A 55765-nucleotide genomic window follows, 5' to 3' on the forward strand; every position below is an offset into this window, starting at 1 on the left:
GGCGGCAATCGGTTGTTGTGCAAAAAGTAGTTCGAACATCCGCCCGTAACCCTGATATTGATCGACCAATTCTGGGCGAAGGACGTCGGTTTCCAGAATGCAGATGCGTAACGGCATAAGAAAAAGTACCTGAAGCGGTAATGGCGATAATGCACCGACAAAGCCTGCCTTGAACGAGCCCCGCAAGGCAAGGGGCGATTCACCCATCGGTGCGTTATTACCTGAACCTTTGCTGTACTGATTCGCAGTCGTGCTGCCGGCCACAGGCCTTCAGAACAACTCGCCCTTGAGCGCCTTTTCCAGCAACAGTGCAGGCGGTTCGAAGCGATCGCCGTAGTGCCCGGCCAGATACCGCGCCCGGTCAATAAACGCCTTGATCCCATATTGGTTGATGAACTGCAACGCGCCGCCGGTCCAGCCCGCAAAACCGATGCCGAAGATCGACCCGATATTAGCGTCGGCCACCGACAGCAGCACGCCCTCCTCCAGGCAGCGCACGGTTTCGATGGCCTGAATGAACAACAGGCGATCACGCACGTCTTGCCCGCAAATCTGCACATCCGCCCGCTCGAAACGACTTTTCAGTTCAGGCCACAACTGCTTGGGCGCGCCCTCGGGATAATCGTAGAACCCGGCACCTGCCGCTTTGCCGAGGCGCTTGTATTCGTTGACCAGCAGATCGACAACGGCAAAGGCCGGATGCTGCGCAACAGATTGGCCTTCAGTGGTCAGATCCTTGAGCGCTTGCTGACGGATGTGGCTCATCAGGCTCAAGGACACCTCATCAGAGATCGCCAGCGGTCCAACCGGCATTCCGGCCTTGCGCGCTTCGTTCTCGATCATCGCCGCCGAAATGCCCTCGCCCAGCATGGCGATGCCTTCATGGGTAAAGGTCGCGAACACCCGTGAAGTGAAAAAGCCGCGGCTGTCTGCCACCACAATGGGGATTTTTTTGATTTGCAGCACGAAGTCAAAAGCCCGGGACAGCGTTGCAGCACTGGTACGCTGGCCCTTGATGATTTCCACCAGTTGCATCTTGTCCACCGGGCTGAAGAAATGCAGCCCGATAAAACGCTCAGGCCGGGAAACCGCTTGGGCCAGACCGGTAATCGGCAGCGTCGAGGTGTTCGACGCAATCACTGCATTCTGCAGCGCGAACTGCTCTGCGGCGGCGCTAACTTTGGCCTTGAGTTCGCGGTCTTCGAACACCGCTTCGATGATCAGGTCGCAACCCTCCAGATCAGAATCGCGCCCGGTCGGATGAATACGCGCAAGGATCGCTTCCCGCTTCTGGTCGTCCATGCGTCCAGCTGCAACCTGCTTGTCCAGCAGTTTGGCAGAATGCTCCTTGCCCTTTTGCGCGGCGGCAAAATTCACGTCTTTAAGCACCACTGCAATACCCGCGCAGGCACAGACATAAGCAATGCCCGCGCCCATCATGCCAGCGCCCAGAACCCCGGCTTTCCGGGTGATGAACGCTGGGGGGCCTTGGGGGCGCGATCTGCCGGCATTGATTTCGTTGAGCTGAAACCAGAAGGTGCCGATCATGTTCTTGGCGATCTGGCCGGTGACCAACTCGGTGAAGTAACGCGTCTCGATGGCCAGTGCGGTGTCGAAGTTCACCTGCGCGCCCTCCACCGCCGCGCAGAGAATTTTCTCCGGTGCCGGGTAGCAACCCTGGGTTTTGTTGCGCAGGATCGAGGGTGCGATGGCCAGCATTTGCGCAATGTTCGGTTGGGCCGGTGTACCGCCGGGAAGCTGATAACCCGGCGTATCCCAAGGTTGCCTGGCGTCAGGATTGGCCATGATCCATTGCCTGGCCATGGCCAGCATTTCATCGCTGTTGGCGGCAAGCTGATCGATCAAACCGGCTTGCAAGGCTTGCTGCGCGCCCAGTTTTTTGCCTTCGAGCAGATACGGCAGCGCCTTTTCCAGCCCCAGCCTGCGCACCATGCGCACCACGCCCCCACCTCCCGGCAACAGGCCCAGTGTCACTTCCGGCAGGCCGATGGAAACGCCGCCGGAATTCAGCGCGATACGGTGATGGCAGGCGAGGCAGATTTCCCAGCCGCCACCCAGCGCTGCGCCATTGATTGCCGCAACCACCGGTTTGCCCAGCGTTTCCAGGCTGCGCAATTGCGCCTTTAGTTCGGTGACCATCGCCTGGAACCACTGCGCGCGGTCCTTGCCAACCTGGATCAATTCATTCAAGTCACCGCCGGCAAAGAACGTCGGCTTGGCCGAGGTGATAATCACCCCGGCAATTGACGCATGTTCGTCCTGCAGGCGGGCAACGCTGGCGGCCATGGCATCGCGATAGACCGCGTTCATGGTATTGGCACTTTGTCCCGGCATGTCGATGGTCAGGATAACAATCTGGTCCTGGCCTTTTTCATAGCGAATGGCATCGGTCATAACAGGTGATCTCAACGAGTCCACAGGAAGGAAAGCATCAACGGCTCAATAACACTCAATGATGGTCGCAATGCCCATGCCGCCACCGACACACAGCGTAGCCAGGCCATAGCGCAACTGGCGCGCCTCAAGCTCGTCGAGCAAAGTCCCGAGTATCATGCAGCCGGTCGCGCCAAGGGGATGTCCCATGGCGATGGAGCCGCCGTTGACGTTGACCTTGTCGGGATCAACCGCCATGTCCTTGATGAACTTGAGCACGACTGAAGCGAAGGCTTCGTTAACTTCGAACAGGTCGATGTCATCGACCTTCAACCCGGCCTTGGCCAGTGCCTTTCGCGTCGCCGGTGCCGGCCCGGTGAGCATGATGGTCGGATCGGTGCTGGTGACCGCCGTCGCTACGATCCGCCCTCGCGCCTGCAGTCCCAGGGCTTTGCCTTTGGCCGCCGAGCCGATGAGCATGGCCGCCGCGCCGTCGACGATGCCGGAGCTGTTGCCCGGCGTATGCACGTGGTTGATGCGTTCTACGTGGCTGTAGACCCGCAGAGCGGTGGCATCGAAGCCCATCCGGCCGATCATTTCAAAGCTGGGTTTGAGATTGCCTAAACCTACCAGCGTCGAGTCGGCGCGAATGAATTCATCGTGATCCAGCAACAAGGTGCCGTTCTGGTCCCGCACCGGCACCAACGACTTGGCGAACGCTCCCGCTTGCCGCGCCTGGGAGGCTTTTTGCTGCGAATGCAGTGCGTAGGCGTCCACATCCTGACGGGTAAAACCTTCCAGCGTGGCGATCAGATCGGCGCCAATGCCCTGAGGCGTGAAGTGACACTGCAGGTTGGTCTGCGGGTCCAGTACCCAGGCGCCGCCGTCACTGCCCATGGGTACCCGCGACATGGATTCCACGCCACCGACCACTACCAGCTCCTCAAAACCGGAGCGAATCTTCATCGCCCCGAGGTTCACCGCTTCAAGACCCGACGCGCAAAACCGATTGATCTGCACCCCCGCCACGCTCACATCCCAATCAGCGACCAGCGCAGCCGTCTTGGCAATATCCGCACCTTGCTCTCCCACGGGCGTGACACAGCCGAGCACGATGTCATCGACCTGAGCGGTATCCAGATGATTGCGCAGTTGCAATGCCTCCAGCAGCCCGGCGATCAGGTTCACGGGCTTGACACTGTATAGCGCTCCATCGGATTTGCCCTTGCCGCGCGGGGTGCGTACCGCATCGAAAATCAGCGCTTCAGTCATGTGTCTTCAGAGCCTTTATTATTGTTGAAATAAATACTGTGCTGACACCTTAGCTTCACTCCAGCGGTATTCAATGACCAAACCACTTAACCGTTTTGCGCAGATGTAGGAATTATCCGAGCCAGACGAACGGTAGCGCTGAAAACGAATTGTCGCAGTAAGTCCGCAAGCGTCTAGCCGGGTAGCGTCCGCTGGATTTACGAAGCGCATAGACGTTTTTAAGATGAAATTTAGAGCCTGTTATACGTAATAGTTCTAAATGTCATAGCACCTGGACTCTAAGGTTAAGTCTGTAGCAATGGGCGCCACAACAAACAAGACCAGCGCCTCGGTTGACGGCAAGCTTGCCGCACCAGTTGCTCAACGCAATCACCTTTGCCAGCTGCCCGAACATTCATTAACGAATTCGGTGAGCTTTTGTAGCTCTGGAATAACAAAAAAGGCAGACCGCCATGTTCAAGCATTCAAAATTCCGTCAGGCCGGACTAATCGTCTTCGCCACTACACTGCTATTAATTCTGCCGAATATGACCCGTCTATTCGGTTGATGGTCGCGCATTGCATCGGAATCCGCGCCTGTAAGTGCGCTTTCGAACCGAGCACATCTGTGCCAGCCTCTCTATTCGAATGAATGGAGGCTGGTGTATGCGCAAAGGATTAATGTGGGCGTTCCCGCGATAGCGGCGCCTCGGTGGACCAGATGCACCGCGTTATCATTCTTCGCGGCCAAGCCTGGCTCCAACGGTGATCAATGACCATCCGTTGGAGTAAGTGGCTCTACTGATGCTGCGCCTGCATCATGACTTTCGGCGCGTCGACCATCGGCGACACCAGGACTTTGGCGTGCATCTGCTCACTGCCGCCGCCACGGCGCATGCCGCGCACCGGACAGGCGTCCAGGTAATCCAGCCCCACCGCCAGTTTCAGGTGGCGTTCCGGGATAGCCAGTTCGTTGGTCACATCAAAACTGTACCAGGCGTCATCAATCCACGCCTCGGCCCAGGCATGGCTGGCCAGGTGTTCGCTGTCTTCGCTGTACAGGTAACCCGACGCATAGCGCGCCGGAATCCCCAGGCTGCGCGCGCAGGCCAGAAAGGCGTGCGTGTGGTCCTGACAGACACCGGTGCGACCGGCGAACGCCTGGACTGCGCTGGTATCGACTTCGGTCGAACCCGGTGTGTAAGTGATGTGCTGGTTCAACGCGTGCATCAAGTCGATCAGCGCACTGCGATCCTTACGTTTGCGGCATTGTTTGGCAGCAAAGGCGCGGATCGCTTCATCGGGCTCGGTCAGGCGTGTGAAACGCAGGAACGGCAACGGCGACTGGCTTTCGTGTTCGGCTTCGCGCTTCTCGTCGATTTCCACCTGGCCACGGGCACCGATGATGATCGCTTCATGAGGCTCGTCCATGGTCAGCACGTGCAGGATATTGCCGAACGGATCAACTTGCGCACGCACCGGACGCGGCAGAGTCAGTTGCCAGCTGAGCACTTGCTGACGCTCGCTGTCGTGTGGCGTCAGGCGTAGATACTGAATACTGGCGCGGACCTGATCCTCGTAGTGATAGGTGGTCTCGTGGCTAACTGAAAGTCTCATGCAGCCTCCAGATATGAAGTGTGTATGGCGTTACCCAATTGGGCTACCAAAGGAATGAATTCGTTCAACCACTCGTGCAGGCCCTCCTCCAGGATTTCGTCGATCCCGGTATAGCGCAGGCGTGCATCAAGTTCCGCCGCCAGACGCTGGGCGGGACGCCCGTTGGCCCCCGGCAGGCTGGCAAGGATCAGGTCGAGCTCTTCCAGACAGGCGCTCAGCGAGCGCGGGATGTCCGGGCGCAACAACAGCAATTCGGCGACTTGCCGCGCGCCGGGTGCATCGCGGTACAGCTCGGTGTAAGCCTCGAACGACGACAGCGCACGTAATAACGCGCTCCACTGGTAGTAACCATGGGCAGAGCTGTCGGATACCTGATGGGTATCGCGACCACGCAGTTCGAGCATTTCGTAGCGCGCATCCAGCAGCCGCAAGGTGTTGTCGGCGCGTTCGATGAAGGTGCCCAGACGAATGAAACGGAAGGCATCGTGACGCATGATGGTGCCGTAAGTGGCGCCGCGAAACAGGTGCGAGCGTTCCTTGACCCATTCGCAGAACCGGCTCATGCCATAGCGGCTCAAGCCTTGTTCAGCGATGCCGCGAATTTCCAGCCAGGTAGCGTTGATGTTTTCCCACATGTCGGCAGTGATTCGCCCACGAACCGCATGGGCGCTCGCCCGCGCGGCACCCAGACAGCTGTAGATGCTGGCCGGGTTACTCGCATCCAGGGCGAAAAAATGCAACAAACGCTCGGCGTGCAGCTCGCCATGGCGCTCAAGATAATGATCCAGCGTGCCGGTAATCAGCAGCGGCATGGCCAGTTCATCCAGCCCGTCACCGCGCCCGTCCTGCGGCATCAGTGACAGCGAGTAGCTGACGTCGAGCATTCGCGCGAGATTCTCCGCTCGCTCCAGATAACGCGACATCCAATATAAATCCGAGGCAGTTCTACTTAGCATTGGCAGGCATCCTTAATCCTCAACCACCCAGGTGTCTTTGGTTCCGCCACCTTGCGACGAGTTCACCACAAGCGAGCCTTCACGCAGCGCGACTCGGGTCAGCCCGCCAGGTACGACGCGGGTTTCGCGGCCGGACAGGACAAATGGACGCAAGTCGATGTGTCGCGGGGCAATACCGTTCTCGACAAAGGTCGGGCAGGTCGACAGGCACAGCGTGGGCTGGGCGATATAAGCGTGGGGCTTGGCTTTGATTCTGGCGCGGAACGATTCGATTTCCGCCGCCGTCGACGCAGGTCCTACCAGCATGCCGTAGCCACCGGATCCCTGGGTTTCCTTCACTACCAGATCGCCAAGGTTAGCCAGCACGTGGGACAGCTCTTCAGGCTTGCGGCACTGGAAAGTCGGCACGTTCTTGAGGATTGGTTCTTCGTCCAGATAGAAACGAATCATGTCGGTCACATACGGATAGACCGATTTGTCATCCGCCACGCCGGTACCGATGGCATTGGCCAGCACGACGTTGCCCGAGCGATAGGCCGACAGCAGGCCAGGCACGCCGAGCATCGAGTCCGGATTGAACGCCAGCGGATCAAGGAACGCATCGTCCAGGCGACGATAAATCACGTCGACAGACTTCGGACCATCGGTAGTGCGCATGAACACACGATCATCACGCACGAACAGGTCAGCGCCTTCGACCAGCTCCACACCCATCTCACGCGCCAGAAAGGCGTGTTCGAAAAAGGCGCTGTTGAAGCGACCGGGGGTCAACACCACGACACTCGGGTTATCGATGGGGCTGGAGCTTTTCAGGGTATCGAGCAACAGGTTCGGATAATGATCGATCGGCGCAATGCGCTGTGCGGCGAACAGCTCCGGGAACAGACGCATCATCATCTTGCGGTCTTCGAGCATGTAGCTCACCCCGCTCGGGGTCCGCAAGTTGTCTTCCAGCACGTAATACGTGCCGTCGCCGTCGCGCACCAGATCGACACCGGAGATATGCGAATAAAGATCGCGGTGCAGATTCAGGCCTTGCATCGCTATCTGGTATTGCTCGTTGGCCAATACCTGCTCGGCGGGAATAATCCCGGCCTTGATGATGCGTTGCTCGTGATAAAGGTCAGCGAGAAACATATTCAACGCTTTCACGCGCTGAATGCAGCCTCGTTCAACCACCCGCCATTCACTGGCAGGAATGCTGCGCGGAATCGTATCGAAAGGGATCAGGCGCTCTGTCCCCTGCTCGTCACCGTACAGCGTGAACGTGATCCCGGCGCGATGAAACAATAGATCGGCTTCACGTCGACGCTGAGCCAATAACTCAGGCGGCGTTTCACCCAACCAGCGGGCAAATTCCCGATAATGCGGGCGGACCAGACCACCGGCATCGTACATCTCATCATAAAAGGTGCGGATCATGCCGTACTCCTTGTCACCACGGACACCAAGGGCCTTCGCAAGGCCCGTGCCATCGGCATAAACGCTTAAATATCAATTGGTTAAATAAAATCACAAGGATCACCGCACCATTCCTGTGCAATATCCTTCCTAACCAAATCTCCTACGCCTCATTCGGAAGCGTCCTTCAACTGCAAAAGCTATGACCAGCATAGCCAGAGTTGATTTCACGAGTCGATATTGTTTCCCGATAATCCCCTGCATCCGGGCAATCACTCATTTGGATGCCCTGTTTCAAGTCGTTGTCGAAAAACACCGCAGCGTCTGCAACAACCGAATTTTCCGAACTTCCCTTTGAGCCACTCTCTTGAGTGGCTTTTTTTTGCCTGCCCTTTTTTGGTCAGCGGCGCGGCGCATATTCGTTAACAGTTTTAGAGTCCACAAACCAAAACCGGCCGATTCGAGGAATGCCTCTGAATCGACCGGTCGTTCAACGCATCAATGACATCTCATGCGCTGGGAGCCTCTGATCTCCTGCGTGACGCCCCAGCCCTCGACTTCACCGTCGAGCGCTTCGATTGCTGTCTGGAAGTCCTGCTCGAAATCACCGATGCCGTCATAGGTTGCGTACATGACCTTGCTTAACTGCAAATGCCACGCGCCGTCATCTCCGACGTTGATCTGGGTATTAAGGGATTCGCCACGAAATCGTCCCGCAGCCTGCCGTGCCCGCTCCTCATCCGGGAAAATGGCATAAAACTCGATGGGGTGAATACGCGCGAAATCAAAACCGCCCTCTTTCATGCGGCGCAGTACGTTACTGCTGATGTCCTCTTGATAGGCTGTGCTCATGAAACGTCCTCCTATGCAACGATAGATAGAGTTTCAACGCTCCCATACGACGCTCCGATCGGAGGACGTCACACGGCAGATACTCTGCCGGGCGGGAATCAAGCATGTAGCTGACAAGGCCACGCCTGCTGGGCAGGCGAGGCATCGACATGACGAGGCTGGAGAAACGCTTCACCGACCTCAATTGCAGAGTAACCCCATCGTTGGCGTTATGCCAATTCGGGGCGGGGGAATTTTTTCAGGCGCTCAGGATGCTTCGGTGATGGAGATGATCTCCACGGCATTCTGGTCTTTCAAGGATTTCACGGTAGGCTCGGCCGTGCGACCTTCGAGGTCATTCAGGTCAAGCTCATCGGCGACAGGAAACAAAATCGGCCGTAGCCGACGAGCTACTTCCTCTTCGCTGGGACGCTGCTCGGCATCAAGATCCAGGCTTTGTTGCACACCATCTTTATCCAGATACGAAATGGTCCACTGTTTCATCGATGTCTCCTCAGCAGCCGAAAACGCGGCTTACGTGATCTTGACCTTTTTTGGCGGTCATTCGTTCAAACGAGTTGACCGGATCAACCCGCAAAAACACAGAGCTGGCTGCGGATGCAGGCTGGAGCCGTAAATGCAAAAAGCCCCTGGACAAGGGGCTTTTTGCGTTGCAGTGCAGCGATCAGTTCTTGTTCTTGCTCGCCTCTACACCGGCGGTGTTATCCAGAAGGCTCTTGGTCGCGGTTTGCAGGAAACTGTCGAGTTTGTTGCGCAGTTCCTGGGTATCCGGCGCATCCGGGATCACCTCGGCATGAGGTGTGCGGCCCAATGTGTACGACAAGACTTTCGGCTCCATTTCCTTGGGTTCGATCAGGATCCGGTCGCCGGTCACCAGCGCGACGGTCTGCTCGCTGCCCGAAGGCTTGATCACGCCAAAACCCTTGTCGCCTTCCGGCAGGTTCAGCAAGTCGCGACCCCAGCACTGGTTACGATTTTCGCCGCCCAGGCGGCCCATGATGGTCGGCACGATGTCAATCTGGGTGCCGACGATGCTGCTGCGCTGGCCAAACTTCTGTTGCACGCCCGGACCGATCATCAGCATTGGCACGTTGAAGCGGCCCAGGTCCATTTCAGTGATTTGCTGGTTGTTGCCGAAGCCGTGGTCGCCAACGACGATGAACAGCGTCTCTTTGTAGTAAGGCTCTTTCCTGGCCTTCTCAAAGAACTGCCCGAGCGCCCAGTCGGAGTAACGCATGGCGGTCATGTGTTCGTTCAGCGAACCCTGATCCGTCACGCGGTCTACCGGCAGGTTGGCTGGCAGAGCGTAAGGCGTGTGGTTCGACAGGGTTTGTAGCAAGGCATAGAACGGCTTGCCGTTTTCGCCACGGGTCTTCAATTCCTGAGCGCCGCGATCGAACATGTCCTGGTCGGAAACGCCCCAGGTCGGATCGGAGAACACCGGATTGACGAAGTCATTGCGACCAATGAAGTTGGTCATGCCCTGGTTGCTGAAGAAGCCCGACTGGTTGTCCCAGGCGAAGTCGCCGTTGTAGACATACACGTCGTCATAACCGCGGGCGCTAAGCAATTGCGGCAGGCCGGACAACTTATGACTGCCTTCCGGCGTCTGCATCAGGTACTCGAAGCCCGGCAGGTTCGGGAAGCACGCCATGGTGGCGAACATGCCCTGGTGAGTGTGAGTGCCGTTGGAGAAGAACCGGTCGAACAGCAGACCTTCCTTGGACAGCTTGTCGAAGTACGGCGTGATATTCGCCTCATCGCCCAGTGCACCCACCGAGTGACCGGCGAAGCTTTCCATCAGGATCACCACGACGTTCTTGATCGGCAGGGTGTTTTCCGCCGGTGGCATGGAGTCGCGACGCACCGCCGCGATCTCTGGGTCGACCAGTTTGTCGTGGGAGGTGAGCAACATGTCACGGACGGTCTGCTGCGCCTGTGGCTGCGGCAAAGTCGCCATCCAGATGTTGTCGCGATCTTCCGACATGCGGCTTTTCGCAGCAGCGATCAGGGTAAGGGTGCCATTCAGGCCCAGAGTGTTGGCGAAGTTCGATTCGGTGGTGTAAGCATCGCCCCAACGCAGCGGCGGGCCCTGGCGCAAGGTGCCACGAGCGGCGACAACCGCGATCAGCAGGCAAACCACGAAGACACCGATACGGGCATACCACGGGGCAATCGAACGCTGGGTGGCATTGCTGTCAGCCACAGCGCGACGCGGCCGGGTTGCGCGATCCACACCTTTGAATACCAGGCTCAACAGCCAGGTGACGAAAACCCAGGCCAATAGGTAGCGAGCCACCGGGAAGCCGTACCACAACATGCTCAGAACGGTCTTCGGATCTTCCTTGACGTACTGGAACACCAGGCCGTTCAGGCGCTGGTGGAACTCGCGATAGAAGTCCATCTCCATCAGGCCGAAGAACAGCGTCAGGCTGGCGACCAGGGTCAGCCAGAAACGAAAGAACCCACGCATCGCCATGATTCGCGCACTGAACAGCGCCAGAATCAGGGGAATAAGCAGGTAGACCGTCAGACGCAGGTCAAAGCGCATGCCGTTGAGCATCGCTTCAACAAATGCCGATGCCGGCGTGTCACCGATCATTTCGCGGTTGTAGACCAGCAGTGCAATACGCAACAGCGTATACAGCACCATCAGGACCAGCCCGCTTAACAGCGTGTACGCCAGATGCGATTTGACGGTAGGTTGCATCGAGCGCGACGAGGCGGGCTGATGACTCAGGGCGTCCGTTGTGGCCATGTCGTTCTAGGATCCGTTGGATTCAAAAAGGGGTTCAAAAGTCTGTGCGTCAGGCGACGTTTTCACATCGAGCAAACCGCGGGGGGCAAATCTTACGTGATCATTCACTGATAAACACCGATGGCAGTACGATATTTCATCTTGAACGGTTCGAAATCGGCGGCGTCATTGCTCTGCATTCAGGGTTAGCAGCCAGTGAGGCGTTATTGAGCGCGGCAGATTTTCAGCGACATTACGTGAAAATTTCGTCGTTCGCGGCGCCGGGACTTAGCTGAAAGATTGGCTGTAAAGGCTCAGGTTGTACTCGATTGCCTCGAAGACGCCTGGCGCGTCACCGGCGAATTCGGCGTTGTCGCGCAACGACGCCTGCGCCGCCGCGATCAGCTTTTGCAGGCGTTGCCGGGGTTTGACGACATCACAGACCTGCGCCAGCGCAAGAATCCCCAACCGTGAGGCGAACAGGCTTTTCGATCCGTCGAGGCTTAGCGCCAGCGAATCCTCTTTTATGTAAGCAGTTGTGTTGACGATGTCGTAGGCCGGTGCCAAGGCTGCATCACTGCCCAAAGGGTCGCGATACAACAGGCCGAAGTTTTTCAGATGCGCGTCACCGTTACCCACGATAACGAAACAGGTAGTCCGCCGTATCCTGCGCAGACAATTCGCCACTATCGCCCTCGGGCGTAACGATACGCACACGATCCAGGGCCTTCATCGAAAGACCTCCTGAAGCTCTTCAAATACAGGACGGCGTGCAGGAACCACCTGCAGCTCGGCACCCAGGGCGGCGAGGACTTTGGCATAAAGGTTGATTGAAACCGTCGGGCTGCCCTTTTCGATTTCAGCGAGCTTTTGGCGGGTGACGCCGGAGCGTGCGGCCAGCTCGACCAGCGTCAGGCCGCGTGCCTTGCGCATGCTTGCGATCTGCTGAGCCAGCCGGTCGACAACAAGAACAGTGTCCATGGTTATGCCTGCGTAACATTTCACTAAAAATGGAATGTATACGTAACATGGGCACCCAACAACAGAATGTTACGCATACATAACTTTTCCGACGAAATGTTATGTACACGTAACTTTCGACACGATCAGTCGTTGCTAGGCTTGTTGACTGCCTGCAGTACGTATTGCGGCAAGGCGAACGCGCCGATGTGGACTTCCGGGTTGTAATAACGGGTCACGATGCCGCTGCCTGCGAAACGCTGGCGCAAGGTTTCCAGCGGCAGTTTGCGATAGGCCGTGTTGGTCGCGCCCCAGGCGAAGGTCATGGCGCCACCGATGTAGGTGGGGATCGCCGCCTGATAGAAATGCCAGTCAGCAAACAATCCGCGCATCCGCCCGGCCGTGGTTTGTACGCCGCTCAGTTGCATGAAAGGCGTGCCGTTCTGGGTGACCAGGATGCCGCCTTCGTTCAGACAGCGGTGGCAGGCCTGATAGAAATTCTCCGAGAACAGCACTTCGCCCGGACCAATCGGGTCCGTGGAGTCGGAAATGATCACGTCGAATTTTTCTTCAGTGGTGGCGACAAAGCGCATGCCGTCATCGATCACCAGGTTCAGGCGTGGATCTTCGAACGCACCCTTGGAGTGGTTCGGCAGAAACTCTTTGCACATCTCGACCACGGTACCGTCGATTTCGACCATGGTGATGTGCTCGACACTGCGGTGCTTGGCCACTTCACGCAACATGCCGCCATCGCCACCGCCGATGATCAGTACCCGGCGGGCAGCGCCGTGGGCCAGGATCGGCACGTGAGTCAGCATCTCGTGGTAGATGAATTCATCGGCTTCAGTGGTCTGAATCACGCCATCAAGGGCCATGACGCGACCCATGCGCGGGTTCTGGAAGATCACCAGGTGCTGATGCTCGGTGCGCACTTCGTGAAGCAGTTTTTCCATGCGAAAACGCTGGCCATAACCTTCGTACAACGTTTCTTGATAATCGCTCATGGGTAAGTCCCTGATAAATGCGGATGGCAGGACGGCAGGCCGCCCATAAGAATGGCGCGCATTCTACGTCGAGGAGCATGACAGGTCGAACCTCCATTGCCCCACGCCGATATCCTCAGGCCAATCATGCTGAAATCTGCGCGAAAAAAACGCCTGACTGCCAGGGAGCAATCAAGCGTATTGATGCAGAGCCAGATCAGCGTTATCGATCAGATCCGCACATTGCCACGCGGACCGGCGATCGCCCAGATAATCAGCCCCAGCACCGGCAGCAGAGCAATCAGCAATACCCAGAGGATCTTCATCCCGGTTTCGGCACCACTTTTCAGAACGTTGATGATGGCCCAGATATCGAGGGCAAGAATGATCAGCCCTACCAAACCATTGAAAGTGGAACCCATGGTGTCGCTCCTGATTGTCCCGAATGAATACATGCCTGCTTAGGATAGCCGCAGTCTTCAAGGGTTCCGTTGAACCATCGGCATATTTTTACGCTCCGACTTGATAAGACAGGCGTAACGGCGCAAATTTTTTACTAACTCCGCAAAGGTCAGGCACTCATGCAAACTCCCGCACAACCGCGAACGTGGTGGGCGACATGGTTCGCTCAGGCACAATCCACGCCCTTGCTCAGTCTCAGTTTTCTGGCGGTGTTGCTGGTGGTGCTCGGGCTGCTGATCGCCAGTGGCTACAACGCCATCTACGGCGCCAATCAGGACAACCTGCATTACGCTTTGCTGGGCGGCGCGGCCGGTTTCGGCGCGACCGCATTGGGCGCGGTGATGGCCGTGGCGATGCGCGACATCAAGCAGCGCAGCCAGGACATCATGCTTGGCTTCGCGGCAGGGATGATGCTCGCGGCAAGTTCGTTTTCCCTGATCCTTCCCGGCCTGGCCGCTGCAAGGGAAGTCACTGGAAACGGACCCTTTGCTGCGGCAACGGTGGTGCTGGGACTCGGACTCGGCGTGCTCTTGATGCTCGGCCTGGACAAATTCACCCCCCACGAACACGAAAGCGTGGGCCGTCAGGGCCCACACTCCGAACGGATCAATCGGGTCTGGTTATTCGTCCTGGCAATCACCCTGCACAACCTTCCGGAAGGCATGGCCATTGGCGTCGGTTTCGCCAATGGCGACATGAATGTCGGCCTGCCGCTGGCGACCGCGATCTCGATTCAGGATATTCCTGAGGGCCTGGCGATTGCCCTGGCCTTGCGCGTCACTGGGCTTTCAGCATTCAAAGCGATGCTGGTGGCGATCGGTTCGGGCCTGATGGAGCCGATCGGCTCACTGATCGGGCTGGGGATTTCCAGCGGCTTCGCCATCGCTTATCCGGTCAGCCTGGGGCTGGCAGCGGGCGCCATGTTGTTCGTGGTATCCCATGAGGTCATTCCGGAAACCCACCGCAACGGCCATCAAACGCCGGCAACCCTGGGTTTGATGGGCGGTTTCGCGGTCATGATGTTTCTCGATACCGCGCTGGGTTGATCAGCTCGATGCCTTCAGCGCCTGCAATGCAGGCGCTGCCTGGATGCCGACCGCAACGCACAACTCAAGAACCCGCGCCTGATCATTGCCGTAGACCAGAACGGCTTGCAGCGCGTCATCCAGAGGCTGGCTGAAGTTCATCAGCACATAGCCGCCCATTTCCTTGTTCATCGCGCCCAGCTGAATCTGAATACGGTTGAGCGCGGTCAGCGCCTCGACCTTGGCCAGTTGCTTGGGCTTGATATTGAATGTGACGTCCGGTCCGAACGACTCGACGATTTGCGCGAACAGGTCCTCGTAGGTATCGGCCTGGAACAGCACGGTCTCTGGCAAGCTGCCCACCACGACCCACTCTCCCAATGCAATCGGGAAAGTCTCGTCGTAGTTGATGTCCGGATTAGCCGCCAGGAAAGCCTGAGGATCGGCGTACGCCTGGGCCGCTTCGTCGGCGATGCGCTCGATATCCTGCTCGCCCATGCAACCCGAACTGATTTTGCCGATTAATTCGATAAGTTGATTCTTCATGGGGCAGTCCTGATCACAAGCAAAAATAAAGGCGCGAAGGATAACGGCAAATCCTGCGCGCCTCTATATCAGTTGGGCATATCAGTTCAGGCGATACGCATTCAGTTGGCGAGTTTGCTCAACTGCGCAGCGGTATCTGCCGCGCCCATGGTTTGCGCGGCGGCCAGCGGCGTCACGCCTTTAGCGTCCTGCACGTGGGGGTTGGCGCCTTTGCTGATCAGGTAATCGACGATTTCAGTGCGATTGAACATTGCCGCCATCATCAATGCAGTGCGGCCGTCCGCCGAAGCGCCTTCCACGTCTGCGCCGCCTTCGATGAGCAATTGAACGACCGCCATATCGCCCTTGAACGCAGCGCCAGCCACCGGGCTCTGGCCGTTGTCGTTACGGATTTCCGGATCGGCCTGGTGCTTGAGCAGCACCCGAACGGCGTCCTGATGGCCGTGATAGCTGGCCAGCATCAACAACGTGTCGCCCTTGTGGTTGCGCAGGTTCGGCGTCAGACCTTTTTCCAGAAGCTTGTCCAGCATCACCGCATCGCCACGGCGCGCCACGTCAAACACCTGCTCTGCGAATTCGAGGGCTTCATCATCGGTCATCTGCACTGGTTCGGCAGCCGTATTGGGTTGATCTGACATCAGGTATCTCCTCGCAAGCGGTTTGCACGCGGCATCAATAAGGTTCAGGAAAGCTGTCTGGTAATGACCGCAACTGTGCGCAGCCGTTCGAATCGGGTCAAGGCAAAGCCACCTATCGAGGTCATTGATAAATAGACGGAAAAGGTTTTTTTGACAGGCTCGAATAATTTCGGCAAAACCGTGGTCAGAGCGTCCAGGTGCGTTCGCATCACCGTCCGGTTTTGCCAGAACCCGGACTTTCGCTTAAGTTCCGCGCTTGCCCTCGCCAACCGCGAAAAAACCCGCAAAATGCAGGATGCACGATAGGCCTTCATGCAAATTGCACGAGCCGCGAAAAATTAATAATTGATAAATTATTGATTTTAAACGACTTAAATTATATCCAAATACTGGCACAGTCACTGCACTAGTAATTCCAAGCTTGTTATCCCATGAGCAATGGAGCCGCTAGACATGACTTTTATTCAAGAAAAATTCGCTTCCGTCTTTTCCGAATTCGACGTAACCACTCAGGCCCGTCCTGACGGTGGTGTGCTTCTTTCTTTGCGTAACAGTGAAGGCAAACAGATTCGTCGCTCCGTGTCCTATGCGCAGCTCCATACTCCGGTTCAACTGGAATGGGTAATCAGTGCCATTCGTCGCGACCTCGCAGCACAAGCCAGCGAACTGCCGGCCATCTCGATGCTGCAAAGCCAACACCGTTTTGATTTGCCGACCTACCACACTCGCTAAGTACTGGTAAGGCCGACTGCACGCTTCACGCAGTACTGATTCACCCGCTCTCTCATCCCTTGTTTTTTTTGCCGCGACTGCCGAAAGGCTTTCGCGGCTTTTTTTTGGCTTGAGCATTCGCACTGAATTTAAACCGTAGGACCGGCTTTAGCCGGGAGGGCGGAAGGTCTGACGACGCAACCGCTGCGAATGTACCGGNCCGTAGGACCGGCTTTAGCCGGGAGGGCGGAAGGTCTGACGACGCAACCGCTGCGAATGTACCGGCCTCCTCCCGGCTAAAGCCGGTCCTACGGGATGTATTCAGGAGGTCAAGACGGTATCTACTGTATCTATTTGATAATCCCCTGCGACAACGCCTCCCCCACCGCCTGCGCGCGATTAGAAACGCCCAGCTTGTTGTAGATGCTCTTCAGGTGATATTTCACGGTTGGCGCGGCTATTTGCCGGATCGATGCGATCTCGGAAGTGGTCTTGCCTTCTCTGACCCACTCCAGCACTTCAATTTCCTTCTCGCTAAGCCCCCGGGATCGTAACTTTGCACCTCTGCCCACCATGTGCAGAACCGGCACCAGACTGGACAGCAAGTATTTATCCGCACCGGTGAGGCTTCTGGTCAAACCGTTGAGCGAGCAGATTGAAGTGACACCCTGAAACCCCTGGCCCTGATGACTGTAGCCATAGGAACAACCTGGAGTCAGTTGATGACTGGCAACGGCCTCGCTATAGGTGCTGGAAGGTGGATCAAGCTGGAACGCCTTGCGCCAGTCGAGAAAACCCAGCTGTTCCCGGTAATAGTTGACCACAGGATCTTCCAGCAGCATCCGAGTGCGGCGGTACATGTGGCGCCAGTTGCTGTCGACGTTGGACGTCACAATGGTCAGCAGCATCGAACCCCGGAACTGATAAAACATTGCCCGCTCGCAATTACACTCGCGTCGCAACCAGATCAATGCGTTTTCAATCGCATACTCGCCGTCCAGCTCGGTAATGCTGCTGACCATTTGCTGGATGAGCGGATCGAGATTCGCGTTTCGTGACTTGGCAGTTTCCATTGGCGCTAGCTCCTTATCCAGCTGGCCACTGTTTTATGGTGTTCAAGCAATATCGGCGATGGCTGGATGGGCAGAAAACTACACGAATAAACGCGCTGAAAAGCCAAAGCGAAAACAAACAGTCTTCGCTGACTTACATCAAAGCCGCATCCCACAGCGCATTCAGAAAAGGCTGACTAAAGTTCTGCAGATTGGTAACGAGGCAGGCGATGTTTACTGACGGCAGTCGCGGTTCTGGCCCGCAACTGCCGGGGGAAGAGGAATCAGAAGCGAGTCAGATCAATCACGGCGAAACTGGCAACGTTGCTATGCCCGACCAATTCCCCGCCGTTGCGGACCAGGCCACAGGTCGGCATGCCGGCAGCTTGTGCGGCGTCCAGTTCCTCGACGATGTCGGACAGGAACACGATCTGCTCGGCAGGCAAGCCGATAGCGGCGGTGATAGTTCTGTAGGACTGCGGATCGCGCTTGGGTCCGGAAGTGGTATCGAAATAGCCGCTGAACAACCCGGACAAATCGCCCGCTTCAGAGCAGCCGAAAATCAGTTGCTGCGCCTGAATCGACCCGGAAGAATAAACGTACAGCGCGTAACCTTCCTGATGCCAGCGCTTGAGTGCTTCTACGGCGTCGGGATAAACGTGCCCCTTGAGCTGACCGGCCTTGTAGCCCTGCTCCCAGACCATACCTTGCAGCGCTTTCAGAGGCGTGGCCTTGCGGTCCTCGGCGATCCATTGCAGCAGAATTTCGACAACCCGTTCCACCGAAGCATCCGGCTCGTTGTTTTCAGCGCGCACAGCTTGCAATTGCGCGGCAACCGCAGGCTCGCTGGCGTGCTGGAGCACGAAGTCCGGCAGATGTTTCGCGGCGAAAGGAAACAGCACTTCCAGGACAAAGCTCACGGCGCTGGTGGTGCCTTCGATATCGGTCAGGACAGCTTTAATCGTCATCGGTATCCGGTCCTATAAATCGTCGAGCTGCGGAAAGTTGCGGGCGATGCTTTCGCCGGTGAAGTTGGCAACCCAGCCTTCAGGATTGTTGAACAGACGAATGGCCACGAAATGCGGGTTCTCGCCCATGTCGAACCAGTGCCGGGTACCCGCCGGAACGGAGATCAGGTCGTTCTTTTCGCACAGTACGGCATAGACATAATCGTCGATGTGCAGCGTAAACAGCCCACGGCCAGCGACGAAAAATCGTACTTCGTCTTCTCCATGACGATGTTCGTCGAGGAATTTGGCGCGCAGTTCGGCTTTTTGCGGATGGTCACTGTTGAGGCTGATCACGTCGACGGTGACATAGCCACGTTCGGTCATCAGCTTGTCGATCTGCACCTGATAGGCACTGATGACTTCTTCCTGGGTTGCGCCGGGCGCAATCGGTGTGGCCGCCTGCCAACGATCAAAACCGACGCCGTGTTCGGCCAGGGTCGAGGCGATGTCTTCGACGTGGGTCAGGACTTTGTTGGGCTGGTCAGGGCTGGACTCGTGGTAAACGAACAGGCTGCTCATGGGGCAATTCCTCGGTTTTGGTGAACCCTGCGGCGGATTTTAATAATGAGAAAGCCAGGCCGCTGCGGGTAAATCTGTTATCGATTCAATATGGCGAGGGTTTTCAGCTCGCATTCAAACAGAAACTCGAACGCTTCGATCTGACGCAACGCATCGCTCATTCGCGCCCCCCAGGTATACAGACCGTGGCCGCGAATCAGATAACCGGCGCAGTCTGGATGGGCATCGAGCCAGGGCTGGACCTTGGCGGCCAGTCGGGCGATATCCTGATCGTTGTCGAAAATCGGCACCACAACCCGGGATTCATGGGTGACGACACCGCTGAATGCCTTTTGCAGCTCGTAGTCCTCGAACACCAGATGATCGGCGGCGGTCAGACGAGACAATACCGTAGCGTTCACCGAATGGGTGTGCAGCACCGCGCCGACGTCCGGCCTGCAGCTGTAAAGCTGAGTATGCAGCAAGGTTTCCGCTGAAGGCTTCTTGCCCGGTTCCAGACTGTTGCCGGCCAGATCGGTCGCCAGCACGTCGTCCGGCCCCAGTTCGCCCTTGTGCTTGCCGGAAACGGTCAACAGCACTTCGGTGGTGCTCAGGCGTGCGGAATAATTGCTGCTAGTGGCTGGCGACCAGCCCCGTGCATATAAAAAGCGCCCGGCATCAATAATCGCCTGGCTTAGCTGTTCGCGGCTCATGCGCGCTCCTCTTTCATTCTTGAACCTGTGATGACGGCGGCGGCCAACGCTGCAATGCTGGCGATGCTGAACGTCCAGCCCGGACCCAGCAGATTCCAGCTGTAGCCTGAATACAACGCCCCCAACGCGCCGCCGGTGCCGGCCAACGCCGCATAAAGCGCCTGACCCTGGCCTTGTTGTTGCGGCCCGAAACTACGTTGCACGAAATGGATGGCAGCTGCGTGAAAACTGCCGAACGTCGCCGCATGCATGAGTTGGGCAATCAGCAGCACCCCTAAATGCTCGGCAAAGCTGCCCAGCAACACCCAGCGCAACGCCGCCAGCAGGAAACTCGCCAGCAGCACCTGACGCACGGTAAAACGCTTCAGCATCCGGCTCATGGCCATGAACATCAGCACTTCAGCCACCACGCCCACGGCCCAGAGCAGCCCAATAATGCCGCGACTGTAACCCAGGCTTTCAAGGTGCAGGGTCAAGAAGGTGTTATACGGGCCGTGGCTCAACTGCATCAGCCCGACGCTGACATAAAACGCCAGCACCCCGGGTCGGGTCAGTTGCCGGAAAAATCCCCCGGCGCCCAGGCGCGCGGCCGACAGCACCGGCTGGGCATTGGGCACCCACCAACTGCTGGCGACGATACCGAGCAGGATCACCAGCAGCGCCTGAGGATAAAGGTCGAGGCTGAATCCTTCAAAGAGCCGGCCCAGGGCGACAACCGCGAGGATGAAACCCACCGAACCCCAGAGTCGAATCTGACTGTAGCGTGATGTTTGCCCTTGCAGGTGCGCCAGGGTAATGACTTCAAACTGCGGCAACACCGCGTGCCAGAAGAAGGCGTGCAACGCCATGACCATCGCCAGCCAGGCATAGCTTTTGTCGAACAGAATCAGCGAGAACGTCAGCAGCGTGCAGACTGCGCCGAAGCGCACGATGGTCAGGCGTCGCCCGGTGTAATCGCCGAGCCAGCCCCAGAGATTGGGCGCGATGCAGCGCATCAGCATGGGAATTGCCACCAACTCGCCGATCCGCGCGCTGGAAAAACCCAGATGATGAAAATACAGCGCCAGATACGGCGCCGTGGAGCCGAGCAAGGCGAAGTAAAACAGGTAGAAGCTGGACAGCCGCCAATACGGCAACGGCCCGGCTGAGGCTGGCGCCACGCTAACGGGCTGCGCTGGCAGCGGCGCCATCGATCATCAGAGCTGACCCAGCACAGGCGTGCTGACCTGCACACCGGCGTTTTGCCCACGATGGCGCAGCAGGTGGTCCAGCAACACGATGGCCATCATCGCCTCGGCAATCGGCGTGGCGCGAATGCCGACGCACGGGTCATGACGACCCTTGGTGATCACGTCCACCGGGTTGCCGTTGACGTCGATGGAACGCCCCGGCGTGGTGATGCTGGAGGTCGGCTTCAGCGCCAGATGCGCAACAATGGGCTGTCCGGAAGAAATGCCACCCAGAATGCCGCCGGCATTGTTGGACAGGAAGCCTTCCGGCGTCAGCTCGTCGCGATGCTCGGTGCCGCGCTGGGCAACACAGGCAAAACCGGCGCCGATCTCGACGCCCTTGACGGCGTTGATGCTCATCAGCGCATGGGCCAGCTCGGCGTCCAGACGATCGAAGATCGGCTCGCCCAGACCCGGCATCACACCTTCGGCGACCACGGTAATCTTCGCACCGACCGAATCCTGATCGCGACGCAGCTGGTCCATATAGGCTTCCAGCTCCGGGACCTTATCCGGATCAGGGCAGAAAAAGGCGTTGTCTTCGACGCAATCCCAGGTCTTGAACGGAATCTCGATCGGGCCCAGCTGGCTCATGTAGCCGCGCACCACGATGCCCAGGCTCGCCAGGTATTTCTTGGCGATGGCACCGGCCGCAACCCGCATGGCGGTTTCCCGCGCCGAACTGCGACCGCCGCCGCGATAATCGCGAATGCCATATTTATGGTGATAGGTGTAATCGGCATGGGCCGGACGAAACAGGTCCTGAATCGCGGAATAGTCCTTGGACTTCTGATCGGTGTTGCGAATCAGCAAGCCGATGGACGCACCTGTGGTCTTGCCTTCGAAGACACCCGAGAGGATTTCCACCTCGTCGGCTTCCTGACGCTGGGTGGTGTGGCGGCTGGTGCCAGGCTTGCGCCGGTCGAGGTCGAGTTGCAGGTCTTGCAGCGACAGCTCAAGGCCCGGCGGGCAGCCGTCAACGATAGCAACCAGCGCCGGGCCATGGCTTTCGCCAGCGGTGGTGACAGTGAACAGCTTGCCGAAAGTGTTACCGGACATGCGGACGCTCCGAGAAGTCAGCGAAAAAAGCGAGATCGATAAAAACCAGATCAATAAAAACCAGGCGCGCCAGTATACGCAGGCTGGTCGTGTAGTTCATCCTCGAACCTTATTCGTCTGGCCGCGTCCAATCGGCACCCAAACAGATAGTGGCCCAACGATGTTACGAGTTATTGCCTTGATACTTCCCTTGCTCACCGGGCTTGCCTACGCTGGCGAACCAGTTGTCCTGCAACGTCCTATTAGTCTCGACACCGGTACCGGTGAGCTGTTCGGCACCTTGCTGCTGCCTAAATCCGACGCGCCAGTGCCGGTGGTGCTGATCATTGCCGGCTCCGGTCCAACCGACAGAGACGGTAACAACCCCGATGGCGGGCGCAACGACAGCATGAAGCGTCTGGCGCGCATCCTCGCCAAACACAACATTGCCAGCGTGCGTTACGACAAGCGCGGGATCGCCGCCAGCAAACCAGCCACACCGGACGAACGCAACCTGAGCATCGAAGGTTATGTGGCGGATGCCCAAGCCTGGGGGCAAAAACTCAAGGCTGATCCGCGTCTGGGCCAGCTGATTCTGCTGGGGCACAGCGAGGGCGCTCTGGTCGCCTCGCTGGCTGCCGAGAAAGCTGGCGCCGCTGCGGTGATTTCCGTGGCAGGCACTGGCCGCCCGGTTGATCAGGTGCTGCGCGAACAGCTTCAGTACCGTCTGCCGCCGCCGCTGCTGGCGCGCAGCAATCAGTTGATCGATGAAATCAAGGCCGGCAAGACCGACGACGATGTGCCCGCCGAGCTGGAAGTGGTGTTTCGTCCCAGCGTGCAGCCGTACCTGACCTCGCTGTTCCGCCAGGATCCGGCCGCTGCCTTCGGCAAGTTGCAGGTCCCGGCGCTGATCGTTCAGGGTCGCCATGACATTCAGGTCGGCGTGGGCGACGCACAGTTGTTGCAGCAAGCCAAACCCGATGCTGAGCTGGCATTGATCGACGGCATGAATCACGTGCTACGCATTGTGCCCAACGACATCAAACGCCAGCTCGCGTCGTATAAGGATCCGCAATTGCCGCTGGCCAGTGAACTGACCACCCGCATTCTGCGTTTCATCGGCGCCCTGCCCGCCGCTTGATGCACTTTTTGACGCCAGCACACGCGAAACGCCCTTCAGGACTGGCAAAAGCAGCCGATAGGATGCTACTGGCACCGTGTTGCAATACTTTGTATGCAACATAAGGATCATGAACAAGATCGGCGGGAAAAATGACTGAAACGAATGCCCTGCACACTGTTGCCGAAAAACCCGCCACTGCTGAAGTACCGGCGGTTGCGCAGCCGTGGGAAGAGGTTCAGCCGGAAACCTTCATGATGTTGCGGCTGGCACCGCTGCAGACGGACCGGGCCACCGGCGCCCGTCCCCTGCGATTCGTGCAGCTCGGTCGAGCCGAGCGCCACAGCAAGGAACTGAGCCTGCTGCGCCTGGCCATTCAGCTGCCAGGACAACGGGTTCGGCGCGAACAGAATCATCTGGACGTCTGGGTCGACCACGAGAAGCGCCTGGTGCGTATGGGGCCAGACTCCGGCTTGCAGATCGAACCGTGGAACCGCGGCATCGGTCGTTTCCTGGCCGCCCAAGGCATTCTTTGGGCGCAGAAGAAATGGTCGACGTACAAGATTGAAAGCGTGGCGCTGGCCAGTAAAGACGGCCTGAACGAAGACACCCGACTGCGCCGCGACCACTTTTTGCGCACCCAGGGTTTCGAAGTCGTCTACGCCGATGCGCAGCATATGAAAGGCAGCGTCAAGGATGTCCAGGTCGGCAACCTGCACAGCACCTGGAATATCGAAAAAATTCAGATCATCGAAATCCTCGAAGCCTCGCAAATGCTGGAGAACGCCGAGAAAAAGATGATCGAGCAGGAAGTGCTGATTCGCCAGCACGAAGACCGGGTGGCCAAATACAAGCGCGAGGACAGCAGCCTGCGCTTCACGATTGCCTGCCTGGTAACCTTCGCGGTATTCCAGGCAGGGTTGCTGATCTGGATTGCGACGCATCGGTAACCGGCATTCACCAATGCCGGAAATGAAAACCTGTGCCGACTGTGCACGAATCGGGTAGGAGGGGACTTGTCCCCGATGGGGTCTGCGCCGAAGCCATCGGGGACAAGTCCCCTCCTACCCGATCCTTAGGCGCTACGTTCACATCCGCGTTTCAAACAACGCCTGATGATCCCGGCACTGGGCGGCGGTCAGCATGAACACGCCATGCCCGCCCCGCAGGAAGTCCAGCCAGGCGAAGTCCACTTCCGGGTACAGCGCCTGCACATGAACCTGGCTGTTACCGACCTCGACGATCAACAAGCCCTTGTCGGTCAAATGATCGGCTGCCTGGCTGAGCATGCGCCGGACCAGATTCAAGCCATCACTGCCGCAGGCCAGAGCCAGTTCCGGCTCGTGCTGGTATTCGTCAGGCATATCGGCGAAATCTTCGGCGTCGACATAAGGCGGATTGGAGACGATCAGGTCGAAGCGCTGCCCCGGCAAACCATCGAAACCATCGCCCTGCACGGTGTACACGCGAGTGTCCACGCCATGGCGCTCGATGTTCTGATTGGCGACTTCCAGCGCTTCGTAGGACAGATCCGCAAGCACCACTTCGGCGTCCGGAAATACGTCGGCGCAGGCAATGCCGATGCAACCGGAGCCTGTGCACAGGTCGAGAATCCGCGCCGGTTCGTCGGGCAGCCAGGGCGCAAAGCGATTTTCGATCAGCTCGGCAATGGGTGAGCGTGGAATCAACACGCGATCATCGACAATGAAAGACATCCCGCAGAACCAGGCTTCGCCGAGCAGATAAGGCGTCGGGATGCGCTCGTCGACGCGGCGCATGATCAAGCGTTGTAGGAGCGCAATCTCATCGACTTCAAGGCGGCAATCCAGATAGCTGTCAGCAATTTCCCAAGGCAGGTGTACGGCACCCAGCACCAGTTGCCGGGCTTCATCCCACGCGTTATCGGTGCCATGCCCGAAAAACAGGTCTTCTTCGTGAAAGCGACTGACCGCCCAACGGATATGGTCGCGCAGCGTACGCAAGCGGGATGTGATCACTTCAGACAACTCCTTGAGAAAACGACGGGGGATTCTAACAGACGATGCCGTGACGCCGTGAAACCGTATCGGGCCATCGTTTGCGCTGCACTTTATGTATCTCGGCAAAACAATCAAGGCATACTGCCATTATTCAGCTGAAAACAGCCCTACAGCCCAGCAAAACCGTTAGTTGTCATCGTTGCCATTCCCAGAACCGCTCAGCCGGAGGAGAATGTCGCAAAAGCCCCACCTGAAGGAGCCCCAGATGTCAGATCCAAAGACCATGTTTCAACTCAGCGGCCGTGGTTATGCACCCGCCACTTTGAGTAATGCCACCCTGATTATCATCGACGCCCAGAAAGAATATGTCAGTGGTCCACTGGCACTTAGCGGGATCGATGAAGCCGTCGCCAATATTTGCCTGTTGGTAGCGGCTGCCCGCGCTGCAAAATGCCCGATCGTGCATATCCGCCACCTCGGCACCGTCGGCGGCCTGTTTGACCCACAAGGCGAGCGCGGCGAATTCCTGCCCTCGTTGCTGCCCCATGATGGCGAACGCGTCGTCGAAAAGCGCCTTCCCAATGCCTTCAATGGCACCGGTCTTGACGATCTGTTGCAGAGCCTTGGTCATCTGGACCTGATCGTGTGCGGCTTCATGAGCCATTCGAGCATCAGCACCACGGTCCGCGCGGCCAAGGACTATGGCTATCGCTGCACACTGGTCGACGACGCCTGCGCAACCCGCGACCTGCCAAGCCCTGAAGGCGTCGTCAGCGCTCGGGTCGTGCATCGCACCGAAATGGCCATCATGAACGACAACTTCGCCACACTGGCCTTGACCAAAGACTTGATCTGAGGCGCTTGAGCATCAGGAATCGATCCACCGTCACCCTGCGCCACTGGTGCGCCGGAGCATCTCAGGACGGTTCCTGAAGCAATGCCTGCACCCCCTGCGAACATGTGATCTACTTCTCATAACCGCCTATCCATTAATCACCCGCATTTGCCTCTGAGCCCGTTGTGGCGGGAACCACCGGTTCATATCCGGGTCAGAGCGCCGATACACCTGGAGGAAATCGGAATGAAAATATCCGATGGTTTCGACGCCCGTCGCCTGCGCCCCAAAGGGCAAGGGAACTGGGGTGTGCGTATTGGTTCTGCGATTGCTGCCTTGCTGGCGACGCTGGGCGTTTTGCTGACCATGGCGGGTGTGTCCAGTCTCATCGGGCATCCCCAGGCATTGGGCGAACTCAATGCCAGCCCGGTCGGCGCGGCATTCATCGTGGCTGGCGGCTTGCTGGTGCTGTATCTCGGCATCTGGTTGTGGAGGCGCTGCCGTTTGAGTCGGCGCCGGGCAAAGGGGTTGAATATGTCCCCGCACCTGATGAAAAAACACGACTGATGGCTGCAGCGTTTTTTCTCGACACGAGTTTAGTCAACCCGAGCACCCCGCGACTTGGTTAAACTAGCCCTCTTCGCGGAGGCACCATGCAAGACGACGACTTTTCCCTGTTCCGAAACGAGACGCGCGGCGTCAAGCCCATCAAGCATGAACATGCGGATGTGGGCAAACCCAAGACCGATCGTAAACTTCTGGCCAGGCTGCGCCAGTCGGCAACCGTGCGCACCGATTCGGTGACCGTTGACGGGCTGTCTGATCAATTCGTGATTGATGTGGGCCCCGAGGACGTGCTGAGCTGGTCAAGGGACGGTGTACAGGAAGGTCAGATGCGCAAGCTCAAGCTGGGTCAGATCAGCTTCGAGGGCAGTCTGGACCTGCATGGCATGAGCGTCGAAGTGGCGCGCGAGACCTTGTGGGAATTTCTCGCCGAAGCGACCAAGCTGGAAATCCGCTGCGTGCGCGTGACCCACGGCAAGGCGGTGCGCCTGGACGGCAAGCGGCCGATGATCAAAAGCCACGTCAACACCTGGCTGCGGCAACATACGCAAGTCCTGGGTTTCTGTTCATGCCTGGCCAAGCACGGCGGCGCGGGAGCGGTTTACGTGATCCTCAAGCGGACCATGATGGAAGGCCGCGACGAATAAACCGTCGCAGCCTGATTCAAGCCTTAGCCTGAAGTAACGCAGGTGTTACGGACGGCCGCCTGAGCCGCCAAAGCCCGGGCCACCTTGACCACCGCCGCCGCCCTGGCCGCCACCGTCATGATGACCACCGCCACCACCACCGCCGCCATGACCACCCGGGCCCCAGAACGGGAAGCATCCGGAAACCGTGGACAGTACAGCTACAACCATTGCGACTTTAACTATTCGAGCAAACATCTAATTAACTCTCTATGCGACAGGTATTTGTTACCTGTACGTCAGACAGCGCCAGCACCCATATGTACGTAGCAGCTTGGTAGAGGCCAGGTATCAGGCTTGATACAAAGGCGTGCCGCCCGGCCCGGACCGCGACTTGTCGGCAGCAGGTAAGTTACTATGTGCGCCTTGGCGGGCCGCAAACCCGCGTTTATTGAACCCACACGGAATAAAGCTCTGTGACACTGGAACAGAATTACACCGAGATCCTTGGCCAACTGGGCGAAGACGTTTCCCGCGAAGGGCTGCTCGACACACCCAAGCGCGCTGCCAAGGCGATGCAGTATCTGTGTCGCGGCTATGAGCAAACCCTGGAAGAAGTCACCAACGGCGCGCTGTTCAGCTCCGACGCCAGCGAAATGGTGATGGTCAAGGACATCGAATTGTATTCGTTGTGCGAGCATCATTTGCTGCCGTTCATTGGCAAGGCCCACGTTGCTTACATCCCCAACGGGAAAGTGCTCGGTCTGTCCAAGGTCGCGCGCATCGTTGACATGTACGCCCGTCGCTTGCAGATCCAGGAAAACCTCAGTCGCCAGATCGCCGAAGCCGTGCAGACTGTTACCGGCGCGCTGGGTGTGGCCGTGGTCATCGAAGCCAAGCACATGTGCATGATGATGCGTGGTGTCGAAAAGCAGAATTCGGCGATGATCACTTCGGTGATGCTCGGTGAATTCCGTGAAAACGCGGCTACCCGCAGCGAGTTTCTCAGCCTGATCAAATGATTGCCGCCCTGCCCGACTGCTTTGCGTTCGGGCCTTGGGCAATCTATCCGCCTAGGTTTTTCAGAAGGTTTGCATCATGTTTATCAAGGCATTAAGAGTTGGCCTGGGCCAGCTGATCATCTTCGGCGACTTCCTGACCCGCCCCGGCAAAAAGCAGCGCACGCCGCAAGCTCAGGCAACGGTCGATGCAGCAGCGCACGACCTGACTCTGTATCAGTTTCACGCCTGCCCGTTCTGCGTGAAGACGCGCCGCACCCTGCGCCGCCTGAACGTTCCCGTTGGGCTGCGCGATGCGAAGAACAACGAGCTGGACCGTCAAACGTTGCTCACGGAAGGCGGCAAGATCAAAGTCCCTTGCCTGCGCATTGATGAAGGCGGCAAAACGGTCTGGATGTACGAATCCAAGGTCATCATCGATTACCTGAATCAGCGCTTCGCTGCGGTCTGATACCTCGTTCGATCAGTTCGGGCAACCGTCCTGGCGACAGGCGACGTAAGCCTTCAATTGCTTGACCCGCAACTCAGTGTGCTCGGCCAGACACTGGGATTGCAGCAGCGGCCAGATTGACCCGGAATCCTCGCGTTTGCCCACCTGATACAGGCAATCGGCGTCGCGAAACGCGATCCACGTGACCTGCGCATCCTTGAGCGACTGCTTCTGCGCGGCGTCTTTGAGATAGCTCATCTGCGCCTTGTACTGCTTATTCAGATCCGCATCCAGCGCCGCCAACTGCTTGCCCGCGCAGGCGTTCATTTCGCCTTGGGTGCCATCGCAATCCTGGATCTGCGCCTGTGCCGAACAGCCAATGCCCAAGGCCATGAATGCCAGCACCGCCATCATCGAAAATCGCATGTGAAACTCCTCATCAGCAACTGCCTGAACTCCGGGGGCACGCGTCCCTCGCGGCTAAAGCCGCTCCTACGGTTCCATATTTGCCCCATTAAACACGCATCAATCCAGCATACCCACATATCCCGGTTGCCCCTTGACCCGTGCCAGCCAGTGTTGAATAGCTGGATACGGTGCCAGGTCGAAACCGCCCTGATGGGCCACATGGGTGTAAGCGTAGAGCGCAATGTCGGCGATGGAGAACATCTCGCCCACCAGATACGGCGTGCGCTTGAGCTGTTGTTCCATCACGGCCAGGGCGCGATAACCGGCCTTCTGCAAGGAGCGGTATTCAGCGAGCCGTTCCTCGGGCAGGCCCAGATAGAACTGAATAAAGCGCGCAACCGCAATACATGGCTCGTGGCTGTATTGCTCGAAGAACTGCCATTGCAAAACCTGAGTGCGCAAGCGCGGCTCGGCCGGCAGGAAATGGCTGCCATCGGCGAGGAAATTGAGGATCGCATTGGATTCCCACAGACAAGTGCCGTCCTCAAGCTCCAGGACCGGAATCTTGCCATTGGGATTTTTTTCCAGAAACGCCGGCGTCTGGGTCTCGCCGCTGAGGATGTCCACCGGAATCCATTGATACGCGATGCCCAGCAGGCTGAGCATCAGCTTGATCTTGTAGCAGTTGCCCGAGTTGTAATCGCCATAAACCTTGTACATCACTGCTCTCCTTTCACTGCTTGTCCTGATTGCCCTTAAGCCGCTTGTTGCTGCTGAGCCATTCGCACCACCGCCGCCAGTCGCTTCAGGCCTTCGCCGAGGCGGGTCGGGTCGATGTGGCTGAAGTTCAAACGCAGATAGCCATGATTGGCATCCGGGTCGGCAAAAAACGGCTCGCCGGGCATAAACGCAACATCCTGTGCCAACGCTTCATTGAGCAAGGTGCGAGTATCCAACGGTTGCCGCAAAGTCAGCCAGAAAAACAATCCGCCTTGCGGGTTGTTCCAGTCGGCCAGATCGCCGAAATGCTCTTGCAGGGCGGCTTCGAATGCATCACGACGCCCACGATAGAAGTCCTGCAATTGCAGCAAATGCTTGCGGTAGTGCTCGGTGCCGATCCATTGCAGCGCCTGCCATTGGCCCAACCGATTGGTGTGCAGGTCGGCTGACTGCTTCAAGCGCAGCAGATGGGGAAACAGGTCAGGACTGGCAATCAGATAACCGACGCGCAAGCCTGGCAACAAGGTTTTCGACACGGTACCAGTGTAGATCCAGCTGGCTTTTTTCAGGCGACTGGCAATCGGTCGTGCGCTGCCACCGTCGAAGGTCAGGTCACGATACGGCTCGTCTTCGATCAACGTCACGCCGAACTCATCAAGCAGCGCCGCGACCGTTTCGCGACTGGCCTCGCTGTAACGCACTGCAGACGGGTTCTGGAACGTCGGAATCAGGTAGGCAAACGCTGGCTTGTGCTGCTCCAGGCGCTGACGCAGCGCAAGCAGATCCGGGCCGTCGGCCTGCAACGGTACGGTCAGGCAGTCAGCACCGAACAGCTGGAATATCTGCAGCGCAGCCAGGTAAGTCGGCGCTTCCAGGACGATTTCCGTGCCTTTATCGATGTATAGCTTGGCGGCCAGATCCAGGGTTTGTTGCGAACCGCTGACGATCAATACCTGGCTCGCATCGCAGCGCAGACCGATGGCGCGGGCTTCATCAGCCAGGGCTTCGCGCAACTCGGGCTCACCTTCGCTCATGCCGTATTGGCCCAACGCCACAGGCATGTCGGCCCACTCCACACGGGGCAGCATGGCTTCGGCAGGCAGACCGCCAGCAAACGACATGACTTCCGGGCGCTGCGCTGCCGCGAGAATTTCACGAATCAAGGAGCTTTTCAGGCGGGAAACGCGTTCGGAGAATGCCATGGAGATCACCGGTAGCCGATATAAATGGAAATAAGTCAAACTGGTTGACCGAAATTACGATATCGCAACCGGATACGTCAATATGCTTGACCTTAAAAATCCCGCCACGCAGCAAGCCGCCATGGAAGCTTTTTTCTTCGGCTATCAGGCCTTCACTGCCAAGGCGGACGAAATGCTGGAGCGGCGCGGCTGCAGCCGGGTGCATCAACGCATCGTATTTTTTATCGCGCGCTACCCCGGTTTGAGCGTGACGGAGTTGCTCAGTGTGCTGGGGGTCAGCAAGCAAGCGCTGAATGCGCCTTTACGCCAGCTGGTTGCCATGGATCTGGTGCAAAGCGCCGCGCCGGACAGCGACAAACGCAAGCGCTTGTTGGCACTGACCCCCGAAGGCATAAAGTTTGAACAGGCGCTGCGCCGCGAGCAGGTCAAACTTTTACAACGGGTATTTCGCGAGGCGGGCCAGGAAGCAGTGGACGGTTGGTTGGCGGTGAATGAGGCGCTGGGACAAACCCGGCAAAGCCTGGCGAAACCTGTCGCGGGACATGAAGAACCCATTTAATGAGCGCTGTATGAGCGGTTTTCAGCACACCCGTACAACGCTTCACTTTTGCTATGTTTTAGCTAACTGTACTTGCGTTTGTGCAGCTGGCTGTATCGCAACGCCTTGTAACGACTACGTTTAGGCTTGGCGCCTGATTTCGCGCAAGGAATGTCCGATGACCGACACCACACAAGCCCCGTTACGCCCGCTGGCGGACTCTTCCGCGTCAGCCATTGTGGCCGGGTTTATTGCCATGATGACGGGCTGCACCAGCTCGCTGGTCTTGATGTTTCAGGCCGGTCAGGCAGCAGGCCTGACCACGGCGCAGATTTCTTCGTGGATCTGGGCGCTGTTCATGGGCATGGCGGTGTGCAGCATCGGCCTGTCGCTGCGTTACCGCACACCGATCACTGTCGCCTGGTCGACGCCCGGCGCAGCATTGCTGGTCACCAGCCTGGGCGGCGTGGCCTACCCCGAAGCGATCGGCGCCTTTATCACCTGCGCGGTGCTGGTGATGATCTGCGGTTTGACCGGCAGCTTCGAACGCCTGGTCAAACGCTTGCCGGCATCACTGGCCGCGGCATTGCTGGCCGGAATCCTGTTCAAGATCGGCAGCGAAATTTTCATCGCCGCTCAGCACCGCACAGCGCTGGTGCTGGGCATGTTCTTCACTTACCTGATCGTCAAACGCCTTTCGCCGCGCTATGCCGTACTGGGCGCGCTGTTGGTGGGCGTCGCGCTGGCCGGTTTGCTGGGTCTGTTGGATTTCAGCGGGTTCGCCCTGGAAGTCGCCCTGCCGGTCTGGACCACGCCTGAATTTTCCCTTGCCGCGACGATCAGCATTGGCATTCCGTTGTTCGTCGTTGCCATGACCTCGCAGAACATGCCGGGTATCGCCGTGCTGCGCGCCGACGGCTATCAGGTGCCCGCCTCGCCGCTGATTTCCGCCACCGGCATTGCATCCCTGATCCTCGCGCCGTTCGGCTCTCACGGGATCAATCTTGCGGCGATCAGCGCGGCAATCTGCACCGGCCCTCATGCCCATGAAGATCGGGACAAGCGTTATACCGCGGCGGTCTGGTGCGGGGTTTTCTACGGCGTTGCCGGAATTTTCGGCGCAACCCTTGCGGCCCTGTTTGCGGCATTTCCCAAGGAACTGGTGCTGTCCATCGCCGCCCTGGCGCTGTTTGGCTCGATCATCAACGGCCTGACCGTGGCGATGAACGAACCCAAGGAACGTGAAGCGGCGCTCATCACCTTCATGGTCACGGCGTCGGGGCTGACGCTGTTTTCCATCGGTTCGGCGTTCTGGGGGATCGTGGCGGGGGTTTTGACGTTGTTGATTCTGAATGGACGGCGGGGTTGAAGGACGGTTTTGTCTGCGAAGACTGTAGGACCGAATTCATTCGGGAAAGAGCCAGCGTGGACAAGGAATTCTTGTGAATACGCGCTAACGCCCTCCCGGATAAATCCGGTCCTACAAAGGTTACCGCGTACGGAAACCCTACAACCTGAAATGCCCCACCATCCCCTTCAACTCCATGCCCAGCGACGCCAGCTCGATACTTGACGCCGCATTGCCGCGCATCGCCAAGGCCGATTGATCGGCGCTGGCGCGGATACTGGTAACGCTGCGGTTGATTTCCTCGGCCACTGACGTCTGCTCTTCGGCAGCCGCAGCGATCTGCTGATTCATCTGCTGGATCATCGACACCGCCGAGGCGATGCTGCCCAACGCGCTTTCGGTTTGCAGCACATCGCTGACTGCCAGCTTGACCAGTTCTGCGCTGCTGCGAATCTGCGTCACCGACGCCTGCGCGCCGTTCTGCAAGCTGCCCACCAGACGTTCGATTTCTTCTGTTGATTGCTGAGTACGCTTGGCCAGTGCCCGAACCTCATCAGCGACAACCGCGAAGCCTCGACCTTGCTCACCCGCCCGCGCGGCTTCGATGGCTGCGTTCAAGGCCAACAGGTTGGTCTGCTCGGCAACGCTTTTGATCACGCTGAGCACGGTCCCGATGTTCTGAATTTCCGCACTGAGGCTTTCAATGCTGTCGCTCGCCGATGTCGCCGACGTGGCCAGTTGCTCGATACGTTGCAGACTCTGGCGCACGACGCTCTGGCCGCTGTCGACTTTGTTGTCGGCGGTCTGCGCGGCCAGTGCCGCCTCTTCGGCATTGCGCGCCACATCATGGACCGTGGCGGTCATCTGGTTCATGGCGGTCGCCACTTGCTCGGTTTCCTGCTGCTGGCTGCTGACTTCCCGATTGGTCTGTTCCGTCACCGCCGACAGGGAATGAGCCGAGCTGGCCAACTGTTCGATACCTGCTTGCAGGCCACTGACGATACCGCTCAGGCCTGCGCCCATCTGTTGCATGGCGAGCATCAGCTGGCCAATTTCATCGCGACGCTTGACCGCTGCACTGGCGCTCAAGTCGCCGGCGGCAATACGCTGCGCGAAGGCGATGACACTGCGCAACGGCCCGACAATCAGCCGGGTAATCAGCCAGGACGCAATCAGCCCCACGAACAAGGCGATGATCGACGAGCCGATGATCTGCATGGAATTGGTCTTGATTTGCGCCTGCATGGAGTCGTCTTCAGCGGCGTAGGCTTGATTGACCTGATCCACGACCTGCCGGGCATTGGCGGCCAGTTGTTTGGAAACCTGCGCTTCGCTGGCCAGCAATCCCGTGTATTCGTTGAGCTTGTCGGTGAAATTGACGATGTGCGTGCCGACTTCCCCCAGCACAGTGAGATAACCCGGATCCTTGATCACGCCCTTGAGTTCCTCGGCCAGAGCCTGGGCCTGATCGGCCTGCTCGATCTTGCCGGTCTTGGCTTCCTCGCCCGAGCCCGTCTTGCGGCTTTTGTCCAGGCGCACCCGCGCTTCGTCCATGGCCTGCATCATCAGTTTGGAAACCTGACTGACCTGATTGGCCTGCTCGATGAACTCACCACCTTGCTGGCCTTGTGAATCTTTCAGACCATACGCACCGTCATCGGCCAGCCCGGCCTGCAGCACATCGAGATTGTTGGCTACGCTGGAGACCGACCAGCTGGCCATTTCCAGCGCCAGATCCTTGCTTTGACTGAGGCTGACGAATTCATCGAAAGATTTGCGGTACGCGGCCAGGCCTTGCTGGACCTGAGTCATCATTTGCTGGTTGGCGGGCGACTGGCCCTTGAGGTTTTCAGCGAGGAGATTGAGGTTTTCAACGCCGGCATGCAGCTCTTCAACGATTTTCGGGTCGCTGCGCAGCGCATAATCCTGCTCCAGCAGCCTGACTTTGAGCACGCCGCTGTTCAACGCAGACATCTGCTTCAATCCGTCGAAATGCACGCTGATGTTTTTCAACGACCAGACGCCGATGGCTGCCACCAGAACAGTCAGCAGCAGAACCAGCGCGAAGCCCACGCCCAGTTTTTTCGCCATCCCAAGATTAGCGAATCGTGCTTGCACGGCCGAAATCATAGCGTCGCATCCCCTGTGAATACCTTGGGCACTCTGGCCTTTAAGCAGGCCATTCAATAATCGTGCAGATTCGCAATGGCTCACGGCAGATACAAGTCTTTGCCGACGGAATAATGGCAAAAAGCTACGCTGAAGTCGCTTTCAGGACGGTCTGAGTCGGCGCACAGAAATTCGGTGCGACCGACTATCAAAAAACCTCGAAATGGCGCCCGGATTCGAACCCGTAAGGGGCAACGCTGTACTGATCTGGTGCGACTGAAAACTACCGGGCGGCGGCAGCCACCAGCAGCGTGCCCGCATCGGCATCAAGCGTGGCGTCGGTGCCCAACGGCACTGCGAAATTGCTGGTGCCATGCCCGATGGATAGACCACCCAGGACCGGAATACCCAGCTTGCCCAGACGCTCAGTCAATACCTCGGACGCTGATACTGCACTAAGCCCGTTGCCCGGAAGACTGAATTGGCCAACGGCGATACCGGCCAGACGTTGCAGGATTCCGCAGTTGAGCAAATGGGTGAGCATGCGATCAATCCGGTAGCTCGCCTCGCCCACGTCTTCGAGCAGCAGAATGGCGCCGGTCAGGTCGGGCATGAACGGGGTACCGACACAGGTACTGAGCATGCTCAGATTCCCGCCGAGCAATACTCCCGAGGCACGGCCCTTGATACGGACATTGAAAGTGGGTTCGTCTGCGTTGGCCTCGACCAGAACCGGCTCGGTGTTCATCAGTGTGTGACGCATGCCACTGGTGAACACACCGCCGCGCTCAAGCTGGGTCGCCACCGGTCCGTGAACAGTTGCCAGCCGGGCCTCGGTCCAGAGTGCCGCATGCAGGGCGGTAATATCGGAAAAACCTACCACCAGCTTCGGATCGCGGCGCACCGCCTCAAAATCCAGACGCTGGATGATCCGCTGCACGCCGTAGCCGCCACGGTTGCAGATAACGCCACGGATTTCAGGGTCGGCCAGCGCATCATTCAGGTCGCTCGCACGATCTTCATCGCGGCCGGCGTAGAACGAGTATTGATCCAGCGCATGGGGATAGACGCGAGGACGCAAGCCCCAACCTTGCAACACCTGCACGGCTGATTCGATTTTTTCAGCGGCCACGGGACCGGCTGGCGACACCAGCGCCACCGCATCGCCAGGGCGCAGTGCTTTGGGATGGAGCGTCGGCAAGCAGATGGAAGGCATTCAACTGACTCAGGCTTGAAGTGAAAGGGACTATTCGGAAGCCAAGGTAATGTAGAGCACTCGTGGCGGTTGATCTACATAACTAATTACCGACACGTTAACTGAGTTTGTCCGTCTTGCGCGTCTCTCGCGGTGCCTGGAAGCGCGTGACACCCTTGCGCAGCCATTTCAGAAAGCCATTGGGATCGGGCGCCGCCGGCTTGTTGGTGAGCATAGCCGCGCGGGCCTTGGCCCGGAAACGTGCCAGCCCCGCCAACGCGCCGCGCAACTCGGGATGATCCTTGAGCCAGGGCTCCAGGTCCGCCAGCGCGATGCGGTACACCATGCAATCGGTCAGGGCACTAAAACGTCCCACAGCCGGCGATTGATCGACAAACCCGGTTTCGCCCATCAGCTCGCCGGGGCCCATGCGCCCTGCTTCGACCCAGCCCTCGGGACGCTCGATGGACACCGAAACGATCCCGGATTCGATGATATACAGCGCATCAGGGACGACGCCCGCCGCCAGAATCACTTCATGGTTCTGGAAGGCATTGAGGCGCATGTTGCGCTCAAGCTCGGCCAGGTCAGCGTTGCTCAACATGCGCAAGGCACCGACCGTGTTGAGCACTGCCGAAACACGGGTCGCGGGGCGCACTTGGTCCTGGCGCGTTTCGCTGGCAGCCAGTTGGCGATAGATCAAGTCATGCAACTGGTTACGTACCGCAGAACGACGGTCCCGAGACTGAACGTAGCCGGTGACTTCATATTCGACGCTGCGCAGCCCGGACTTGACGACCACCGCGCTGGAAGCCGGTTGTACCAGCAACTCCCGACAACCTTGCAACGCCTTGCCGATGGCATCCAGGACGAGACTGGGCCGCAGGCGCACTGAGAGCTCGATGCTCAGGGTCACCGCGTGGAAATGATCCGGACGACTGAAATTGACGATCCGCGTCTTGGCGGCCATGGCATTGGGAATGACCGCCATGCTGCCTTCGGAGGTCAGCAAATGGGTCGAGCGCCAGTCAATCTCAATGACCTTGCCTTCAATGTCGTCGACACGAATCCAGTCATCGACGCGAAACGGTTTGGTGGCATTGAGCACGATGCCGGAGAACACGTCGCTTAACGTGCTCTGAACCGCCAGGCCGAGAATGATTGCCACGGCGCCGGAGGTTGCCAGCAGGCCTTTGACTGGCAGATCGAGGACGTAAGCTGCTGCCGCCACCGCTGCGACAAGAAAGATGATCGCACCCAGCACGTCTTGCAGCAGATGGCCCTTGCCGCCAATGCGCGGCGCCAGCAGCACGCTGATGAGGATCGTCAGGGTCCGCGCACCAAACAGCCACCAGGCGATGGACAACGTGGTCGCCAGTACGTGGCGCGATACCGGCAACTCGGTCGGCACCGTGTTCAAGGGACTCAACCCGGCCTGGACCAAACACATGCTGAACAGCAGGAACAATCCCAGCCGCACCGCCATCTTCCAGCGTAACCAACGCTGATCCACCCACTGCCAGAATGTCAGGTCGATGACCAGGATCAGCGAAGCGCTGACCAGCGGAAAAGCCAACCACGGGAAATCCATCGACACGCTCCAGAAAAACCGGAAATCAGGCGCAGCTAAAGCCGATCCGCCTGAAACAAGCCGAGCTTAGCTGATTGAAATCCAAAGCGGTGGGATCGGTTGCAAGAGCGCGTCGTCGTGCAACAAATAAGGGCTTGGCGGGAGGGGACTTGTCCCTGAAGGCAGTGGCTCAGACGGCATTAATATCAAACTATCCCGCTGCCTGGCCTATTGCTTTCGGGGACAAGTCCCCTCCTACAGAGAGATATATTCAGCGCTTCACATCGCCGTCACCCCGCCATCAACCGCCAGCGCCTGGCCGGTGGTGAAGGCGGCGCCGTCGCAGCACAGGTAAAGCACCGCAGTGGCGACTTCGTCGACCTTTCCGATCCGGCCGACCGGATGCATGGTGGCGGCAAATTCGCCTTTCTTCGGATCGGATTCCCAGGCGCGGCGGAACATGTCGGTGTCGATGACCGCCGGACAAACCGCGTTGACGCGGATTTTCTTCTTCGCATATTCGATAGCGGCAGACTTGGTCAGGCCGATCACCGCGTGTTTCGATGCGCTGTAAATACTCATCTTCGGCGCCGCGCCAAGGCCCGCAACCGAAGCCGTGTTGACGATGGCCCCGCCGCCCTGGGCGAGCATCAGCGGCAACTGATATTTCATGCACAACCAAACGCCTTTGACGTTGACGCCCATGATCGCGTCGAACTCGGCCTCGCTGCCCTCGGACAAGCGACCTTTCTCAATCTCGATCCCGGCATTGTTGAAGGCGTAATCAACCCGGCCATAAGCCGCCACAGCGCGCTCCATCAATTGCCGCACTTCGCTTTCCTGAGTGACGTTACAACGCACGAACAACGCGTCGCCGCCGGCTTCGTGAATCAGCTGTGCGGTCCGTTCGCCGCCATTGCTGTCCAGATCCGCCACCACCACTTTCAGTCCTTCGGCGGCGAACGCCAGCGCAGTGGCGCGGCCAATGCCTGCTGCGGCGCCTGTCACCAGCGCCACCTGACCGGAAAACGTCATGCTCATCGGAATTGTCCTTATTGTTGTGATGAATCGGGAAGAACATTGAGTCTAGCCACTGGGCAGCCCGCTCCGTCAGCACTATCAAGCGCTCGGTTGGGGAAGCATGAATTGCAGTGATACAGATGACCTCGCTTCATCATCTTGCTGGATCGACTTGCATTCGCTGAACGCCCTTTGCTTGCCTCAACCTCGGGCAGCGACTTCAATGATCTTTTACCGTTGCGCCCTTTTGCCCCTTTGCGAGGACCTGCCATGACCAACCAGACCAATCGTCAATTCCTGCTCGCCAAACGTCCCGTCGGCACAGTCAGCCGGGAAGATTTCACCTATCAGGAAGTGCCGCTCGGCGAGGTTTCGACCGGGCAGATTCTGGTCAAGAACCAGTATTTGTCGTTGGACCCGGCCATGCGTGGCTGGATGAACGAAGGCAAGTCATACATTGCGCCAGTGGGTTTGGGCGATGTGATGCGCGCGCTGGGCGTGGGCGAGGTCGTCGCGTCAGAGAACGACAAGTTTGCCGTAGGCGATTTCGTTCAGGGCGCGCTGGGTGTTCAGGATTACTTCCTCGGCGAGCCCAAAGGCTTCTATAAGGTCGATCCGAAGCTTGCGCCGCTGCCGAGATACCTGTCTGCGCTGGGCATGACCGGCATGACCGCGTACTTCGCGTTGCTGGATGTCGGCGCACCGCAAAGCGGCGATACCGTCGTGATTTCCGGTGCGGCGGGTGCAGTAGGCAGCGTCGCGGGACAGATCGCCAAGATCAAGGGCTGCCGCGTGGTGGGCATTGCCGGCAGCAAGGAGAAATGCCAATCGCTGGTGGAAGAGTTGGGTTTCGATGGCGCTATCGACTACAAGAACGAAGACGTGCTGGCGGGGCTGAAACGCGAGTGCCCGAATGGGGTGAATGTGTATTTCGATAACGTTGGCGGCGACATCCTCGACGTGGTGCTCAGCCGTTTGGCGCCCAAGGCCCGAGTGGTGATTTGCGGTGCGATCAGCCAGTACAACAACACGTCACCGGTGAAAGGCCCAAGCAATTATCTGTCGCTACTGGTCAACCGGGCGCGCATGGAAGGTTTTGTGGTGATGGACTACGCCGACCGCTTCGCCGCCGCAGGCCAGGAAATGGCTGGCTGGATGGCAGCAGGTAAACTCAAGAGCCGGGAAGATATCGTCGAAGGCCTGGAAACCTTCCCGGAAACCCTGCTGAAGCTGTTCAAGGGCGAGAATTTCGGGAAGTTGGTGTTGAAGGTTTGAATGCTGATTCCGTTGGAGCGAGGCTTGCCCGCGAAGAAGCAGGTCGCCTCACCCCGAACTTCGAACCTGAGACGCCGCCTTCGCGGGCAAGCCTCGCTCCAACAGTGCAATGGTCCGTGATCACTCAGCCCGGCAAATTCAGCTCAGCCACCACCGCCGCCAGCGCCTTGGCCGGATCGGCGGCCTGACTGATCGGGCGACCGATCACGAGGTAGTCGGAGCCGGCGTCCAGCGCCTGACGCGGAGTCAGGATGCGGCGTTGGTCGTCCTGGGCGCTGCCGCTTGGGCGAATCCCCGGTGTCACCAATTGCAGCGACGGGTGCGCGGCTTTCAGGGCCTGAGCTTCCAGCGCCGAGCAAACCAGGCCGTCCATACCGGCTTTTTCCGCCAGCGCCGCCAGACGCAAAACCTGCACCTGCGGATCGACGTCCAGACCGATGCCGGCCAGATCTTCACGTTCCATGCTGGTCAGTACAGTCACGCCGATCAGCAACGGTTTAGGACCGCTGCGCTGATCCAGGACTTCGCGGCAAGCAGCCATCATGCGCAAACCGCCCGAGCAATGCACATTGACCATCCATACGCCCATTTCCGCAGCGGCCTTGACCGCCATCGCCGTGGTGTTGGGGATGTCATGGAATTTCAGGTCCAGAAACACTTCGAAGCCCTTGCCGCGCAGGGTTTCCACGATGTCCGACGCACAGCTGGTGAACAGCTCCTTGCCGACCTTGACCCGGCACAGCTTGGGGTCGAGCTGGTCGGCCAGCTTCAGGGCGGCCTCACGGGTCGGGAAATCCAGGGCGACGATGACAGGAGTCTGACAGGCGGACATGAGCGGGTTCTCTGGTAAGTCGAAATCGGCGCGCATTGTAGCCGAACCCGTCCCCGTACGGGTAATCGATCCGGTGTGCGCAAACCATTGGCCGATGAACACGCCCTGGACCGGCGCGGTTTCGCAAACAGCAGCAACCAAAGGGGTATGGGGCTAGACTTGAACCATTGAGCAGCGACACCGCTCAAACCGGTATCACAAAAAGGAGAGCACTATGCCCTGGTATGCCTGGTTAATTCTGGTAGTTGCAATCGGCTCGATCGTCGGGGGGCTGATGATGCTGCGCGACTCGGCAAAAAAACTGCCGCTGACCGATGAACAACTCAAACGCGTCCATGAGCGCAATGCCGAGATGGATGCCAAGGAAGCCAAGGATCGCTGAATGCCCCGGGGCGATGCCTAACCCGCATCGCCCTTTTGTATTGAGCTGATTGTTGCAGCCTACGGCGCTTCGAGGCGTTGCTTGCCGGCCACCGAAGACTCGGTCAGCGGCGAAGTGACAGCAATGCGAAACGGCTGGAAAATTTTCAGCATCTGGCCGTTATCACGCAACTTCGCCAATAACTGGTCAAACCGTGCAGCCGAGATCGGCGCAGCCGGACGCAGCAAAGCGTAATGCCGATAAACCTGATCGATACGTTCTGAAACCAGCAGTTGTCGGGCTTCGTTTGGGTTGCGCGCGAGAAAGTCGCTCAAATATGAGCGGGTTACCAGAGCAATGTCGGTACGTCCGCGCAGAACCATCAGCAGGTTGCTGTCGTGGGAATACGTCAGGGTTACGTTAAAGTTTTCCGCAAGATAAGCAGGATCGGCATTGAACTGCGCAAATGCGTAGTGGTAACCGCTGAACAGGGCCAAGCGCTTGCCGTCAAAATTATTGAAATACGTCTGATCTCGCCCCTCTACCTTGCGTGCCACGAAAATCTCGGCGTCTTCCAGCTTCATGTCGACAGCCTGATGAGCGATGCGCTCCCAGCCCCAGTCGGGGTTCTCGAAAATCGCCATGTCGATGCGGCCCTGCTCCAGATCCCGAAAACGGCGCGGGATTGAGGTCGGCACCAGCACGAACTTATAGTCGTGTTGCGCAGCATTCAGAGCAGCGGCCAATTCCGGCAGCAGCCCGGTGTCTGCGCCCTTTTCCGGCCGAATGGTATAAGGCGGAAAATGCGCGGCACCAATTCGCACAACTTGCTCGGCGGCTGCCTCCAGGGACAACAACGCCACTGCGGCCATCAAAACTGCCCGCCAAACCTCTCGCACAGACACATACATCAAGACTGCGCACCCCAGAGTAATAAACAAACGAGCTAAATTAGGCGTTTTGCCAAGTTTAAACAATTGCCCAAAAGAATGAATTCACAGGGTTTTATACCGAAACGTGCCTGAGAATCAGTGGCAATGCTTCGTCGGTTCACAACGGCACCTTGCTCACTCATCAATACCCCTCCAGCGACCATTGCGCCAGCGTGGGCAATTTAAGCTGCCCTCTGCAACCAGGCAAGCATCAGGCCAGGCAGTCGCGCAAATACTTGGCCGAAGACGCCGCCGACGGTCTGCGTGTCGTGCGGGAAATCACTGCACTGCTACTGTGCAAGGTGTTGAGCGATACGTAATGAGAGTGAACTTGTTCGCGAGGGTCACGTAGGAGCGGCTTTAGCCGCGAGAGACTTTTTCCCGGCTAAAGCCGCTCCTACACCGCTATGCGGGCAACCAGGAACGCCGCCCGCTCGCTCTAACGGGACCGGCGATTAGTGACAGGACGGCACTGTTTAAACGCCAGCCGGGACGAGGAGAACAATAAGAAATGCACGTTATTCAAGAACACGAATCAGTGGGCCGTAATTTGCCCGTCTTCGACAAGATTCTCATTGCCAATCGGGGGGAAATTGCCTGCCGCATCATCGGCACCGCCCGCGATCTGGGTTATCGCACGGTGGCGGTCTTCAGTGCCGCCGACAGCGACGCCCGGCACGTGCAGATGGCTGACGAAGCGGTGTGCATCGGGGCGCCAACGGTGCAGCAGTCTTATTTGAATATCGAGGTGATTCTCGATGCCGCGCAGCGCTCTGGAGCCAACGCCATTCACCCCGGTTACGGCTTTCTCTCGGAAAGCGCCGAATTCGCCCGCGCCTGCCAAGCCGCCGGCCTGGTGTTCATAGGCCCCAGCGCGGAAGCCATCGAACTGATGGGCAGCAAGCGTTTGTCAAAATTGGCCATGATTGCTGCCGGTGTACAGTGCGTCGCCGGTTATCAAGGTGTAGAACAGGACGATCAGACCTTGAGCCGCGAAGCGCGGCGGATCGGCTATCCAGTGCTGATCAAGGCCAGTGCCGGAGGTGACGGACGAGGCATGCGCCTGGTGGAACATGAAGGTCAGCTGCTGGAGCGGCTCAACACCGCGCGTGCCGAGGCGCAGAACGCTTTCGGTTCGGCGGAGTTGATTCTGGAGCAGGCGCTGATTGATCCGCGTCATGTCGAGGTGCAGGTTTTCGGCGACAGCCACGGCAACCTGGTCTTTCTCGGCGAGCGCGATTGCTCGGTGCAGCGTCGCCACCGCAAAGTCATTGAAGAGGCGCCCAGCCCCGCCGTCGACCCGCAGCTGCGCGAAGCCATGGGCAGCGCTGCCTTGACGGCTGCCCGAACCGTGAACTATCAGGGCGCCGGCACTGTGGAGTTTTTGCTGACCCATGACGGTCAGTTCTACTTTTTGGAAATGAACACCCGCCTGCAGGTCGAACACCCGGTAACCGAGATGATCACTGGGCAGGATCTGGTGGCCTGGCAGATCAGAGTGGCGGCTGGCGAAACCCTGCCTTTACGCCAGGACCAGATTCAGCTGAGCGGTCACGCCATCGAGGCGCGGCTGTACGCTGAAGACCCGGCGCGAGGTTTCCTGCCGCAGACCGGTCGAGTGTTGCGCTGGCAGCCGCTGCTGTTCGAAGGTGTGCGAGTCGATCACGGCTTGCTCGAAGATCAGGCCATCAGCCCGTTCTACGATCCGCTGCTGGGCAAGATCATCGCTCACGGTGCAACCCGCGAAGAGGCGCGACGCAAGCTTCTGCGCGCGGTGCAAAGCAGCGTGTTACTGGGCGTGCAGACCAATCAGCGGCTGTTGGCAGGTGTACTGAAACATCAGGCTTTTGTCGACGCACGGGTCGGCACCGGTTTCATCGGCCAGCACCTGCGCGAGGACGCGAGTCTGCTGCCGCAGATTGCCAAGGCCTCGCAGCTGGCCCTCGCCACGGCCCTGTTCTATCAGGGCTCGGCCAGCGCCCACCCGTCCAAGCCCGCGGGCTGGAGCAATACGGGGCCGGAGCAACGTCGTTACCTGCTGGGCCACGACGAGCGGGTCATGGAAGTGAATCTGATCCGCAACGGCGCCCGCCTGGACCTGAGCATCGCCGACAGCGTCCATAGCGTTCAGGTACTGGAAGCCGACGGACGCTCGGCCCATGTCGAAATCGACGGGGTTCGACGTCGCTATGCCTGCCACTTGCAGGGCAAGAATCTGTGGTTGCATTGCGAGTCCGGTGCGTTGCATTTCGTTGATCGCACCCATGACACCCTCACCGGTCCGGCGCTCGCCGGTTCCGGAACCGTCAGGGCGCCCATGGACGGCTCGATTGTCGAGGTATTGGTCAGCGAAGGCGCGACGGTCAGCCAGGGTCAGCTGCTGGTGGTGCTCGAAGCGATGAAAATGGAGCAGCCGCTCAAGGCCGGGATCGCTGGCGTCATCCGTCAGGTTCAAGTAACCCGCGGCGATCAGGTCAAGGGGCGACAAGTGTTGCTGGAAGTCGCGCCGTTTCAGGCCTGATTGGACGTAACGAGGCTAATGTGACTACCCTCCACTCCAGACCAAGTCGATTTGATGGAAAGGAGCCTCACATGCCGCACTGGTTGGTGATAGATCTGGAGGCCACCACGGATGAAGGCGGATGGCCAGTGGCAGAAATGGAAATCATTGAAATCGGAGCCACCCTCGTCAATCAGGATGGACGCGAACTGGATCACTTCGAACGCTTCGTTCGACCGGTGCGCCGTCCACTGCTGACCAATTTCTGTCGGGAACTGACCCATATCAGTCAAAGCAACATCGACAGCGCCGCGCCGCTCACGGCGGTCTGGCCGCTGTTCGAACGCTGGCTGAGTCATCATCAGGCGCATATCGTCGGCTGGGCCAGCTGGGGCGATTACGACCGCCAACAGTTCGAGCAGGAATGGCGTCAACAGGGCTTGACCAGCGTCCTGAGCACCTTGCCCCACGTCAATCTCCGGCAACGCTTCGCTCAGGCGCGTCAATTACAACGCCCGCTGGGCCTCAATGGCGCGCTGCAACTGGCAGGCATGCAGTTCAGTGGGCAACAGCACCGAGCCTTGGTCGATGCGCGCAACACCGCCCGCCTTCTGCCACTGATTCTGCCCAATTGAATGCAATGCAACGCTTAAAGCGGGTGACGGCCTTTTATGCGTTGGGCATACTGGCCAGCCCTTTTTAACAGCCCTTTTCGAGGAATCGCCATGTTCAAAGTCAACGAGTACTTCGACGGCACCGTCAAATCCATCGCTTTCAGCCAGGCTGAAGGTCAGGCCACCATCGGCGTTATGGCGGCAGGCGAATACGAATTCGGCACAGCGCAACGGGAAATCATGCACGTCATCTCCGGCAAGCTGAGCGTCAAACTCCCGGACAGCACCGACTGGGAAGATTTCGCCACCGGCAGCCAGTTCAACGTGCCAGCCAACAGCAAGTTCCAGCTCAAGGTAGCGGTTGATACTGCTTACCTGTGTGAGTATCGCTAAGCGCGCGTCTGCGCATAATCGGTAGGACCGGCTTCAGCCGGGAGCACGTCCTCCCGGCTGAAGCCGGTCCTACAGATCATTTACACCACCTCTTCCATCCGCGCATTGAACTGCAACGCTGCCAACCTCGCGTACAACGGGTTGCTGGCGATCAATTGCTGATGCGTGCCCACCGCCACTAACCGGCCCTGATCAATGACCGCAATCCGGTCAGCGTTCTGCACCGTGGCCAGCCGATGCGCGATCACCAGCGTGGTGCGGCCTTTCATCAGGCTCGGCAGCGCTTCCTGAATCAAGTGCTCGCTCTGGGCGTCCAGTGCGCTGGTCGCCTCGTCCAGCAGCAGAATCGGAGCATCCACCAACAAGGCACGGGCAATCGCCAGACGTTGGCGCTGCCCGCCGGACAAGCCCAATCCACCGTCCCCCAAATGAGTCTGATAGCCGTCAGGCATCTGCATGATGAATTCATGGGCATGGGCGATACGCGCGGCGGCCTCGATCTGCTCGCTGCTGGCGCCGGGATTGCCGTAGCGGATGTTGTCTTCGACGCTGCCAAAGAACAACGCTGGCGTCTGGGAAACCAGGGCAAAGCAGCGGCGCAGGTCCAGCGGATCAAGCTGCGCGATGGGCACACCTTCCAGCAGGATCTGTCCTTGCTGGGGGTCGTAGAACCGCAACAGCAGATCGAACAGCGTCGATTTGCCCGCCCCTGAAGGGCCGACCAGTGCCAGGGTTTCCCCCGCATCAATAGTCAATGTCATGCCATCCACGGCGTTACGTTCGGGACGCGACGGGTAGGCGAAGCTGATATTTTCCAGCTCCAGCCGACCGCTCACCCGCTCCGGCAGACGCAGCAAATCGCTGGCTGGCGGGGTGATTTCGCTTTTGGCCTGAAGCAGCTCGGAAATGCGCTCGGCAGCGCCTGCCGCCCGCTGCAACTCGCCAATCACTTCGCTCAGCGTACCGAAGGCGCTGCCGACGATCAGGCTATAGAACACAAAAGCCGCCAGCTCGCCGCTGGAGATCGTGCCTTCGATCACGTCCATCCCGCCCACCCACAGCATCACCGCCACGGCACCCAGGACCAGCACAATCACCAGCGTGATCAGCCATGAGCGCTGCAAAATGCGCTTGCGAGCGGTCTCGAAAGCGTCTTCGGCGGTGCGCGCAAAGCGCTGCTTGTCCTGCTGCTGATGGTTGTAGGCCTGAACCGTCTTGATCTGTCCCAAAGCTTCGGACACATAGCTGCCGACATCGGCGACACGATCCTGGCTTTCCCGAGACAAGGCGCGCACTCGTCGGCCAAAGATCAGGATCGGCGCCACCACCAATGGCAACGCCACCACTACGATGCTGGTGAGCTTCGGATTGGTGATGAACAGCAGAACGATGCCGCCGATCACCATCAAGGCATTGCGCAGGAACATCGACAGCGACGAACCGATCACCGATTGCAGCAGCGTCGTATCCGCGGTCAACCGCGACTGAATCTCCGAGCTGCGATTGTTCTCGTAAAAGCCCGGATGCAAGTTGATCAAGTGATCGAAAACCCGCTTGCGCAGATCCGCCACCACTCGTTCACCAATCCACGACACCAGATAGAAGCGCGCAAAGGTGCCGACCGCCAGGCCCAGGATCAACAACATGAACAGGCTGATCGACTGATTGAGCAGATGCGGCGAACGGGTCATGAAGCCTTGGTCGACCATCAACTTGATGCCTTGGCCCATGGACAAGGTGATGCCGGCGGTGACAATCAACGCCAACAGGGCACCCAAGGCCTGCCAGCGATACGGCGCGACAAACTGCGAAGCCAGACGAATCGCCTGACGCTGACGGCTGGAAAGCAATGAAGCCATGAAAAATGGACCTGCATAAAGGCTGAAGGCACAGAGCCTACACCCGTCAAGGGCAGCATGGCTCGGGTTACCGTACGGCGGGGTTAATGAACTTCCAGCGATAAAGCCCGGTCAGTGAGTTATGACCGCTTCGTCGGGGCGCTAGATAGCATTGATCTAAGCCCGGGCTGGCGGTTTTCTGCCGATTCTGGTGGAGTAAGCACGCGTCGGAAGAGCTGAGGGATGTCACAGCGGAGTCATCTGGCGCGAGTAGTTTTAGGCGCAACACCTGATGAAGGAGACAGGCCATGAGCTTGCACGAAAGCAGCAATCAAGTCCCGGTGGTCCGAGCCAATCCCGACCTGCACGTTGGCGGCGCAGTGCTCGATAAGGACGGACGCGAAATCCTGATTACTGAAGAAATGGTTCAGGCCGCGTGTCAGGAATGCGACAAAAACTGGGTCAAACCTGAAAAACAAGATTGAGCAGTACCAAATTTTAGAACCCGACTTCGCGTCGGGTTTTTTCTGTCTGGCGTTTGGTAGGAGCGAGCTTGCTCGGGAGGGTTTGGGGTTGTGGGAGCTCCCAAGCGACGCGAGGCAGCGATAGCGGGTTGACTGACCCACGCCATCGCGGCCGTCGTAACCTCCTAACGCTTCTACAGCTGCTTGCTTGCGCCCAGCGCCTGCACCAACTGCTCCAGCGCTGCGGACTGGCCATTGATGCGCACCAGCAGGCTGTCGATTTCGCGACGAGGCGGATAGTTTTTGCGCAGGGCATCGAAAGCCACCGGTTGGCTGACCGGTCCCACCAGGCTACGGCGGAAATCGGCGTCGTCCCGGCGTGGGTCGTAAACGCCCCGGCACAGGGTATTCAACGCCCAGGTCGGATCGGTCCGCTCATCCAGCGTGACTTCTGCCAGCCAGGGCTTGGGCAGCAGGTCATCGAGGCTGATGGTCGCCGGTTGTTGGAGAAACCCGCACAACGCCTGGTAAATCTGCGCGGTGCCGCGTTGTCGACCATCCAGGCTGTAACCGGCAATGTGCGGCGTGGCGATGACGCACAGGTCGGCAAGCGCCGCGTTCACGCGCGGTTCGCCTTCCCAGACATCCAGCACGGCTTGCAGATCTTCGCGCTCCAGCAATACGTCGTACAAGGCGTCGTTATCGACCACCGGTCCACGTGCGGCGTTGATCAGCCAGCAACCCTGTTGTAACTGCAGCAACCGTGGATGATCGAACAAGTGCCAGGTCGGGTGCTCGCCGGTCTTGTCCAGCGGGGTGTGCAGGCTGATGACGTCGCAGCGCTGGACGATTTCATCCAGGCTGACAAAATCGCCACCTTCGCTGGCTTGCCGAAGCGGGTCGCAGACCAGCACATTCCAGCCCAGCCCCTTCAAGACATTAACCAGACGCCCGCCCACCTGACCCGCGCCCACGACGCCATAAGTGCGCTGATTGAGGTCAACGCCTTCTATTTCCGCCAGGGTCAACAGGCTGCCGAGTACGTAATCCACCACGCCGCGAGCATTGCAGCCCGGTGCGCTGGACCACTGAATGCCCGCCTCCCGGAAATAATCCAGATCCAGGTGGTCGGTGCCAATCGTGCAGGTGCCGACGAAACGCACCGGACTGCCCTCCAGCAGTTCGCGAGTGACCGGCGTCACCGAGCGCACCAACAGGATATCGGCGTCGGCTACCGCTGCGCGGTCAATGGAACGGCCCGGAAAACGCTGAATTTCACCGAAATGGGCGAAAAAAGCATCGAGCAGCGGAATATTTTCGTCAGCAACAATTCGCATGGTGTACTCCCCGGAAGACCGCGGCAGTGTAGGCGCGGATCGTTCCGATGGGCCAGTAAACAATCAGCGGGCCGGAAAACTCAGTCGGCTTTCTTGCGAATCCAGTACAAAAAGGTGCCGCCTTCGGCCTGTTGATCGACCAGTTCGTGATCAAGAAACACGCAGAACTTGGGGATATCGCGCCGGGTCGACGGATCGGTGGCAATCACCTTGAGCAAGCCGCCTGCGGGCAAGTCGCGCACTTTCTGGTGCAGCATCATTACCGGTTCAGGACAGTTGAGACCGCTGGCATCGAGGATGGCGTCAACGGGCAGGGTTTCAGATGATTCAGGCATAAAGGGCTCCAAAAGCTGGTGGGCATTGTCGCTTAAAAGCCCCCCTGCATTCCACTGTACCAAGCCTTTGCCGGCGCAACCGGGTCTGCCGAGGAAGATCTTCAGCGCTTGCACCGGCGTCTTCGGGGACAAGTCCCCTCCTACCGGGTTGTGTTGATTCGGTAGGACCGGCCGGGGTGGCGCTCCACCTTGTCCGGGAAGGCGTCAGGTCTGACGAGGAAGATCTTCAGCACTTGCACCAGCGTCTTCGGGGCCAAGTCCCCTCCTACCCGGTTGTGTTGATTCGGTAGGACCGGATTTATCCGGGAAGGCGTCAGGTCTGACGAGGAAAATCTTCAGCGCTTGCACCGGCGTCTTCGGGGACAAGTCCCCTCCTACCCGGTTGTGTTGATTCGGTAGGACCGGATTTATCCGGGAAGGCGTCAGGTCTGACGAGGAAGATCTTCAGCACTTGCACCGGCGTCTTCGGGGACAAGTCCCCTCCTACCGGGTTGTGTTGATTCGGTAGGACCGGATTTATCCGGGAAGGCGTCAGGTCTGCCGAGGAAGGTCTTCAGCGCTTGCACCGGCGTCTTCGGGGACAAGTCCCCTCCTACCCGGTTGTGTTGATTCGGTAGGACCGGCCGGGGTGGCGCTCCACCTTGTCCGGGAAGGCGTCAGGTCTGCCGAGGAAGATCTTCAGCCCTTGCGCTTGCCATCCAGCCGACGTAAATGGCACGTCACTTCTTCGCGGTCGTGGTACAGCTGTTTGCAGCCAATCTCGACGCGGATGCCGCGCGCTTCAAACCCGTCTTCAATGCGTTGCAACAAACGCCGCACTTCAGCGTAGCGCTGCTTCATCGGCAGCTTGAGGTTGACTACCGCCTCACGGCACAGCCCTTCGCCGATCCAGGTTTCCAGCAACGCGGCATTACGCGCAGGCTTTTCGACGATATCGCACACCATCCAGTCCACCGGATGACGCGGTTTGAAGGTAAAACCATCGGCCATCAAATGCTGCACCAGCCCGGTATCCATGAGGCTTTCCGCCATCGGACCGTTATCGATGGCGGTGACCAGCATGCCACGGCGCACCAGTTGATAGGTCCAGCCGCCCGGTGCGGCACCCAGATCGACACCCGTCATGTCGCCGGACAGCCGCTCGTCCCACTGATCGCGGGGGATGAAATGGTGCCAGGCTTCTTCCAGCTTCAAGGTCGAGCGGCTCGGCGCTTCCCGGGGGAACTTCAAGCGCGGAATACCCATCGGCCACATCGCCGAGTTATTCGCTTCGGCCACGCCCAGAAACACTTCGCGGCCGCTCTTGAAGGTCAGCAGCAGGCGCGGTTTGCGCGGGTCATCCACCAGTTTGCCGGCCTCGGTCAGGGCCTTGCGCAGTGGCGCTTCAAATTTGCGGCAAAAATTGGAAAGCTCCTTGCCATCATTGGTGTCGACCACTTCCAGCCACAGACTGCCGCAGGTCGCAAAACCCGCCATGTGCGCCAGAATCACGCTGATGCGGTCAGTTTCCGGCAAATCAAGAAACACCCCGCGCGCCCACTGCCGAGGGAAGATCAACTGGGCGAAACGCTGGCCGTTCATCAAGCGTTCTGCGCCTTCGACTTCGGTGCATATGAACTCGGCGCAGGCCGCGTTGGGCTTGGCCTTGGCGTAACCGGACACATTCAGGCGCGCCGCGTGTTCGGCGATTTCCGAGCAGACTTCACCCTCGAAACCGGGACGGCAGTGCATAAAAAGGGTGTTCATGGGTATCTCCTGGGCAGCGATCAGACACTTGACCGCTGCGTCGTCCCGGCAAAGAGCCTGGACCAGCTATACATGAGGGTTAACCTCAAGGACGCGAAAGCGGCGCATGATAGCTGAATCAGGAACCACTGGCGCGGCCGACAGGTCCAGTACTACACCAGTCAGATTGCAGACGGCGTCACAACCGGCTCAACCGAGCAGACGCAAGCCTGCAGCAGATGCCAATCGTCAAGTCCGTGACCGTGCGGACGCGCAAGGAGTAATTTCATGCCCTCCCTCGATAGCCTGAAAAGCCTCAAGACCCTCGAAGTTGCCAACAAGACTTACCACTACTTCAGCCTGCCCGAGGCTGCCAAAACCCTGGGCGACCTGAACAAACTGCCTATGTCCCTTAAAGTGCTGCTGGAAAACCTGCTGCGCTGGGAGGACGGCAAGACCGTTACCGGCGCGGACCTCACGGGCCTTGCGGCCTGGCTGGGCGAACGGCGTTCCGATCGGGAAATCCAGTACCGCCCGGCGCGGGTGTTGATGCAGGACTTCACCGGCGTTCCTGCAGTTGTCGATCTGGCCGCCATGCGCGCGGCGGTTGCCAAGGCGGGCGGCGATCCGCAGCGTATCAATCCGTTGTCGCCGGTGGATCTGGTGATCGACCACTCGGTGATGGTCGACAAGTTTGGCGACGCCAGCGCGTTCGGGCAGAACGTCGATATCGAAATGCAGCGCAATGGCGAACGTTACGCCTTCTTGCGCTGGGGCCAGAGTGCCTTCGACAACTTCAGCGTGGTGCCGCCCGGTACTGGCATCTGTCACCAGGTCAATCTGGAATACCTGGGCCGCACGGTCTGGACCAAAGACGAAGACGGCCGCACGTACGCGTTCCCGGACACCCTGGTCGGCACTGACTCCCACACCACCATGATCAACGGCCTCGGCGTATTGGGCTGGGGCGTGGGCGGGATCGAAGCCGAGGCGGCGATGCTCGGCCAGCCCGTGTCGATGCTGATTCCGGAAGTAATCGGCTTCAAACTCACCGGCAAGCTCAAGGAAGGCATTACCGCCACCGATCTGGTGCTGACGGTGACGCAAATGCTGCGCAAAAAAGGTGTAGTGGGCAAATTTGTCGAGTTCTACGGCGATGGCCTGGCGGATTTGCCGTTGGCCGACCGCGCCACCATCGCCAACATGGCCCCGGAATACGGCGCGACCTGTGGCTTCTTCCCGGTGGACGACATCACGCTGGACTACCTGCGCCTGTCCGGGCGTCCGGCCGAGACGGTGCAACTGGTCGAAGCCTATTGCAAGGCCCAGGGCCTGTGGCGCGTATCGGGCCAGGAACCGCTGTTTACCGACAGCCTGGAACTGGACATGAGCAGCGTCGAAGCCAGCCTCGCCGGGCCAAAACGTCCACAGGATCGGGTGGCTTTGCCGGGTGTCGCCCAGGCGTTCACCGACTTTCTCGGCCTGCAATTCAAGCCCACTCACAAGGAAGAAGGCCGTCTTGAAAGCGAAGGCGGCGGCGGTGTCGCGGTGGGCAATGCCGATCAGGTCAGCGGTGAAGCCGACTATGAATACGAAGGCCAAAAATATCGGCTGAAAAACGGCGCGGTAGTCATCGCCGCGATCACCTCCTGCACCAACACCTCGAATCCGAGCGTGATGATGGCGGCTGGCCTGGTGGCGAAAAAAGCCGTGGAAAAAGGCCTGAAAACCAAACCTTGGGTGAAAACCTCTCTGGCGCCAGGCTCCAAAGTGGTGACTGATTACTACAAGGCGGCCGGGCTGACCCAGTATCTGAACACGCTGGGCTTCGACCTGGTGGGCTATGGCTGCACCACCTGTATCGGCAACTCCGGCCCGCTGCCGGAACCCATCGAAAAGGCCATCCAGCAATCAGACCTGACCGTGGCGTCGGTGCTGTCTGGCAACCGTAACTTTGAAGGCCGCGTGCATCCGCTGGTCAAGACCAACTGGCTGGCCTCCCCGCCTTTGGTTGTTGCTTATGCATTGGCTGGCAGCGTGCGCATCGACATCAGCAGCGAGCCGCTGGGCGAAGGTTCCGACGGCCAACCGGTGTACTTACGGGATATCTGGCCGACTCAGAAGGAAATCGCCAAAGCGGTTGAGCAGGTCAACACCGGGATGTTTCACAAGGAATACGCCGAAGTATTCGCGGGCGATGAACAGTGGCAGTCAATCGAGGTGCCGCAGGCCGCGACTTATGTGTGGCAGGAGGATTCCACCTATATCCAGCACCCTCCATTCTTCGATGATATCGGCGGCCCTTTGCCAGTGATCGAAGACGTCAAGGGCGCGCGAGTGCTGGCCATGCTCGGTGATTCGGTCACCACCGACCACATCTCCCCCGCTGGCAACATCAAGGCCGACAGCCCGGCCGGGCGTTACCTGCGTCAGAAAGGCGTCGAGCCCCGAGACTTCAATTCCTATGGCTCGCGCCGCGGCAATCATCAGGTGATGATGCGCGGCACCTTCGCCAATATCCGTATCCGCAACGAGATGCTCGGCGGCGAAGAAGGCGGTTATACCCTGCACGTTCCCACTGACGAGAAGTTGTCGATCTACGATGCGGCCATGCGCTATCAGGCTGAAGGCACGCCGTTGGTGGTGATCGCAGGCCAGGAATACGGCACCGGATCGAGTCGCGACTGGGCGGCCAAGGGCACCAATTTGCTGGGCGTCAAAGCGGTGATTGCCGAGAGTTTCGAGCGCATCCACCGCTCCAATCTGGTGGGCATGGGCGTGTTACCGCTGCAATTCAAAAATGGTCAGAGCCGCAAGACCCTCAACCTCAACGGCAAGGAAACCCTGAACATCAGTGGCCTGACCCATGCCAACCTGCGCCCCGGCATGGACCTGACGCTGCAGATCACCCGTGAAGACGGCAGCCAGGAACGCCTGGATGTGTTGTGTCGGATCGATACGCTGAACGAAGTCGAGTACTTCAAGGCCGGGGGGATTCTGCATTACGTGCTGCGGCAGTTGATTGCTGCGTAGCCTGATTCGCGAGCAAGCTCGCTCCCACAGAATCAGTCAACGAGACAAGGGCGATAACCGAACGGATTATCGCCCTGCTTTGATGTAGGCTCTTTCGCAAAATTAACCATCTGGTACATTTTGTGAAAACGGCGTTCACTCAGGTCGAACGCACTCATAACAAGAATCGAGAGCCTATCGCCATGACCTCATCCAAAATCCCTTCGATCCTTGCCGGGCTGATCGGCGCGGGCATTCAGTCTTCGCGCACCCCAGCCTTGCATGAGCACGAAGGCGACGCCCAAGGCATGCGCTATCTCTATCGGTTGATTGACCTCGATGCGCTCAAGCTCGACAGCAGCGCCCTGCCAGATTTGCTGCAGGCGGCCCAGCGCATGAGTTTTACCGGGTTGAACATCACGTTCCCATGCAAACAGGCAGTGATTCCCCTGCTGGACGAACTGTCCAGCGAGGCCTTGGGCATTGGCGCGGTAAATACCGTGGTGTTCAAGGACGGCAAGCGCATCGGCCACAACACTGACTGCCTGGGTTTTGCCGAAGGCTTTCGCCGAGGCCTGCCGGATGTGCCGCGCAAGCGTGTAGTGCAACTGGGTGCCGGCGGCGCGGGAGCCGCCGTGGCTCATGCGCTGCTGGCCGAAGGCGTCGAGCAGCTGAGCATTTTCGAAGTCGACCCGGCGCGGGCGCAAAGCCTGGTGGACAATCTTAACGCGCACTTCGGCGCGACACGTGCGCAGGTCGGGCGGGATTTACCTGGCGCGATGGCCAGCGCTGACGGCCTGGTCAACACCACGCCCGTGGGCATGAGCAAATTGCCCGGCACCCCGCTGCCACCGGAACTGCTGCATGCCGCGCTGTGGGTTGCGGAAATCATCTACTTCCCGCTGGAAACCGAATTGCTGCGCCACGCTCGGGCGCTGGGCTGCCGCACGCTGGATGGCGGCACCATGGCGGTTTTCCAGGCGGTGAAAGCGTTCGAGCTGTTCAGCGGCCAACCCGCCGATGCCGAACGTATGCAAGCGCACTTTCAGCACATGAACGACTGAGGTTCAGGGTCGCAGGTAGCGCGTCACTGAATCGCAGATCATGTCCTTGTGGCGCTGCTTGACCTGTTCATCCACCAGATCGATCTGGAAGATTTCCGAGAACGTGTGGCGGTTCGAGATCCGGTAGAAGCAGAACGAACTGATCATCAGGTGCAGATCGATAGCGTCCACGCCCTGGCGAAAGATGCCGTCGCTCTCGCCCCGGCGCAGCAGCTTGTCGAGCGTCTCGACGATGTTCTGGCTCAAGGCGCGGATCGTCGGCGATTGTTTGACGTTTTCGCCGTTATGAATATTTTCGATGCAGACGATGCGCACGAAATCGAC

The 55765-nt window shown here is 58.8% G+C and carries 57 protein-coding genes and 1 pseudogene (2 of these 58 cut by a window edge); 20 read left to right on the forward strand and 38 right to left on the reverse strand.

Annotation, left to right across the window (positions count from 1 at the left end; all coding sequences use genetic code 11):
- The 13 genes from AFK24_RS27650 to AFK24_RS27710 all read right to left on the reverse strand — a co-directional run.
- On the reverse strand, positions 1-117 hold the start of the coding sequence (locus AFK24_RS27650; protein WP_065836267.1) for an amidotransferase. Its footprint begins 612 nt before the window's first position; the window shows 117 of its 729 coding nt (coding positions 1-117); it begins with the start codon at positions 115-117; its stop codon lies off the left edge, out of view.
- Positions 118-270: 153 nt separating this feature from the next.
- Positions 271-2415, reverse strand: a complete 2145-nt coding sequence (locus AFK24_RS27655) for a 3-hydroxyacyl-CoA dehydrogenase NAD-binding domain-containing protein (RefSeq protein ID WP_065836268.1) — start codon at positions 2413-2415, stop codon at positions 271-273.
- A gap of 45 nt (positions 2416-2460) precedes the next feature.
- Complete coding sequence (locus AFK24_RS27660) at positions 2461-3666, reverse strand: acetyl-CoA C-acetyltransferase (protein ID WP_065836269.1); 1206 nt, start codon at positions 3664-3666, stop codon at positions 2461-2463.
- A 777-nt stretch (positions 3667-4443) separates the two neighbouring features.
- A complete protein-coding gene (locus AFK24_RS27665; protein ID WP_065836270.1) occupies positions 4444-5262 on the reverse strand; it encodes a transglutaminase family protein in 819 nt (272 codons plus the stop codon).
- Positions 5259-6218 (reverse strand): alpha-E domain-containing protein, encoded by a 960-nt coding sequence (locus AFK24_RS27670; RefSeq protein WP_020291501.1) that lies wholly within the window; start codon positions 6216-6218, stop codon positions 5259-5261. Before AFK24_RS27670 ends, AFK24_RS27665 begins: the two co-directional genes overlap by 4 nt.
- Positions 6219-6230: 12 nt before the next feature.
- A complete protein-coding gene (locus AFK24_RS27675) occupies positions 6231-7640 on the reverse strand; it encodes a circularly permuted type 2 ATP-grasp protein (protein WP_065836271.1) in 1410 nt (469 codons plus the stop codon).
- Positions 7641-8117: 477 nt separating this feature from the next.
- Positions 8118-8471, reverse strand: a complete 354-nt coding sequence (locus AFK24_RS27680) for a ribonuclease E inhibitor RraB (protein WP_065836272.1) — start codon at positions 8469-8471, stop codon at positions 8118-8120.
- A gap of 246 nt (positions 8472-8717) precedes the next feature.
- The gene (locus tag AFK24_RS27685) at positions 8718-8954 is read right to left on the reverse strand and encodes a hypothetical protein (protein WP_065836273.1); all 237 of its coding nucleotides are present in this window, start codon (positions 8952-8954) and stop codon (positions 8718-8720) included.
- Positions 8955-9135: 181 nt separating this feature from the next.
- Positions 9136-11229: an LTA synthase family protein gene (locus tag AFK24_RS27690; protein ID WP_065836274.1), complete on the reverse strand. Its 2094-nt coding sequence runs from the start codon at positions 11227-11229 to the stop codon at positions 9136-9138.
- A 267-nt stretch (positions 11230-11496) separates the two neighbouring features.
- Positions 11497-11925: a HipA domain-containing protein gene (locus tag AFK24_RS27695; protein WP_346424285.1), complete on the reverse strand. Its 429-nt coding sequence runs from the start codon at positions 11923-11925 to the stop codon at positions 11497-11499.
- A gap of 12 nt (positions 11926-11937) precedes the next feature.
- Positions 11938-12189 carry a helix-turn-helix domain-containing protein gene (locus tag AFK24_RS27700; protein ID WP_065836276.1) on the reverse strand — a complete coding sequence of 84 codons (252 nt, stop codon included), beginning with the start codon at positions 12187-12189 and terminating at the stop codon, positions 11938-11940.
- A 125-nt stretch (positions 12190-12314) separates the two neighbouring features.
- Positions 12315-13175: a polyamine aminopropyltransferase gene (gene speE / locus AFK24_RS27705; protein ID WP_065836277.1), complete on the reverse strand. Its 861-nt coding sequence runs from the start codon at positions 13173-13175 to the stop codon at positions 12315-12317.
- A 209-nt stretch (positions 13176-13384) separates the two neighbouring features.
- Complete coding sequence (locus tag AFK24_RS27710) at positions 13385-13576, reverse strand: PLDc N-terminal domain-containing protein (protein ID WP_020291491.1); 192 nt, start codon at positions 13574-13576, stop codon at positions 13385-13387.
- Positions 13577-13735: 159 nt separating this feature from the next.
- Here AFK24_RS27710 and AFK24_RS27715 point away from each other — a divergent pair, with 159 nt between their 5' ends.
- Positions 13736-14662, forward strand: a complete 927-nt coding sequence (locus AFK24_RS27715) for a ZIP family metal transporter (RefSeq protein WP_065836278.1) — start codon at positions 13736-13738, stop codon at positions 14660-14662.
- Here the strand turns inward: AFK24_RS27715 and AFK24_RS27720 are convergent, their stop codons facing one another.
- Both AFK24_RS27720 and AFK24_RS27725 read right to left on the reverse strand, forming a co-directional pair.
- Positions 14663-15187, reverse strand: a complete 525-nt coding sequence (locus AFK24_RS27720) for a hypothetical protein (protein ID WP_065836279.1) — start codon at positions 15185-15187, stop codon at positions 14663-14665.
- Between the two features lie 101 nt (positions 15188-15288).
- Positions 15289-15825 (reverse strand): ankyrin repeat domain-containing protein, encoded by a 537-nt coding sequence (locus AFK24_RS27725; protein WP_065836280.1) that lies wholly within the window; start codon positions 15823-15825, stop codon positions 15289-15291.
- Between the two features lie 453 nt (positions 15826-16278).
- Between AFK24_RS27725 and AFK24_RS27730 the strand changes: the two genes are divergently transcribed.
- Complete coding sequence (locus tag AFK24_RS27730) at positions 16279-16557, forward strand: DUF3509 domain-containing protein (protein WP_020291487.1); 279 nt, start codon at positions 16279-16281, stop codon at positions 16555-16557.
- A gap of 329 nt (positions 16558-16886) precedes the next feature.
- Here AFK24_RS27730 and AFK24_RS27735 read toward each other — a convergent pair whose 3' ends face one another.
- From AFK24_RS27735 to aroC, 6 genes are all read right to left on the reverse strand, one after another.
- Positions 16887-17609, reverse strand: coding sequence for a response regulator transcription factor (locus AFK24_RS27735; protein WP_065836281.1), 723 nt, complete (start codon positions 17607-17609; stop codon positions 16887-16889).
- A 263-nt stretch (positions 17610-17872) separates the two neighbouring features.
- Positions 17873-18556 carry an acireductone synthase gene (gene mtnC, locus AFK24_RS27740; protein ID WP_065836282.1) on the reverse strand — a complete coding sequence of 228 codons (684 nt, stop codon included), beginning with the start codon at positions 18554-18556 and terminating at the stop codon, positions 17873-17875.
- Positions 18557-18568: 12 nt separating this feature from the next.
- The gene (locus AFK24_RS27745) at positions 18569-19117 is read right to left on the reverse strand and encodes a 1,2-dihydroxy-3-keto-5-methylthiopentene dioxygenase (RefSeq protein ID WP_065836283.1); all 549 of its coding nucleotides are present in this window, start codon (positions 19115-19117) and stop codon (positions 18569-18571) included.
- Positions 19118-19194: 77 nt separating this feature from the next.
- Positions 19195-19809: a methylthioribulose 1-phosphate dehydratase gene (locus tag AFK24_RS27750; protein ID WP_065836284.1), complete on the reverse strand. Its 615-nt coding sequence runs from the start codon at positions 19807-19809 to the stop codon at positions 19195-19197.
- Positions 19806-20999, reverse strand: coding sequence for an MFS transporter (locus AFK24_RS27755; protein WP_065836285.1), 1194 nt, complete (start codon positions 20997-20999; stop codon positions 19806-19808). Before AFK24_RS27755 ends, AFK24_RS27750 begins: the two co-directional genes overlap by 4 nt.
- Before the next feature lie 6 nt (positions 21000-21005).
- Positions 21006-22097, reverse strand: coding sequence for a chorismate synthase (gene aroC, locus AFK24_RS27760; protein ID WP_065836286.1), 1092 nt, complete (start codon positions 22095-22097; stop codon positions 21006-21008).
- A gap of 160 nt (positions 22098-22257) precedes the next feature.
- On the opposite strand from aroC, the gene AFK24_RS27765 reads away from it, so the two are divergent.
- Together AFK24_RS27765 and AFK24_RS27770 are read left to right on the forward strand one after the other, a co-directional pair.
- Complete coding sequence (locus AFK24_RS27765; protein ID WP_065836375.1) at positions 22258-23217, forward strand: alpha/beta hydrolase; 960 nt, start codon at positions 22258-22260, stop codon at positions 23215-23217.
- 131 nt (positions 23218-23348) lie between these two features.
- Complete coding sequence (locus tag AFK24_RS27770) at positions 23349-24146, forward strand: hypothetical protein (protein ID WP_065836287.1); 798 nt, start codon at positions 23349-23351, stop codon at positions 24144-24146.
- A 138-nt stretch (positions 24147-24284) separates the two neighbouring features.
- Here the strand turns inward: AFK24_RS27770 and prmB are convergent, their stop codons facing one another.
- Positions 24285-25193, reverse strand: coding sequence for a 50S ribosomal protein L3 N(5)-glutamine methyltransferase (gene prmB, locus AFK24_RS27775; RefSeq protein WP_065836288.1), 909 nt, complete (start codon positions 25191-25193; stop codon positions 24285-24287).
- Between the two features lie 247 nt (positions 25194-25440).
- Between prmB and AFK24_RS27780 the strand changes: the two genes are divergently transcribed.
- The 3 genes from AFK24_RS27780 to AFK24_RS27790 all read left to right on the forward strand — a co-directional run bounded on the left by AFK24_RS27780 (position 25441) and on the right by AFK24_RS27790 (position 27221).
- Positions 25441-26031: a cysteine hydrolase family protein gene (locus tag AFK24_RS27780; RefSeq protein WP_065836289.1), complete on the forward strand. Its 591-nt coding sequence runs from the start codon at positions 25441-25443 to the stop codon at positions 26029-26031.
- A 225-nt stretch (positions 26032-26256) separates the two neighbouring features.
- Positions 26257-26577, forward strand: a complete 321-nt coding sequence (locus AFK24_RS27785) for a hypothetical protein (protein ID WP_065836290.1) — start codon at positions 26257-26259, stop codon at positions 26575-26577.
- An 86-nt stretch (positions 26578-26663) separates the two neighbouring features.
- Positions 26664-27221, forward strand: a complete 558-nt coding sequence (locus AFK24_RS27790; protein WP_065836291.1) for a Smr/MutS family protein — start codon at positions 26664-26666, stop codon at positions 27219-27221.
- A 45-nt stretch (positions 27222-27266) separates the two neighbouring features.
- Here the strand turns inward: AFK24_RS27790 and AFK24_RS30325 are convergent, their stop codons facing one another.
- Positions 27267-27458, reverse strand: a complete 192-nt coding sequence (locus AFK24_RS30325; RefSeq protein ID WP_139110586.1) for a hypothetical protein — start codon at positions 27456-27458, stop codon at positions 27267-27269.
- A 218-nt stretch (positions 27459-27676) separates the two neighbouring features.
- Here AFK24_RS30325 and folE point away from each other — a divergent pair, with 218 nt between their 5' ends.
- Positions 27677-28222, forward strand: a complete 546-nt coding sequence (gene folE, locus AFK24_RS27795) for a GTP cyclohydrolase I FolE (RefSeq protein WP_065836292.1) — start codon at positions 27677-27679, stop codon at positions 28220-28222.
- 76 nt (positions 28223-28298) lie between these two features.
- Complete coding sequence (locus AFK24_RS27800; protein ID WP_065836293.1) at positions 28299-28670, forward strand: glutathione S-transferase N-terminal domain-containing protein; 372 nt, start codon at positions 28299-28301, stop codon at positions 28668-28670.
- Between the two features lie 12 nt (positions 28671-28682).
- Here the strand turns inward: AFK24_RS27800 and AFK24_RS27805 are convergent, their stop codons facing one another.
- The 3 genes from AFK24_RS27805 to AFK24_RS27815 all read right to left on the reverse strand — a co-directional run bounded on the left by AFK24_RS27805 (position 28683) and on the right by AFK24_RS27815 (position 30979).
- Positions 28683-29075 carry a lysozyme inhibitor LprI family protein gene (locus AFK24_RS27805; RefSeq protein WP_065836294.1) on the reverse strand — a complete coding sequence of 131 codons (393 nt, stop codon included), beginning with the start codon at positions 29073-29075 and terminating at the stop codon, positions 28683-28685.
- A 99-nt stretch (positions 29076-29174) separates the two neighbouring features.
- Positions 29175-29777 carry a glutathione S-transferase family protein gene (locus AFK24_RS27810; protein WP_065836295.1) on the reverse strand — a complete coding sequence of 201 codons (603 nt, stop codon included), beginning with the start codon at positions 29775-29777 and terminating at the stop codon, positions 29175-29177.
- Positions 29778-29812: 35 nt separating this feature from the next.
- Positions 29813-30979, reverse strand: a complete 1167-nt coding sequence (locus AFK24_RS27815) for a PLP-dependent aminotransferase family protein (RefSeq protein ID WP_065836296.1) — start codon at positions 30977-30979, stop codon at positions 29813-29815.
- Positions 30980-31061: 82 nt separating this feature from the next.
- Between AFK24_RS27815 and AFK24_RS27820 the strand changes: the two genes are divergently transcribed.
- Positions 31062-31538 (forward strand): MarR family transcriptional regulator, encoded by a 477-nt coding sequence (locus tag AFK24_RS27820; RefSeq protein WP_065836297.1) that lies wholly within the window; start codon positions 31062-31064, stop codon positions 31536-31538.
- Between the two features lie 157 nt (positions 31539-31695).
- Positions 31696-32886, forward strand: a complete 1191-nt coding sequence (locus tag AFK24_RS27825) for a benzoate/H(+) symporter BenE family transporter (RefSeq protein ID WP_065836298.1) — start codon at positions 31696-31698, stop codon at positions 32884-32886.
- Between the two features lie 138 nt (positions 32887-33024).
- Here the strand turns inward: AFK24_RS27825 and AFK24_RS32170 are convergent, their stop codons facing one another.
- From AFK24_RS32170 to AFK24_RS27845, 5 genes and pseudogenes are all read right to left on the reverse strand, one after another.
- The gene (locus AFK24_RS32170) at positions 33025-33906 is read right to left on the reverse strand and encodes a methyl-accepting chemotaxis protein (RefSeq protein WP_430962187.1); all 882 of its coding nucleotides are present in this window, start codon (positions 33904-33906) and stop codon (positions 33025-33027) included.
- Positions 33886-34995, reverse strand: a pseudogene (locus tag AFK24_RS32175) (HAMP domain-containing protein); the annotation flags it as partial. The pseudogene AFK24_RS32175 and the gene AFK24_RS32170, both read right to left, overlap by 21 nt.
- A 262-nt stretch (positions 34996-35257) precedes the next feature.
- Entirely contained in the window at positions 35258-36190 is a 933-nt protein-coding gene (locus AFK24_RS27835) for a S66 peptidase family protein (protein ID WP_065836300.1), read from the reverse strand.
- A 97-nt stretch (positions 36191-36287) separates the two neighbouring features.
- Positions 36288-37760 carry a mechanosensitive ion channel domain-containing protein gene (locus AFK24_RS27840; protein WP_065836301.1) on the reverse strand — a complete coding sequence of 491 codons (1473 nt, stop codon included), beginning with the start codon at positions 37758-37760 and terminating at the stop codon, positions 36288-36290.
- Positions 37761-38018: 258 nt separating this feature from the next.
- Positions 38019-38780: an SDR family oxidoreductase gene (locus AFK24_RS27845; protein ID WP_065836302.1), complete on the reverse strand. Its 762-nt coding sequence runs from the start codon at positions 38778-38780 to the stop codon at positions 38019-38021.
- Between the two features lie 249 nt (positions 38781-39029).
- Between AFK24_RS27845 and AFK24_RS27850 the strand changes: the two genes are divergently transcribed.
- Entirely contained in the window at positions 39030-40034 is a 1005-nt protein-coding gene (locus AFK24_RS27850) for an NADP-dependent oxidoreductase (RefSeq protein ID WP_065836303.1), read from the forward strand.
- 124 nt (positions 40035-40158) lie between these two features.
- On the opposite strand, the gene pyrF is transcribed toward AFK24_RS27850, so the two are convergent.
- Positions 40159-40866, reverse strand: a complete 708-nt coding sequence (gene pyrF, locus AFK24_RS27855; protein ID WP_065836376.1) for an orotidine-5'-phosphate decarboxylase — start codon at positions 40864-40866, stop codon at positions 40159-40161.
- Positions 40867-41080: 214 nt separating this feature from the next.
- Here pyrF and AFK24_RS27860 point away from each other — a divergent pair, with 214 nt between their 5' ends.
- Entirely contained in the window at positions 41081-41248 is a 168-nt protein-coding gene (locus tag AFK24_RS27860) for a DUF2897 family protein (RefSeq protein ID WP_020292869.1), read from the forward strand.
- 59 nt (positions 41249-41307) lie between these two features.
- Here AFK24_RS27860 and AFK24_RS27865 read toward each other — a convergent pair whose 3' ends face one another.
- On the reverse strand, positions 41308-42099 hold the full coding sequence (locus AFK24_RS27865; RefSeq protein WP_080482352.1) for a substrate-binding periplasmic protein: 792 nt from the start codon (positions 42097-42099) through the stop codon (positions 41308-41310).
- Positions 42100-42332: 233 nt separating this feature from the next.
- Here AFK24_RS27865 and AFK24_RS31065 point away from each other — a divergent pair, with 233 nt between their 5' ends.
- The 4 genes from AFK24_RS31065 (at position 42333) to AFK24_RS27880 (ending at position 45666) form a co-directional block, all read left to right on the forward strand.
- Positions 42333-42479, forward strand: a complete 147-nt coding sequence (locus AFK24_RS31065) for a hypothetical protein (protein ID WP_170826408.1) — start codon at positions 42333-42335, stop codon at positions 42477-42479.
- A gap of 230 nt (positions 42480-42709) precedes the next feature.
- Complete coding sequence (locus tag AFK24_RS27870; RefSeq protein WP_065836377.1) at positions 42710-44680, forward strand: acetyl/propionyl/methylcrotonyl-CoA carboxylase subunit alpha; 1971 nt, start codon at positions 42710-42712, stop codon at positions 44678-44680.
- Between the two features lie 71 nt (positions 44681-44751).
- A complete protein-coding gene (locus AFK24_RS27875; protein WP_065836305.1) occupies positions 44752-45294 on the forward strand; it encodes an exonuclease domain-containing protein in 543 nt (180 codons plus the stop codon).
- A 90-nt stretch (positions 45295-45384) separates the two neighbouring features.
- The gene (locus AFK24_RS27880) at positions 45385-45666 is read left to right on the forward strand and encodes a pyrimidine/purine nucleoside phosphorylase (protein ID WP_065836306.1); all 282 of its coding nucleotides are present in this window, start codon (positions 45385-45387) and stop codon (positions 45664-45666) included.
- Between the two features lie 80 nt (positions 45667-45746).
- Here AFK24_RS27880 and AFK24_RS27885 read toward each other — a convergent pair whose 3' ends face one another.
- Positions 45747-47525, reverse strand: coding sequence for an ABC transporter transmembrane domain-containing protein (locus AFK24_RS27885; protein WP_065836307.1), 1779 nt, complete (start codon positions 47523-47525; stop codon positions 45747-45749).
- Positions 47526-47812: 287 nt separating this feature from the next.
- Here AFK24_RS27885 and AFK24_RS31290 point away from each other — a divergent pair, with 287 nt between their 5' ends.
- Entirely contained in the window at positions 47813-47989 is a 177-nt protein-coding gene (locus AFK24_RS31290) for a PA1571 family protein (RefSeq protein WP_065836308.1), read from the forward strand.
- Positions 47990-48162: 173 nt separating this feature from the next.
- Here the strand turns inward: AFK24_RS31290 and pdxB are convergent, their stop codons facing one another.
- From pdxB to rlmM, 3 genes are all read right to left on the reverse strand, one after another.
- Positions 48163-49305: a 4-phosphoerythronate dehydrogenase PdxB gene (gene pdxB, locus AFK24_RS27895; protein ID WP_065836309.1), complete on the reverse strand. Its 1143-nt coding sequence runs from the start codon at positions 49303-49305 to the stop codon at positions 48163-48165.
- A gap of 80 nt (positions 49306-49385) precedes the next feature.
- A complete protein-coding gene (tusA, locus tag AFK24_RS27900) occupies positions 49386-49640 on the reverse strand; it encodes a sulfurtransferase TusA (RefSeq protein WP_065836310.1) in 255 nt (84 codons plus the stop codon).
- A 678-nt stretch (positions 49641-50318) separates the two neighbouring features.
- Positions 50319-51386 carry a 23S rRNA (cytidine(2498)-2'-O)-methyltransferase RlmM gene (rlmM, locus tag AFK24_RS27905; RefSeq protein WP_065836311.1) on the reverse strand — a complete coding sequence of 356 codons (1068 nt, stop codon included), beginning with the start codon at positions 51384-51386 and terminating at the stop codon, positions 50319-50321.
- Positions 51387-51653: 267 nt separating this feature from the next.
- Here rlmM and acnA point away from each other — a divergent pair, with 267 nt between their 5' ends.
- Both acnA and AFK24_RS27915 read left to right on the forward strand, forming a co-directional pair.
- Positions 51654-54398, forward strand: coding sequence for an aconitate hydratase AcnA (acnA, locus tag AFK24_RS27910; protein ID WP_065836312.1), 2745 nt, complete (start codon positions 51654-51656; stop codon positions 54396-54398).
- 182 nt (positions 54399-54580) lie between these two features.
- Positions 54581-55441: a shikimate dehydrogenase gene (locus AFK24_RS27915; RefSeq protein WP_065836313.1), complete on the forward strand. Its 861-nt coding sequence runs from the start codon at positions 54581-54583 to the stop codon at positions 55439-55441.
- 3 nt (positions 55442-55444) lie between these two features.
- Here AFK24_RS27915 and AFK24_RS27920 read toward each other — a convergent pair whose 3' ends face one another.
- On the reverse strand, positions 55445-55765 hold the end of the coding sequence (locus AFK24_RS27920; protein WP_065836314.1) for a TetR/AcrR family transcriptional regulator. It continues 351 nt past the right edge of the window; 321 of the gene's 672 nt are visible here — the last part of the coding sequence; its start codon lies off the right edge, out of view — the gene reads right to left on this strand; it ends in the stop codon at positions 55445-55447.

It is taken from the genome of Pseudomonas syringae (genome assembly GCF_001698815.1).
In the GTDB taxonomy this organism is placed as follows: Bacteria; Pseudomonadota; Gammaproteobacteria; order Pseudomonadales; family Pseudomonadaceae; genus Aquipseudomonas; species Aquipseudomonas syringae_A.

What these genes read in the sequence shown, in the direction of transcription:
- AFK24_RS27800 (WP_065836293.1), top strand. Translation starts at nt 28,299, where the DNA reads ATGTTTATCAAGGCATTAAGAGTTGGCCTGGGCCAGCTGATCATCTTC.
- AFK24_RS27865 (WP_080482352.1), bottom strand. Translation starts at nt 42,099, where the DNA reads ATGGCCGCAGTGGCGTTGTTGTCCCTGGAGGCAGCCGCCGAGCAAGTT.
- AFK24_RS27685 (WP_065836273.1), bottom strand. Translation starts at nt 8,954, where the DNA reads ATGAAACAGTGGACCATTTCGTATCTGGATAAAGATGGTGTGCAACAA.
- AFK24_RS27765 (WP_065836375.1), top strand. Translation starts at nt 22,258, where the DNA reads ATGTTACGAGTTATTGCCTTGATACTTCCCTTGCTCACCGGGCTTGCC.
- AFK24_RS27715 (WP_065836278.1), top strand. Translation starts at nt 13,736, where the DNA reads ATGCAAACTCCCGCACAACCGCGAACGTGGTGGGCGACATGGTTCGCT.
- pdxB (WP_065836309.1), bottom strand. Translation starts at nt 49,305, where the DNA reads ATGCGAATTGTTGCTGACGAAAATATTCCGCTGCTCGATGCTTTTTTC.
- AFK24_RS27885 (WP_065836307.1), bottom strand. Translation starts at nt 47,525, where the DNA reads ATGGCTTCATTGCTTTCCAGCCGTCAGCGTCAGGCGATTCGTCTGGCT.
- AFK24_RS27850 (WP_065836303.1), top strand. Translation starts at nt 39,030, where the DNA reads ATGACCAACCAGACCAATCGTCAATTCCTGCTCGCCAAACGTCCCGTC.
- AFK24_RS27745 (WP_065836283.1), bottom strand. Translation starts at nt 19,117, where the DNA reads ATGAGCAGCCTGTTCGTTTACCACGAGTCCAGCCCTGACCAGCCCAAC.
- AFK24_RS27660 (WP_065836269.1), bottom strand. Translation starts at nt 3,666, where the DNA reads ATGACTGAAGCGCTGATTTTCGATGCGGTACGCACCCCGCGCGGCAAG.
- AFK24_RS31290 (WP_065836308.1), top strand. Translation starts at nt 47,813, where the DNA reads ATGAGCTTGCACGAAAGCAGCAATCAAGTCCCGGTGGTCCGAGCCAAT.
- AFK24_RS27810 (WP_065836295.1), bottom strand. Translation starts at nt 29,777, where the DNA reads ATGTACAAGGTTTATGGCGATTACAACTCGGGCAACTGCTACAAGATC.
- AFK24_RS27690 (WP_065836274.1), bottom strand. Translation starts at nt 11,229, where the DNA reads ATGGCCACAACGGACGCCCTGAGTCATCAGCCCGCCTCGTCGCGCTCG.
- AFK24_RS27675 (WP_065836271.1), bottom strand. Translation starts at nt 7,640, where the DNA reads ATGATCCGCACCTTTTATGATGAGATGTACGATGCCGGTGGTCTGGTC.
- AFK24_RS27875 (WP_065836305.1), top strand. Translation starts at nt 44,752, where the DNA reads ATGCCGCACTGGTTGGTGATAGATCTGGAGGCCACCACGGATGAAGGC.
- AFK24_RS27790 (WP_065836291.1), top strand. Translation starts at nt 26,664, where the DNA reads ATGCAAGACGACGACTTTTCCCTGTTCCGAAACGAGACGCGCGGCGTC.
- tusA (WP_065836310.1), bottom strand. Translation starts at nt 49,640, where the DNA reads ATGCCTGAATCATCTGAAACCCTGCCCGTTGACGCCATCCTCGATGCC.
- AFK24_RS32170 (WP_430962187.1), bottom strand. Translation starts at nt 33,906, where the DNA reads ATGCTCGCCATGCAACAGATGGGCGCAGGCCTGAGCGGTATCGTCAGT.
- AFK24_RS27735 (WP_065836281.1), bottom strand. Translation starts at nt 17,609, where the DNA reads ATGGAAACTGCCAAGTCACGAAACGCGAATCTCGATCCGCTCATCCAG.
- AFK24_RS27665 (WP_065836270.1), bottom strand. Translation starts at nt 5,262, where the DNA reads ATGAGACTTTCAGTTAGCCACGAGACCACCTATCACTACGAGGATCAG.
- AFK24_RS27860 (WP_020292869.1), top strand. Translation starts at nt 41,081, where the DNA reads ATGCCCTGGTATGCCTGGTTAATTCTGGTAGTTGCAATCGGCTCGATC.
- AFK24_RS27710 (WP_020291491.1), bottom strand. Translation starts at nt 13,576, where the DNA reads ATGGGTTCCACTTTCAATGGTTTGGTAGGGCTGATCATTCTTGCCCTC.
- AFK24_RS27835 (WP_065836300.1), bottom strand. Translation starts at nt 36,190, where the DNA reads ATGCCTTCCATCTGCTTGCCGACGCTCCATCCCAAAGCACTGCGCCCT.
- AFK24_RS27755 (WP_065836285.1), bottom strand. Translation starts at nt 20,999, where the DNA reads ATGGCGCCGCTGCCAGCGCAGCCCGTTAGCGTGGCGCCAGCCTCAGCC.
- AFK24_RS27785 (WP_065836290.1), top strand. Translation starts at nt 26,257, where the DNA reads ATGAAAATATCCGATGGTTTCGACGCCCGTCGCCTGCGCCCCAAAGGG.
- AFK24_RS27780 (WP_065836289.1), top strand. Translation starts at nt 25,441, where the DNA reads ATGTCAGATCCAAAGACCATGTTTCAACTCAGCGGCCGTGGTTATGCA.
- AFK24_RS27680 (WP_065836272.1), bottom strand. Translation starts at nt 8,471, where the DNA reads ATGAGCACAGCCTATCAAGAGGACATCAGCAGTAACGTACTGCGCCGC.
- aroC (WP_065836286.1), bottom strand. Translation starts at nt 22,097, where the DNA reads ATGTCCGGTAACACTTTCGGCAAGCTGTTCACTGTCACCACCGCTGGC.
- AFK24_RS27730 (WP_020291487.1), top strand. Translation starts at nt 16,279, where the DNA reads ATGACTTTTATTCAAGAAAAATTCGCTTCCGTCTTTTCCGAATTCGAC.
- AFK24_RS27700 (WP_065836276.1), bottom strand. Translation starts at nt 12,189, where the DNA reads ATGGACACTGTTCTTGTTGTCGACCGGCTGGCTCAGCAGATCGCAAGC.
- AFK24_RS27845 (WP_065836302.1), bottom strand. Translation starts at nt 38,780, where the DNA reads ATGAGCATGACGTTTTCCGGTCAGGTGGCGCTGGTGACAGGCGCCGCA.
- AFK24_RS27805 (WP_065836294.1), bottom strand. Translation starts at nt 29,075, where the DNA reads ATGCGATTTTCGATGATGGCGGTGCTGGCATTCATGGCCTTGGGCATT.
- AFK24_RS27725 (WP_065836280.1), bottom strand. Translation starts at nt 15,825, where the DNA reads ATGTCAGATCAACCCAATACGGCTGCCGAACCAGTGCAGATGACCGAT.
- AFK24_RS27670 (WP_020291501.1), bottom strand. Translation starts at nt 6,218, where the DNA reads ATGCTAAGTAGAACTGCCTCGGATTTATATTGGATGTCGCGTTATCTG.
- AFK24_RS27840 (WP_065836301.1), bottom strand. Translation starts at nt 37,760, where the DNA reads ATGGATTTCCCGTGGTTGGCTTTTCCGCTGGTCAGCGCTTCGCTGATC.
- acnA (WP_065836312.1), top strand. Translation starts at nt 51,654, where the DNA reads ATGCCCTCCCTCGATAGCCTGAAAAGCCTCAAGACCCTCGAAGTTGCC.
- AFK24_RS27825 (WP_065836298.1), top strand. Translation starts at nt 31,696, where the DNA reads ATGACCGACACCACACAAGCCCCGTTACGCCCGCTGGCGGACTCTTCC.
- AFK24_RS27880 (WP_065836306.1), top strand. Translation starts at nt 45,385, where the DNA reads ATGTTCAAAGTCAACGAGTACTTCGACGGCACCGTCAAATCCATCGCT.
- AFK24_RS30325 (WP_139110586.1), bottom strand. Translation starts at nt 27,458, where the DNA reads ATGTTTGCTCGAATAGTTAAAGTCGCAATGGTTGTAGCTGTACTGTCC.
- AFK24_RS27820 (WP_065836297.1), top strand. Translation starts at nt 31,062, where the DNA reads ATGCTTGACCTTAAAAATCCCGCCACGCAGCAAGCCGCCATGGAAGCT.
- AFK24_RS27915 (WP_065836313.1), top strand. Translation starts at nt 54,581, where the DNA reads ATGACCTCATCCAAAATCCCTTCGATCCTTGCCGGGCTGATCGGCGCG.
- AFK24_RS27770 (WP_065836287.1), top strand. Translation starts at nt 23,349, where the DNA reads ATGACTGAAACGAATGCCCTGCACACTGTTGCCGAAAAACCCGCCACT.
- rlmM (WP_065836311.1), bottom strand. Translation starts at nt 51,386, where the DNA reads ATGAACACCCTTTTTATGCACTGCCGTCCCGGTTTCGAGGGTGAAGTC.
- speE (WP_065836277.1), bottom strand. Translation starts at nt 13,175, where the DNA reads ATGAGCGATTATCAAGAAACGTTGTACGAAGGTTATGGCCAGCGTTTT.
- AFK24_RS27655 (WP_065836268.1), bottom strand. Translation starts at nt 2,415, where the DNA reads ATGACCGATGCCATTCGCTATGAAAAAGGCCAGGACCAGATTGTTATC.
- AFK24_RS27720 (WP_065836279.1), bottom strand. Translation starts at nt 15,187, where the DNA reads ATGAAGAATCAACTTATCGAATTAATCGGCAAAATCAGTTCGGGTTGC.
- mtnC (WP_065836282.1), bottom strand. Translation starts at nt 18,556, where the DNA reads ATGACGATTAAAGCTGTCCTGACCGATATCGAAGGCACCACCAGCGCC.
- AFK24_RS27750 (WP_065836284.1), bottom strand. Translation starts at nt 19,809, where the DNA reads ATGAGCCGCGAACAGCTAAGCCAGGCGATTATTGATGCCGGGCGCTTT.
- pyrF (WP_065836376.1), bottom strand. Translation starts at nt 40,866, where the DNA reads ATGTCCGCCTGTCAGACTCCTGTCATCGTCGCCCTGGATTTCCCGACC.
- AFK24_RS27815 (WP_065836296.1), bottom strand. Translation starts at nt 30,979, where the DNA reads ATGGCATTCTCCGAACGCGTTTCCCGCCTGAAAAGCTCCTTGATTCGT.